The organism is Pseudomonas sp. NFX98, assembly GCF_047784845.1.
Taxonomy (GTDB): Bacteria; Pseudomonadota; Gammaproteobacteria; order Pseudomonadales; family Pseudomonadaceae; genus Aquipseudomonas.
Genome location: NZ_JBLNNF010000003.1, coordinates 173015 through 230685, shown reverse-complemented (window position 1 = coordinate 230685; position 57671 = coordinate 173015). Strand labels below are relative to the sequence as shown.

At 58.5% G+C, this 57671-nt stretch carries 52 protein-coding genes (2 of these 52 running past the window's edge); 33 read left to right on the top strand and 19 right to left on the bottom strand.

Annotated features, from left to right (window positions below; all coding sequences use genetic code 11):
• Positions 1–2116, top strand: partial view of an efflux RND transporter permease subunit gene (locus tag ACM110_RS05410; protein ID WP_416126922.1) — the 3' portion only. The gene continues 1064 nt to the left of window position 1, outside the view; only the last 2116 of its 3180 coding nucleotides appear in the window; the start codon falls outside the window, past its left edge; the stop codon is at positions 2114–2116.
• Positions 2116–3537 carry an efflux transporter outer membrane subunit gene (locus tag ACM110_RS05405; RefSeq protein WP_416126921.1) on the top strand — a complete coding sequence of 474 codons (1422 nt, stop codon included), beginning with the start codon at positions 2116–2118 and terminating at the stop codon, positions 3535–3537. The genes ACM110_RS05410 and ACM110_RS05405 overlap by 1 nt, the downstream gene beginning before the upstream one ends.
• Positions 3538–3748: 211 nt before the next feature.
• Here the strand turns inward: ACM110_RS05405 and ACM110_RS05400 are convergent, their stop codons facing one another.
• Genes ACM110_RS05400 through ACM110_RS05390 form a run of 3 tightly spaced genes read right to left on the bottom strand, consistent with a single transcriptional unit; the run spans position 3749 to position 7056 of the window.
• Positions 3749–4714, bottom strand: coding sequence for a biotin/lipoyl-binding protein (locus ACM110_RS05400; RefSeq protein ID WP_416126920.1), 966 nt, complete (start codon positions 4712–4714; stop codon positions 3749–3751).
• 4 nt (positions 4715–4718) lie between these two features.
• On the bottom strand, positions 4719–4919 hold the full coding sequence (locus tag ACM110_RS05395) for a DUF1656 domain-containing protein (protein WP_416126919.1): 201 nt from the start codon (positions 4917–4919) through the stop codon (positions 4719–4721).
• Positions 4909–7056: an FUSC family protein gene (locus ACM110_RS05390; RefSeq protein WP_416126918.1), complete on the bottom strand. Its 2148-nt coding sequence runs from the start codon at positions 7054–7056 to the stop codon at positions 4909–4911. Before ACM110_RS05390 ends, ACM110_RS05395 begins: the two co-directional genes overlap by 11 nt.
• Positions 7057–7194: 138 nt before the next feature.
• Between ACM110_RS05390 and ACM110_RS05385 the strand changes: the two genes are divergently transcribed.
• The 3 genes from ACM110_RS05385 (at position 7195) to ACM110_RS05375 (ending at position 11640) form a co-directional block, all read left to right on the top strand.
• Positions 7195–8250 carry a tetratricopeptide repeat protein gene (locus ACM110_RS05385; RefSeq protein WP_416126917.1) on the top strand — a complete coding sequence of 352 codons (1056 nt, stop codon included), beginning with the start codon at positions 7195–7197 and terminating at the stop codon, positions 8248–8250.
• Positions 8251–8470: 220 nt separating this feature from the next.
• Entirely contained in the window at positions 8471–9973 is a 1503-nt protein-coding gene (locus ACM110_RS05380; protein ID WP_416126916.1) for an ATPase domain-containing protein, read from the top strand.
• On the top strand, positions 9973–11640 hold the full coding sequence (locus tag ACM110_RS05375) for an ATP-binding protein (protein ID WP_416126915.1): 1668 nt from the start codon (positions 9973–9975) through the stop codon (positions 11638–11640). The genes ACM110_RS05380 and ACM110_RS05375 overlap by 1 nt, the downstream gene beginning before the upstream one ends.
• A gap of 89 nt (positions 11641–11729) precedes the next feature.
• Here ACM110_RS05375 and ACM110_RS05370 read toward each other — a convergent pair whose 3' ends face one another.
• From ACM110_RS05370 to ACM110_RS05350, 5 genes are all read right to left on the bottom strand, one after another.
• Positions 11730–12107: a response regulator gene (locus ACM110_RS05370; protein ID WP_416126914.1), complete on the bottom strand. Its 378-nt coding sequence runs from the start codon at positions 12105–12107 to the stop codon at positions 11730–11732.
• Between the two features lie 77 nt (positions 12108–12184).
• On the bottom strand, positions 12185–13366 hold the full coding sequence (locus tag ACM110_RS05365; RefSeq protein WP_416126913.1) for an ATP-binding protein: 1182 nt from the start codon (positions 13364–13366) through the stop codon (positions 12185–12187).
• On the bottom strand, positions 13360–13953 hold the full coding sequence (locus ACM110_RS05360) for a chemotaxis protein CheB (protein WP_416126912.1): 594 nt from the start codon (positions 13951–13953) through the stop codon (positions 13360–13362). The genes ACM110_RS05365 and ACM110_RS05360 overlap by 7 nt, the downstream gene beginning before the upstream one ends.
• Entirely contained in the window at positions 13950–14765 is an 816-nt protein-coding gene (locus tag ACM110_RS05355) for a CheR family methyltransferase (RefSeq protein WP_416127035.1), read from the bottom strand. Before ACM110_RS05355 ends, ACM110_RS05360 begins: the two co-directional genes overlap by 4 nt.
• 11 nt (positions 14766–14776) lie before the next feature.
• Positions 14777–18268 carry a response regulator gene (locus ACM110_RS05350; protein ID WP_416126911.1) on the bottom strand — a complete coding sequence of 1164 codons (3492 nt, stop codon included), beginning with the start codon at positions 18266–18268 and terminating at the stop codon, positions 14777–14779.
• Between the two features lie 248 nt (positions 18269–18516).
• On the opposite strand from ACM110_RS05350, the gene ACM110_RS05345 reads away from it, so the two are divergent.
• From ACM110_RS05345 to ACM110_RS05285, 13 genes are all read left to right on the top strand, one after another.
• Positions 18517–18882, top strand: coding sequence for a response regulator (locus tag ACM110_RS05345; protein ID WP_416126910.1), 366 nt, complete (start codon positions 18517–18519; stop codon positions 18880–18882).
• 68 nt (positions 18883–18950) lie between these two features.
• Positions 18951–20246, top strand: a complete 1296-nt coding sequence (locus ACM110_RS05340) for a glycosyltransferase (RefSeq protein WP_416126909.1) — start codon at positions 18951–18953, stop codon at positions 20244–20246.
• 188 nt (positions 20247–20434) lie between these two features.
• Complete coding sequence (locus ACM110_RS05335) at positions 20435–21307, top strand: phospholipase (RefSeq protein WP_416126908.1); 873 nt, start codon at positions 20435–20437, stop codon at positions 21305–21307.
• Between the two features lie 63 nt (positions 21308–21370).
• Complete coding sequence (locus tag ACM110_RS05330; RefSeq protein ID WP_416126907.1) at positions 21371–22264, top strand: phospholipase; 894 nt, start codon at positions 21371–21373, stop codon at positions 22262–22264.
• A gap of 63 nt (positions 22265–22327) precedes the next feature.
• Positions 22328–23233 carry an AraC family transcriptional regulator gene (locus ACM110_RS05325; protein WP_416126906.1) on the top strand — a complete coding sequence of 302 codons (906 nt, stop codon included), beginning with the start codon at positions 22328–22330 and terminating at the stop codon, positions 23231–23233.
• A 319-nt stretch (positions 23234–23552) separates the two neighbouring features.
• A complete protein-coding gene (locus tag ACM110_RS05320; RefSeq protein ID WP_416126905.1) occupies positions 23553–24863 on the top strand; it encodes an ABC transporter substrate-binding protein in 1311 nt (436 codons plus the stop codon).
• Between the two features lie 163 nt (positions 24864–25026).
• Positions 25027–25926 carry a carbohydrate ABC transporter permease gene (locus tag ACM110_RS05315; protein ID WP_416127034.1) on the top strand — a complete coding sequence of 300 codons (900 nt, stop codon included), beginning with the start codon at positions 25027–25029 and terminating at the stop codon, positions 25924–25926.
• An 8-nt stretch (positions 25927–25934) separates the two neighbouring features.
• Complete coding sequence (locus ACM110_RS05310) at positions 25935–26765, top strand: carbohydrate ABC transporter permease (protein WP_416126904.1); 831 nt, start codon at positions 25935–25937, stop codon at positions 26763–26765.
• A 124-nt stretch (positions 26766–26889) separates the two neighbouring features.
• Positions 26890–27993, top strand: coding sequence for an ABC transporter ATP-binding protein (locus ACM110_RS05305; RefSeq protein ID WP_416126903.1), 1104 nt, complete (start codon positions 26890–26892; stop codon positions 27991–27993).
• Between the two features lie 16 nt (positions 27994–28009).
• Positions 28010–29482 carry a mannitol dehydrogenase family protein gene (locus ACM110_RS05300; RefSeq protein WP_416126902.1) on the top strand — a complete coding sequence of 491 codons (1473 nt, stop codon included), beginning with the start codon at positions 28010–28012 and terminating at the stop codon, positions 29480–29482.
• A 154-nt stretch (positions 29483–29636) separates the two neighbouring features.
• Positions 29637–31133, top strand: coding sequence for a xylulokinase (gene xylB / locus ACM110_RS05295; protein WP_416126901.1), 1497 nt, complete (start codon positions 29637–29639; stop codon positions 31131–31133).
• A 13-nt stretch (positions 31134–31146) separates the two neighbouring features.
• Positions 31147–32091, top strand: coding sequence for a carbohydrate kinase family protein (locus ACM110_RS05290; RefSeq protein ID WP_416126900.1), 945 nt, complete (start codon positions 31147–31149; stop codon positions 32089–32091).
• Between the two features lie 236 nt (positions 32092–32327).
• Positions 32328–32597 carry a DUF2790 domain-containing protein gene (locus ACM110_RS05285; RefSeq protein WP_416126899.1) on the top strand — a complete coding sequence of 90 codons (270 nt, stop codon included), beginning with the start codon at positions 32328–32330 and terminating at the stop codon, positions 32595–32597.
• 69 nt (positions 32598–32666) lie between these two features.
• On the opposite strand, the gene ACM110_RS05280 is transcribed toward ACM110_RS05285, so the two are convergent.
• The 4 genes from ACM110_RS05280 to ACM110_RS05265 all read right to left on the bottom strand — a co-directional run bounded on the left by ACM110_RS05280 (position 32667) and on the right by ACM110_RS05265 (position 36971).
• Entirely contained in the window at positions 32667–32939 is a 273-nt protein-coding gene (locus tag ACM110_RS05280) for a DUF1652 domain-containing protein (RefSeq protein WP_416126898.1), read from the bottom strand.
• 221 nt (positions 32940–33160) lie between these two features.
• On the bottom strand, positions 33161–34174 hold the full coding sequence (ilvA, locus tag ACM110_RS05275; RefSeq protein WP_416126897.1) for a threonine ammonia-lyase, biosynthetic: 1014 nt from the start codon (positions 34172–34174) through the stop codon (positions 33161–33163).
• Positions 34175–34438: 264 nt separating this feature from the next.
• Complete coding sequence (locus ACM110_RS05270) at positions 34439–35362, bottom strand: magnesium transporter CorA family protein (RefSeq protein WP_416126896.1); 924 nt, start codon at positions 35360–35362, stop codon at positions 34439–34441.
• Positions 35363–35369: 7 nt separating this feature from the next.
• Positions 35370–36971, bottom strand: a complete 1602-nt coding sequence (locus tag ACM110_RS05265) for a RimK family protein (protein WP_416126895.1) — start codon at positions 36969–36971, stop codon at positions 35370–35372.
• 92 nt (positions 36972–37063) lie between these two features.
• Between ACM110_RS05265 and rimI the strand changes: the two genes are divergently transcribed.
• Positions 37064–38161: a ribosomal protein S18-alanine N-acetyltransferase gene (gene rimI, locus ACM110_RS05260; protein WP_416126894.1), complete on the top strand. Its 1098-nt coding sequence runs from the start codon at positions 37064–37066 to the stop codon at positions 38159–38161.
• 162 nt (positions 38162–38323) lie between these two features.
• On the opposite strand, the gene ACM110_RS05255 is transcribed toward rimI, so the two are convergent.
• Together ACM110_RS05255 and ACM110_RS05250 are read right to left on the bottom strand one after the other, a co-directional pair.
• The gene (locus ACM110_RS05255; protein WP_416126893.1) at positions 38324–39475 is read right to left on the bottom strand and encodes a PQQ-dependent sugar dehydrogenase; all 1152 of its coding nucleotides are present in this window, start codon (positions 39473–39475) and stop codon (positions 38324–38326) included.
• 61 nt (positions 39476–39536) lie between these two features.
• On the bottom strand, positions 39537–39878 hold the full coding sequence (locus ACM110_RS05250) for a hypothetical protein (RefSeq protein ID WP_416126892.1): 342 nt from the start codon (positions 39876–39878) through the stop codon (positions 39537–39539).
• A gap of 192 nt (positions 39879–40070) precedes the next feature.
• Between ACM110_RS05250 and ACM110_RS05245 the strand changes: the two genes are divergently transcribed.
• A complete protein-coding gene (locus ACM110_RS05245) occupies positions 40071–40919 on the top strand; it encodes a Ku protein (protein ID WP_338586509.1) in 849 nt (282 codons plus the stop codon).
• Between the two features lie 137 nt (positions 40920–41056).
• Here ACM110_RS05245 and lpxO read toward each other — a convergent pair whose 3' ends face one another.
• The gene (gene lpxO / locus ACM110_RS05240; protein WP_338580782.1) at positions 41057–41956 is read right to left on the bottom strand and encodes a lipid A hydroxylase LpxO; all 900 of its coding nucleotides are present in this window, start codon (positions 41954–41956) and stop codon (positions 41057–41059) included.
• 392 nt (positions 41957–42348) lie between these two features.
• Here lpxO and ACM110_RS05235 point away from each other — a divergent pair, with 392 nt between their 5' ends.
• Both ACM110_RS05235 and ACM110_RS05230 read left to right on the top strand, forming a co-directional pair.
• Positions 42349–43935, top strand: a complete 1587-nt coding sequence (locus ACM110_RS05235) for an ABC-F family ATPase (protein WP_103393275.1) — start codon at positions 42349–42351, stop codon at positions 43933–43935.
• Between the two features lie 215 nt (positions 43936–44150).
• Positions 44151–45332: an MFS transporter gene (locus ACM110_RS05230; RefSeq protein WP_416126891.1), complete on the top strand. Its 1182-nt coding sequence runs from the start codon at positions 44151–44153 to the stop codon at positions 45330–45332.
• Between the two features lie 80 nt (positions 45333–45412).
• Here ACM110_RS05230 and ACM110_RS05225 read toward each other — a convergent pair whose 3' ends face one another.
• Together ACM110_RS05225 and ACM110_RS05220 are read right to left on the bottom strand one after the other, a co-directional pair.
• Entirely contained in the window at positions 45413–46450 is a 1038-nt protein-coding gene (locus ACM110_RS05225; RefSeq protein ID WP_416126890.1) for an alpha/beta hydrolase family protein, read from the bottom strand.
• Positions 46451–46617: 167 nt separating this feature from the next.
• The gene (locus ACM110_RS05220; RefSeq protein WP_338580778.1) at positions 46618–47229 is read right to left on the bottom strand and encodes an FMN-dependent NADH-azoreductase; all 612 of its coding nucleotides are present in this window, start codon (positions 47227–47229) and stop codon (positions 46618–46620) included.
• 130 nt (positions 47230–47359) lie between these two features.
• On the opposite strand from ACM110_RS05220, the gene ACM110_RS05215 reads away from it, so the two are divergent.
• Positions 47360–48268 (top strand): LysR substrate-binding domain-containing protein, encoded by a 909-nt coding sequence (locus ACM110_RS05215; protein ID WP_338580777.1) that lies wholly within the window; start codon positions 47360–47362, stop codon positions 48266–48268.
• Complete coding sequence (locus tag ACM110_RS05210) at positions 48265–48624, top strand: MmcQ/YjbR family DNA-binding protein (RefSeq protein WP_416126889.1); 360 nt, start codon at positions 48265–48267, stop codon at positions 48622–48624. Before ACM110_RS05215 ends, ACM110_RS05210 begins: the two co-directional genes overlap by 4 nt.
• A gap of 11 nt (positions 48625–48635) precedes the next feature.
• Here ACM110_RS05210 and ACM110_RS05205 read toward each other — a convergent pair whose 3' ends face one another.
• Both ACM110_RS05205 and ACM110_RS05200 read right to left on the bottom strand, forming a co-directional pair.
• Positions 48636–49064, bottom strand: a complete 429-nt coding sequence (locus ACM110_RS05205; protein WP_416126888.1) for a DUF1294 domain-containing protein — start codon at positions 49062–49064, stop codon at positions 48636–48638.
• Complete coding sequence (locus tag ACM110_RS05200; protein ID WP_416126887.1) at positions 49061–49891, bottom strand: undecaprenyl-diphosphate phosphatase; 831 nt, start codon at positions 49889–49891, stop codon at positions 49061–49063. The genes ACM110_RS05205 and ACM110_RS05200 overlap by 4 nt, the downstream gene beginning before the upstream one ends.
• A gap of 277 nt (positions 49892–50168) precedes the next feature.
• On the opposite strand from ACM110_RS05200, the gene ACM110_RS05195 reads away from it, so the two are divergent.
• The 9 genes from ACM110_RS05195 to ACM110_RS05155 form a co-directional block, all read left to right on the top strand.
• The gene (locus tag ACM110_RS05195; protein ID WP_416126886.1) at positions 50169–51803 is read left to right on the top strand and encodes a methyl-accepting chemotaxis protein; all 1635 of its coding nucleotides are present in this window, start codon (positions 50169–50171) and stop codon (positions 51801–51803) included.
• Positions 51804–52046: 243 nt separating this feature from the next.
• On the top strand, positions 52047–52610 hold the full coding sequence (pnuC, locus tag ACM110_RS05190; protein ID WP_338580772.1) for a nicotinamide riboside transporter PnuC: 564 nt from the start codon (positions 52047–52049) through the stop codon (positions 52608–52610).
• A complete protein-coding gene (locus ACM110_RS05185; RefSeq protein ID WP_416127033.1) occupies positions 52607–53137 on the top strand; it encodes an AAA family ATPase in 531 nt (176 codons plus the stop codon). The genes pnuC and ACM110_RS05185 overlap by 4 nt, the downstream gene beginning before the upstream one ends.
• Before the next feature lie 349 nt (positions 53138–53486).
• Positions 53487–53939 (top strand): hypothetical protein, encoded by a 453-nt coding sequence (locus ACM110_RS05180; RefSeq protein ID WP_416126885.1) that lies wholly within the window; start codon positions 53487–53489, stop codon positions 53937–53939.
• Position 53940: 1 nt separating this feature from the next.
• Complete coding sequence (locus ACM110_RS05175) at positions 53941–54519, top strand: adhesin (protein WP_338580770.1); 579 nt, start codon at positions 53941–53943, stop codon at positions 54517–54519.
• A gap of 63 nt (positions 54520–54582) precedes the next feature.
• A complete protein-coding gene (locus tag ACM110_RS05170; protein ID WP_416126884.1) occupies positions 54583–55635 on the top strand; it encodes a heme utilization protein in 1053 nt (350 codons plus the stop codon).
• Positions 55636–55698: 63 nt separating this feature from the next.
• Complete coding sequence (locus ACM110_RS05165) at positions 55699–56379, top strand: C39 family peptidase (RefSeq protein WP_416126883.1); 681 nt, start codon at positions 55699–55701, stop codon at positions 56377–56379.
• Positions 56380–56405: 26 nt separating this feature from the next.
• Positions 56406–57167 carry a hypothetical protein gene (locus tag ACM110_RS05160; RefSeq protein ID WP_338580767.1) on the top strand — a complete coding sequence of 254 codons (762 nt, stop codon included), beginning with the start codon at positions 56406–56408 and terminating at the stop codon, positions 57165–57167.
• Between the two features lie 48 nt (positions 57168–57215).
• Positions 57216–57671: the 5' end (the start) of a hypothetical protein gene (locus ACM110_RS05155; RefSeq protein WP_416126882.1), read on the top strand. The gene runs 849 nt beyond the window's last position; 456 of the gene's 1305 nt are visible here — the first part of the coding sequence; its start codon is at positions 57216–57218; the stop codon falls past the right edge of the window.

Sequence of the window (57671 nt, the reverse complement as noted above, 5' to 3'; positions counted from 1 at the left end):
GCTGGTGGTGATCCTGTTCCTGCAAACCTGGCGCGCCTCGATCATCCCGTTGGTGGCGGTGCCGGTATCGTTGATCGGTACGTTTGCGGTGATGCACTTGTTCGGCTTCTCACTCAACGCCCTGTCGCTGTTCGGATTGGTACTGGCGATCGGTATCGTGGTCGACGATGCGATCGTGGTGGTGGAGAACGTCGAGCGCAACATCGAGCTCGGACTGACGCCGGTCGAAGCGACCAAAAAAGCCATGGGCGAAGTAACCGGCCCGATCATCGCCACGGCGTTGGTGCTGTGTGCGGTGTTCGTTCCGGCAGCGTTCATCTCCGGTCTGACGGGGCAGTTCTACAAGCAGTTCGCCTTGACCATTGCGATTTCGACGGTGATCTCGGCCTTCAACTCGCTGACTCTGTCGCCTGCACTGGCTGCGGTATTGCTCAAGGGCCACGACGCGCCGAAGGACCGTTTCTCCAGGATTCTGGACAAGCTGTTTGGCGGCTGGTTGTTCCGTCCGTTCAACCGCTTCTTCGAGAAAGCCAGCCACGGTTATGTCGGTACTGTTGCCCGTGTGATTCGCTCAAGCGGTATCGCCCTGCTGCTGTACGCCGGCCTGATGGTCCTGACCTTCTTCGGTTTCTCCAGCACCCCGACCGGTTTCGTACCCGGCCAGGACAAGCAATATCTGGTCGCCTTCGCGCAATTACCGGACGCAGCGAGCCTGGACCGTACCGAAGACGTGATCAAGCGCATGTCCGACCTGGCCTTGAAACAGCCTGGCGTGGAAAGTGCGGTGGCCTTCCCTGGCCTGTCAATCAACGGTTTCACCAACAGCCCGAACGCCGGCATCGTGTTCGTGACCCTGAAACCGTTCGACGAGCGTAAAGACCCGAGCATGTCCGCCGGTGCAATTGCCGGCGCCTTGAACGGCCAGTTCGCCGGGATTCAGGAAGCCTACATGGCGATCTTCCCGCCACCGCCGGTACAAGGCCTGGGCACCATTGGTGGTTTCCGCCTGCAAATCGAAGACCGGGGCAACCTGGGCTACGAGGAGCTGTACAAAGAAACCATGAACATCATCAACAAAAGCCACAACGTGCCGGAACTGGCAGGCCTGTTCACCAGCTACACCGTGAACGTGCCGCAGGTCGATGCCGCTATCGATCGTGAAAAAGCCAAGACCCACGGCGTGGCCGTCAGCGACATCTTCGACACCCTGCAGATTTACCTGGGTTCGCTGTATGCCAACGACTTCAACCGCTTCGGTCGTACCTATCAGGTCAACGTTCAGGCTGAGCAACAGTTCCGCCTCGAGTCCGACCAGATCGGTCAGCTGAAAGTGCGTAACAACAAAGGCGAGATGATTCCGCTGGCGACCTTCATCAAGGTCAGCGACACCTCGGGCCCGGACCGCGTGATGCACTACAACGGCTTCATTACCGCTGAAATCAACGGTGCCGCAGCCCCCGGCTACAGCTCCGGCCAGGCCGAAAAAGCCATCGAGAAACTGCTCAAGGAAGAACTTCCGAACGGCATGACCTACGAATGGACCGACCTGACCTACCAGCAGATTCTGTCCGGCAACACCGCGCTGTTCGTGTTCCCGCTCTGCGTGTTGCTGGCGTTCCTGGTGCTCGCCGCTCAGTACGAAAGCTGGAGCCTGCCACTGGCGGTAATCCTGATCGTACCGATGACCCTGCTGTCGGCCATTACCGGCGTGATTGCCTCCGGTGGCGACAACAACATCTTCACCCAGATCGGATTGATCGTACTGGTGGGGCTTGCCTGTAAGAACGCGATTCTGATCGTCGAGTTTGCCAAGGATAAACAACTGGAAGGCATGAACCCGCTGGCGGCGGTACTCGAAGCTTGCCGTTTGCGTCTGCGGCCGATCCTGATGACCTCCTTCGCGTTCATCATGGGTGTGGTGCCACTGGTGTTCTCCAGCGGTGCCGGTGCCGAGATGCGTCATGCGATGGGTGTGGCGGTGTTCTCCGGGATGCTCGGCGTGACCTTCTTCGGTCTGTTGCTGACGCCGGTGTTCTACGTACTGATCCGTAACTTTGTCGAGCGCGGCGAGAAGCGCAAAGCTGCCAAGGCCACCCTGAAGCTGGAGTCGCATTGATGAGTTTGAAAGCTTTCCTGCCGAGCCTGCTGGTACTGGCGCTGAGCGCCTGTGCCGTCGGCCCGGACTACAAGACCCAAACCCTTGAACCGGCCAACATCACCACCGCAACCGATGGTGCGGCCGGTCAGAAGAACTTTGATCGCTCGCGTTTCGAAGGCATTTGGTGGCAGCAATTCGAAGACCCGACCCTCAACCAGTTGGTGACCGAATCGCTCAAGGGCAACCGTGATTTGCGCGTCGCCTTCGCCCGCTGGAAAGCGGCACGGGCGATCCGCGATGACGTCAGCAATGACGCCATGCCGACCATCACCAGCCGCGTCAGCAGTGATTTGGGCAAGGGCCAGATTCCCGGCCAGACCACCGACCGGGTCAATAGCGAACGCTACGACCTTGGACTGGACATGGCATGGGAGATCGACCTGTTTGGCCGCATCCAGCGTAATCTGGAGTCGGCAAACGCTGAACAGCAAGCGTTCGAGGCCGATCTGTACCAGCTGCAAGTCACCATGATTGCAGAATTGGTGGACGCCTACGGTCAATTGCGCGGTGCGCAACTGCGGGAAAAAATCGCCCTGGCCAACCTGGAGAACCAGCAGGAGTCACGCAAGATCACCATCAGCCTGCGTGATGCCGGCGTCGGTGATCAGCTCGATGTGGAGCGCGCCGATGCGCGTCTGGCCTCGGTCGAAGCCAGCGTGCCGCAATTGCAGGCCGAGCAGGTTCGGCAGAAAAACCGCATCGCCACGTTGCTGGGTGAGCGTCCGGACAAGTTGACCGTGGACCTGAGCCCGAAAGACTTGCCGGCGATTGCCAAGGCCCTGCCGATTGGTAATCCGGGTGAACTGCTGCAACGTCGTCCGGACATCCTCAGCGCTGAACGTCAACTGGCTTCGGCCACAGCGCGTATCGGTGTGGCCAAGGCGGATCTGTTCCCGCGCGTCAGCCTCAGCGGCTTCCTTGGTTTCACCGCCGGGCGTGGTTCGCAGATCGGTTCCTCGGCGGCCAACGCTTGGGCGCTCGGCCCGAGCATCACTTGGGCAGCATTCGACTTAGGCAGCGTGCGTGCCCGTTTGCGTGGCGCCGATGCCGATGCTGAAGGCGCCCTCGCGACCTACGAGCAGCAAGTGTTGCTGGCGCTGGAAGAATCGGAAAACGCCTTCAGCGACTACGGCAAACGCCAGCAGCGACTGATTTCGCTGATTCGTCAGAGCGAGTCGAGCCGTTCCGCTGCCGATCTCGCCGAGATCCGCTACCGCGAAGGCACTGCCGATTTCCTGGTGTTGCTGGATGCTCAGCGTGAACGTCTGGCGGCTGAAGATACCCAGGCCCAGGCCGAAGTCGATCTGTATCGCGGCATCGTCGCGATCTACAAGGCCCTCGGTGGCGGCTGGCAGCCGGAGACGGTCGCCAGCAAATAACACGATTTTCTAAAGAGCTCCTTTGGTTGGCCGCAACCAACCAATTTTTTTGCCCCGCGTATCATTCGGTCGCGGGGCTTTTTTTGCATTTTTTCTGGCAAACAACACAGATCCCTGTAGGAGCTGAGCTTGCTCGCGATGACGGCCGTGTATTCAACATTGATAGTGGCTGACATGACGCTATCGCGAGCAAGCTCAGCTCCTACAGGGGTTAGCGGTGGTCTTCAGAATTGTGGCCTTCCTGCACGGTCACCGTCGCCGTCGTCCCCGCACGCAATTTGTCCTTGCCCGCATAATCTTCATCGATCTTGATCCGCACCGGCACCCGCTGCGCCAGTTTGACCCAGGTGTAGCTGGGGTTGATGTTGGCGAGCAAACGTCCGCCCGGCAGGTTTTCCCGGTCGGCGATGGCGAAGGCGATGCTTTGCACGGTGCCGCCAAAACGCTCGCCACTCATCAACTCGATGTCGACGCGGTCGCCCTCGCCGATTCGCGGCAGTTTGGTTTCCTCGAAGTAGCCGCTGACATAAAACGAATCGCTGTCCACCAACGCCACCAGCGGACCGCCCGCAGTCGCGTAGTCACCCTGACGGGTTAACAGGTTGGTGACGTATCCGGTAACCGGCGATACGACGTGCGTACGCTGCAAGTCGAGCTCAGATTGGGTCAATGCCGCCATCGCCAACTGCACGTTGGCCTGGGCTAACACCAGATTCGCCTGATTACGCAGTAAATCAGCCTGGGCTACCGACACATCGGTATTGGCTTTTTCCCACTCTTCGCCGGAAATCGCCGAACGTGCCTTCAGCGTGCGCCGACGTTGTTCCTCGCTCTGACGTTGTTTGAGCAAGGCTTCGCTGGCGGTAATGGTCGCCTGAGCCTGCCCAAGGGAGGCTTTCGCCACCTCGACGGCACGTTTGGAATGCTCCACCGCCAGCGTGTAGCGCGCCGGATCGATCTCCAGCAGCGCGTCGCCCTTGTTCACGTGTTGATTGTCCTGCACGGCCAGGCTGACGATTCTCCCGGAAACATCGGCGGACAAGGTCACCACATCGGCACGCACCCGCGCATCCCGGGTCCAGGGCGCACGGGTGTAATGCTCCCAGGCAAACCAGCCAAGCACAAACGCCAGCATGACCACGGCCAATGTCGAGAGGTGGGCGAGGATCTTCTTCAAGGCATCAGGCTCCCATCAGCAGAATCAGCGTTGCGCACACGCAGGCGTACAGCGCGCCTTCGAACAAGGCTTCATGCCAGACGAACCGCAGCACACCAAGGCGCCGGAGGGTCCAGTCCAGCACCAAAAAAATCGGCAGGCCCAGCAGCAGTGCCTGGGCAATCGGCGGCAGGTAGACACCGCCTATTTCCAGATCAATGGGCAAGTGTGGGTTCTCCTTGGGGTTCTGCGGTTTCGAAATGGCGGCGATGCCGTTCCAGGAATGACACCACGATCAACAGCGCCACGCGCATGCGAAAGACTGACCACAGATGTTCATGGACGCTGGAATGCAGCGTGTCGAGTTCATCGCCCAGGGTATGCAGGTTTTCAAGCACCCGATCGACCTCGATATTGGGCCGACCGGCGACCAGTCGCCCGGTATCCCGAACGGTGGTCGCCAACCGTTCTTGCGTTTGTTGACTCAGCAGCGCATTACCCTGCGCTTGCTGCCTGAGCTGGTTCAAAGCGATGCCCAGCGCCATGCAACCGAGGCTGACTTCGAACAGGTCGCGCGCGGACTTGTCCTGGATGGCGGGCAACAGGCCGATCATCATGGTCAGGCGGTCGACCATGCGACTCTCGAAGGCAAACTGGTTGTCGTCGGTGGGCGGGGTTTTCAGCAAGGCGTTGACCTGTTCGCAATTCTCTTGGTACAGCCGACGCATACGCAGCACCGGCCTGAACGGGAAGATCAACGCGTAGACGCTCAACGCCAGCGTGGCGGCGCAGACATAAGCGCCGGCAAATTCGAACCATTGGATCGCAGAGTTCTGCCCCAGCCCGGTATTTTGGGGGCCCAGCAACAAAAACGTGGTCAACCCCAGACCGATCCCCGTCCCCGTAGTGGGCGGGCTGGACAACCCTACTGCGACGGCATACAGCAATGGCACCAACAACAAGGCCAGCATCTCGAAACTGCTGATCATCGGCACCAGCGCAAATTGCAGCACCGCCGACACCACCAGCGCCAAGCCCAATCCGCGGGCATAACTCTGCACAGCCAGCAACGGCCGGGGAAACGTCGCCATCAGCGAGCAAAGAATCCCCGTTACAACCATCCCGCCCCGGGCACCGTCCCAACCGGTTTCGATCCAGATCAGGCCCGCCACCATCAGTGCGCAGTAGGCACGGATGGCATTCATCGTTGCCAGGGTGAAATCCAGGTGCAGCGGGTTGCTTTGGCCGCGATAGACACTGCTGGCCCCGCGCCCGCTCTGAATCACATCGCTTAACTCGAGAATCGTCTCAAGCTGCTGCAGCATGCGCGCCTGTTCCCAGCGCAATGACCAGGACAGCGAGCGCAAGGTAGCCTTCAAGGGCTCAACCAGTTGTTCCGAACGGTAGGCCAGTGCATCGAAACGCTGCTGCAACAGCGAAAACTGCCGTCGCTGCTCGGCCGGTAGCGCACGTCCCTGGCGCGCCAGCTCATCGAGAAAGACCAGTTCTTCGCTGAGCAACAGCCGAATCTCTTCAGGTATCTCGCCTTCCCAGCGCGCCAGCAACAGCTCACGCTGATGGCGCAACGCAGTGAGCCGCGCCGTCAGCAGCACCAGTTGATTGCCGAGCAATTGCACTAGGTCGTCGGCACTGCGCAAACGTGGCGCGTCGTAATACAGGTGGCGGCGCACCCCTTCCAGTGCGCTGATCTGCCCCAGCAGCTGCATTTGTCGACGATGGAAGTCTTCTTCGCTTTCCTCGGTTCGGATGACAGCACTGGCATGCGTCGCCAGCAGTTTGATCACCTGATCGATCCGGGCGAAATAATCCTTGGCCACGGCCTCCGGGCGCGCGGTCAGCAGGCTGACGACGCAGACGCACGCCACCGCCAGTAGCGTCTCGGTCAACCGGGTCACGGCCAGCAAAAAGGTGCCGTCCTGATCAGGAACCGCCAGCAACCCGACCACCACCGCCGTATAACCGCTTAGCACGAACGCCTGGGAACTGGTATAGCGCAACAAGGTGCCACCGGCGGTACACAGTGCCAGCCACAACGACAAGGTAATCAGGAACGGCACCGGCGCCTGAGGAAAAATGGCCATGATCATCACGGCCACGGCCGCGCCCACGGTGGTGCCGATGACCTGACCAAAACTGCGGGCCAGGACCATGCCACCCAACGGCTGGCTGATGATGACCACCGCCATGATCGACCATTTGGGTTGCTCAAGATCAAACACAAACGCCAGGTACAGGGTCAACAGGCCGGCCGCAATGGTTCGCAAGGCAAACAGCAACACCCCGGGGCCGGGGTGGATGATTGCCTTGAAGTATTGCAGCAACGCTTGCATGGGGCTGCTCATGGATGGGTCTTTCAGCAAGCGTAGTCACAGCTTCGGGGTCTCGACAGGTTTCACATCAAGCCAGTCAACGTTTGACTCACAGCCCCACCTGACCGAAGCTGACCGCTTTGCCAAAGCTTGCCAGCTCCCGGATTCTGCATGCCCAAGTCCCGCCGCAACCTGCTCATCAGCCTGTCTATTCTGTTTGCCATCGGCCTTGCGTGGGCATTCCTGCGCAGCACGACCCCCGTGGTGCCGGAGGCGATCAAGCGAGGTTACAGCGAAGCGCTGGAGGCGGCACGCAACGGGCAGCCGGGGGCCGCTCGGGTGCTTTACCAACAATTGGCGCGCCCGGATATTTCGCCCAAGCGTCGCGTCTGGCTGCATGCCGAGTTGCCCAATTACCCCAGTTCCGTCGCCCTGAAACTGGCGGATGCCGACTTGCAGCATGAGTCGCCCGATGTGCGCATTGCCGCGATCAAAAGTATCAGCGGCCTGGTACCCAGCGGTCAGCGCAGCCTCTTGCTGGGGCCGCTGCTCGATGACAGCGACCAGAACGTACGCTTTGCTGCGGTCAACGCATTGCTGGGGTTGTCGCCGGATGATCTTGGCTTGTATTTCGGGCCGTTGGAGCAAGCCATCGATGCCTGGCAGCAAGTGCTGAAAAATGCACCGCCAAGTGCTCAAAGCGAATATCAGCTCGCCCGCCTGTATCTGCACAATGCCGAATACAAGGAAGCCCAGCAGGCTCTGGATAACACCTTGCGCTTAGCGCCCGACAACCTGCCGGCATTGGTGATGCAGATCGAAGTGCTGGACAAACTGGGCCAGAACGACGCGGCCCGGCAACTATTAGCCAAACAACTCAAGGCGCAGCCTGACTCAGCCTATTTGCAACACGCCCTGGGACTCTGGTTGCTGCATCACGACCAAAGCGAATTCGCCTTGCTGGGCCTTTCGAAAGCCGTAGAACTGGACCCGGACAACAAGGATTACCGCTATGACCTGGCAACCACGCTGCATGACGAGCAGGAACTCGAAGCGGCGCAGAAGCAGTTGCAGGAAATCGTCCAGCGCCACCCAAACGATCGCCGGGCGCGGGTGCTGCTGATCAATTACTGGAAGGAAAGCGGCCAGTTGCAGAACGTGCAGATTCTGTTGGCCCAACTCGAACAGCTCAATCCTGACGACCCTGCCTTGCAGCAGGGCCTGTAAAAGCAAAGATCGCAGCCTTCGGCAGCTCCTACAGGTTGATCAAGTTTCTCTGTAGGAGCTGCCGAAGGCTGCGATCTTTTGCTTTGGTTCTTTTGCGGAACAATGACCTCCAGCATAAAAGGTTGAACGCTCGTCTCGGCCAAGGGTCAAGTGAAACAGGCAGCCCCTAGTGGCACTCGTGCCAGTTGCCTCGTTCCCCTTAGTCAAGAGAGGGCATTTTTTGTCTACATCCAACGAGTTGATCAGCGCAAAAGCCGCCACCGGCATCGAGGGCCTCGATGACATCCTCAGTGGCGGATTGTCCCGCGGCCACGTGTTTTTGCTCGAAGGTGAGCCAGGCACCGGCAAGACTACGGTCGCCCTGCACTTTCTATTGGCCGGCGCCCGAGCCGGCGAGCGCTCGTTGTACATCACCCTGTCCGAAACCGAGCGCGAGTTGCGCCAGGGTGCGCGCTCCCACGGTTGGGAACTGGACGACAATGTCTATATCTTCGAACTGACGCCGCCGGAAAACCTGCTCAATGCCGAGCATCAGCAATCGCTGCTGTACTCCTCGGACCTTGAACTGGGTGAAGCCACCCGGCAGATCTTCGAAGTGGTCGAACGGTTCAAGCCGACTCGCGTGGTGCTCGACAGCCTGTCCGAAATCCGCTTGCTGGCGCAAAGCTCCCTGCGCTATCGCCGACAGATCCTCGCGATCAAGCACTACTTCGTACGCTACGACGCCACCGTGGTGCTGCTCGACGACCTGACCACCGAATCCCTCGACAAAACCGTGCACAGCGTGGCCCACGGGGTGATTCGTCTGGAAGAACTGACCCCCAACTACGGCGCCGAACGGCGGCGTATCCGCGTGGTGAAGTATCGCGGGCAGAAGTACCGTGGCGGCTTCCATGACTTCACCATCATGGGCGACGGCGTGCATGTGTTTCCGCGTCTGGTGGCCGCCGAGCATCGCGGCGCTTACCTGCGTCAACAGTTGACCAGCGGCATCAAGGCAATGGACGCCTTGCTCGGCGGCGGCATCGAAACCGGCTCCAGCACACTGATACTGGGCCCGGCCGGCACCGGCAAATCCCTGATCGCCATGATCTTCGCTGCGGCGGCCGTCGCCCGGGGCGAGAAAGCCGCGTTGTTCATCTTCGACGAAGAGCTCGGTTTGCTGTTCGAGCGCATGAAGAATATGGGCATCGACCTGCAGGCGTTGCAAGACACCGGCAACCTGCTGATCGAGCAAGTGGATGCGGCCGAATTGTCCCCCGGCGAGTTTTCCCACCGCGTACGGCGCGCCGTCGATGAAGGCGAGATCAAAACCGTGGTGATCGACAGCATCAATGGCTATCAAGCGGCGATGCCTGAAGAAAACGCCCTGGTCTTGCACATGCACGAGTTGCTGCTGTATCTCAACCGCAAGGGCGCCGCGACTTTCATGACCGTTGCACAGCATGGTCTGGTCGGTGATATGCAGGCGCCGGTCGATATCACGTATCTGGCGGACACGGTGATTCTGCTGCGCTACTTCGAAGCGTTGGGCAAGGTGCGCCGGGCGATTTCGATCATCAAGAAACGTACCGGCAGCCATGAATCGACCATCCGTGAATATCGCATCAGCTCCACAGGCATGACCATCGGTGAACCGCTGGAAGCGTTCCAGGGCGTGTTGCGCGGCGTGCCGACTTACCTGGGTGCGAGCATTCCCTTGCTCGGGGATGAAGCGCCGTGATGCCTCATCCAGCAACGTCCGAGCGCGCGATCATTCTCGCGCCGCTGGGACGTGACAGTCAGATTGCGCTGATGCTGCTCAAGGAAGCTGGTTTCGATGGGGTCATCAGTGCTGATCTGATTGGGCTGTGTACGGAACTGGAGCAAGGCGCGGGTTTGCTGCTGATTTCCTCCGAAGCCTTGCTGGGCGCCGATCTCCAGCCACTTTTACAGTTGATTGAGCAACAGCCGGCCTGGTCGGATCTGCCGATTGTGTTGCTGACGCATCACGGCGGCCCGGAGCAGAACCCCGCCTCGCGCTTCGGCCCGCAACTGGGCAACGTCACATTCCTCGAACGGCCCTTCCATCCCGAAACACTGGTCAGCCTGGTGTCCACCGCCCTGCGCGGTCGGCGACGACAATATGAAGCCAGGGATCGGCTGGTGGACTTGAGTCAAAGCGAACTGCGCCTGCAAAACACCCTGGAAACCCTCGAGCAACAGGTTGAAGAGCGCACCGCTCAACTGCGCCACAACGAGGAAGTGCTGCGCCAGTCGCAGAAAATGGAAGCGGTCGGCCAACTCACCGGCGGTATCGCCCACGACTTCAACAACATGCTGACCGGGATAATCGGCAGTCTGGAGCTGCTGCGTCGACGCCTGAGTCGTGGCCGCACCGAAGATCTGGACAGCCTGATCGATCTCGGGGTGACGTCCGCCAACCGTGCCGCCGGCCTGACTCACCGCCTATTGGCGTTTTCCCGTCGCCAGTCGCTGGATTCCAAACCCGTGGAAATGAACACTCTGGTGGTGTCCATGGGCGAGCTGCTGCAACGCAGCATCAACGAAAGCATTCGCCTGGACATGCAGTTGAGCGAGCAGTTGTGGGTGGCCGAGGCCGACCCCAACCAACTGGAAAGCGCCCTGCTCAACCTGGTCATCAACGCTCGCGACGCCATGCCCGATGGCGGAAGGCTGATGGTACAAACCTCGAACCGGCGTCTGAACGCCGACTTCACCGAAGCTCACAGCAACCTCGAACCGGGGGATTACGTGGTGCTCAGCGTCACCGACAACGGCTGCGGCATGCCGCAAAGCATCATCAACCGCGTCTTCGATCCGTTCTTCACCACCAAACCGATTGGCCAGGGCACCGGCCTTGGCTTGTCGATGATCTATGGCTTCAGCAAACAATCGCGGGGCCACGTGGCGATTCAAAGCAAAGAGGGGGAAGGCACTACCGTGAACCTGTTCTTGCCGCGCTTTGGTGGCGAGCCGCCGCAAGAAAGTCTTGTCGACAGCCAGCATCCGCTCTTCGCGCAAAACGGTGAAACAGTGCTGATCGTCGAAGATGATCCGGCGGTGCGGGTGTTGGTCAGTACCGTGCTGAGCGAGCTGGGATACGCCTTCGTCGAGGCCGGCGATGCGGACGGCGCGATGCCGATTCTCGACTCGGGGCAGCGTATCGATCTGATGATCAGCGATGTCGGGTTGCCCGGCATGAATGGCCGGCAACTGGCGGAAATAGGCCGGCAGTACCGGCCTGAGCTCAAGGTTTTGTTCATCACCGGTTACGCCGAACACGCGGCCGTGCGCGGCGGCTTCCTCGACCCGGGCATGCAGATGATCACCAAGCCGTTCACCTTCGACCTGTTGACGGCGAAGGTGCGGGAGATGATCAGTGCCTGATCTTGTAGCTGCCGGAGGCTGCGATCTTTTGATTTTGCTTCTAACAACAAGATCAAAGGACCGCAGCCTTCGGCAGCTCCTACAGGGAATCAGGAAAGCATCTCTTCCATGATTTCCGCCAATACATCCAGGTCGAAAGGTTTTTCCAGGATCGGTGCCTTGGTGGTGATCGGGCTGCCCGTCTCACGGATTTCCTGCGGGTAACCACTGATAAAGATCACTTTCAGATCCGGTCGCAGTTTCACCGCGGGTTCGGCGATCTGCACGCCGGAGATTCCGCCAGGCAGCCTGAAGTCGGTAATCAGCATGTCCAGGTGCGGTTTGCTCGACAGGATATCGAAGGCCTGTTCGCCGTTTTCTGCCTGCAATACGCGATACCCCTGCCCCGACAAATAATCTGTCAGCACCATCAGGATTACCGGTTCGTCCTCGACGACGAGGACTACGTCTTGTGCATCTTCACTCATGGGAAGCCTTTGTTCGGTCTATAGCTGCTGATACGACCGTGGGGTCGATCAGAGGTTGCGTTTATCCGGCTGTTTTCCTACAGCGGCAGACAAACGCGAAACAGGGCGCCTTCGCCAATCCGGCTGTCGACGGTAATGGTACCGCCATGGGCGGTGACAATCTGTTCGGAAATAAACAATCCCAGGCCCAGCCCGGCGACGGCGTGCTTGGCCGACACCCGCTCGAACTGCTGGAAAATCCGTTGCTGGTTTTCTTCGCTGATGCCGATCCCGAAATCCCGGACCTCGACCCGCGCCTCGCCGTTTTCACTGTACACCTTCACGTTGATCGGGCTCTTGGCACCGTAACGCAAGGCATTGGTCAGCAGGTTGGAAATCACCTGTTCAATGCGGAATTCATCCCAGTTGCCGATTACCGGTTGCTCGGCCTCGAGGGTAACGGAGGCTTCGGCGGCTTCGATCTGCTGGGCAAAATTCTGTAACAAGCCATGAACCAGCGTCGACAGATCGAACAGCGTCGGCCGGATCGACAACTTGCCGGTGCGAATGCGCGACACATCGAGCATGTCTTCGATCAGGCGGATCAGGCTTTTGATCTGCCGCTCGTCGCGGTCGACCATGGCGTGCATTTTATCGAGGCTGAACGCGGCGGCGTTGTCTCGCGCCAGATGCATCTTGCGCAATTGAGTTTCGAGAATCAGGCCATTGAGCGGCGTGCGCACTTCGTGGGCGACGATGGACATGAAATCATCGCGCATGCGCACGGCCTGCTGCAGTTCAAGCTGGGTGCTCTGCAATTGCGTAAGCAATGCTTCCTGCTCACGACGGCTCTGCTCCAGGGCTTCGACCTGCTGCTTCATTGCCTTGCTTTGGCGGTACAACTCGACGAACACATTGACCTTGCTCTTGACCGCATGGATATCCAGCGGTTTGTGCAGAAAGTCCACGGCACCGCTTTCATAGCCCTTGAACGCATAGTTGAGCTCGCGGCCAGCGGCGCTGACGAATACGATCGGGATGTTTTTGGTCTTTTCGGTGCCACGCATCAACTCGGCCAGCTCGAAGCCGTTCATGCCGGGCATCTGCACATCGAGAATGGCCATGGCGAATTCGTGTTGCAGCAACAGCGACAAGGCTTCGTCGGCCGATTGCGCCTTGTACACGATGCGGTCTTCGCGCTTGATCAGCGCCTCAAGTGCCAACAGGTTCTCCGGCAGATCGTCGACGATCAGCAGTTTGGCCGGGATATTACTTAGCATGCGATTTGTTCCAGCTCGACAAGCAAACGGCCAATGTCGTTGATTGAGAGAATGCGGTCAGGCTGCTGGATGTCCAGCGCTGCCTGGGGCATGGTCGCTACCTGAGCTTCGTTGGGGTCCTGCACGATGGTCAGGCCGCCATGCCGCTTGACCTGTGCCAGGCCAAAGGCACCATCGCGATTGGCGCCGGTCAGCAACACGGCGGCCAGGCGCGAGCCGTAGGCATCGGCGGCTGATTCGAACAGGTAGTCGATGGCAGGCCGCGAATAATGCACGCGGTCCTCCAGGCTCAAGGAAAAACTGCGGTCCTGCTCCACCGACAAGTGATAACCGGGCGCCGCGAAATACAGTGTTCCGGCTTCAATGGACGTTTTGTCGCTGGCCTCCAGCACCGGCAGCGCCACGCGCCGGGAGAAAACTTGTGCCAACTGGCTGCGGCGCTCGTTCGGCAAATGCAGGACAACGATGATCGGCAACGAGAAACCCTCGCGCAGCGGCCCCAGGATATTGAGCAGCGCCTCTACGCCGCCGGCGGAGGCACCGATCACGATCGCTTCTATGGAAGGCAAAGCTGTTGCACCGTTCATGTTTTGCGATAGATCCGTTCTTGTTTGACCAACGGCTCGAACTGATTGCCGAACGCCGAGAAATCCGGGGTTTCCTTACTGCCCAGCACCAAAAAACCACGGTGGCACAGCGACTCGTGAAACAAGCCAAACGCACGATCCTGAAGCTTTTTATTGAAGTATATCAATACGTTACGGCACGAAATTAACTGAGTTTCTGAAAACACGCTGTCAGTTGCCAGGCTGTGATCGGCGAAGGTCACGTTCTCGCACAACGACTTGTCGAAAATCGCATAACCGTAAGCCGCCGTGTAGTAGTCGGCGAACGAACGCTGGCCACCGGCCTGCTGGTAATTAGAAGTGTAGGCGCGGACATTCTCCATCGAGAAAATCCCTTGCTTGGCTTTCTCCAGCGAGCGCGGATTGATGTCGGTGGCGTAGATGATCGTGCGATCGAGCAGGCCCTCTTCACGCAGCAGGATCGCCATCGAATAGACCTCTTCACCGGTGCTGCATCCGGCAATCCAGATCTTGATCGACGGATAGGTCTTGAGCAGCGGCACCACCTCCCGGCGTATCGCCAGGAAGTGCGAAGGGTCGCGGAACATCTCGCTGACCGGGATCGTCAGCAGTTGCAGCAGCTGCATGAACGCAGTCGGGTCATGCAGGACTTTTTCCTGCAGGGCCGAAATGGTATTGCACTCGAACTGGCTCAGCGCGTGACCCACCCGGCGCTTGATCGACGCGCCGGAGTAATCGCGAAAATCGTAGCTGTACTTGAGGTAGATCGCCTCGATCAGCAACCGCAGTTCGATTTCACTATTGCGAGTCAGATTGCTCTCCACTAGATACGTTCCATCTTCGGTAACCACACACGAATCAGTGAAAACAAGCGGTCCAGGTCGATGGGCTTGGCCAGGTAGTCATTGGCGCCCGCCTGCAGGCAGCGCTCCTGATCATCCTTCATGGCCTTGGCCGTCACCGCAATGATCGGCAGCTTGCGCCAGCGTGGGTCTTTGCGGATCTCGATGGTGGCTTCGAAACCATCCATTTCCGGCATCATCACGTCCATCAACACCAGATCGATGTCCTCGACTTCATTCAATCGATCAATCGCTTCCCGACCGTTCCGGCCGATGACCACGACTGCACCCTTTTGCTCCAGCGCACTGGTGAGGGCGAAGATGTTGCGCACATCGTCGTCCACCAGCAGCACCTTGCGCCCCTCGAAGACCTTGTCGCGGCTGCGCGCAGTCTTGAGCATCTTCTGACGCTCATGGGACAACCGGGATTCGACTTTGTGCAGAAAGAGTGTCACCTCATCCAGCAAGCGCTCGGGCGAACGTGCGCCCTTGATGATGATCGAGCGTGAATACTTGCGCAGTTCGGCCTCTTCATCGCGGGTCAGGTTGCGTCCGGTGTAGACGATGACCGGCGGGAACGAGCAGATCTCTTCGGTGGACATGCGCTTGAGCAGATCGTTGCCGAGCATGTCCGGCAGTTTCAGGTCGATGATCATGCAATCGAAGATCGTGGTGCGCAGCAGGTCCAGCGCTTCCTGGGCGAAACCGACGGCGGTGATTTCGATGTCGTCGTCGCCGATCAAGCGTGAAATGCTGTCGCGCTGCAAATCGTCGTCTTCCACCAGCAGCACGCGCTTGACCTTCTGGGTCAATTTGGCTTCCAGGCGCGCAAATACATCCTTGAGCTCTTCACGGGTGGTCGGTTTGACCGCGTAACCGATGGCGCCCATGTGCATCGCTGCTTCCACCCGGTCTTCAACCGAAATCACATGCACCGGAATGTGCCGGGTTTCGGCGTGTTCCTTCAGGCGTTGCAGCACGGTCAACCCGGAATGATCCGGCAAACGCATGTCCAGCAGGATGGCGTCGGGAATGAACTGCCGGGCCAGGTCGTAGCCTTCGTCGGCACCGTGGGCCACCAGGCACTGGTAACCCAATTCATGGGCGAGGTCATAAAGGATGTGTGCGAAGTTGGGTTCGTCTTCCACCACCAGAATGCAGCGCGTGCCAAACGGTGCCTTGGCGCGGTCATCGTTGAAACGCGGGATATCGACTTCGGCGATCAATGGTTTCAACTGCATAGCGACAACGCTCGGCGCGGGTGCCGCCGTCAGGGAACGCATCGGCTCAATCGGGCCTTCGCCCGGCTCAACATACTGTTGCGGCAACACCAGGGTAAACACACTGCCCTGCCCCGGCGTGCTGGACACGCTGATCGAGCCGCCGAGCAACGCCGCGAGATCGCGGGAAATCGACAAGCCCAGCCCCGTACCGCCATAACGGCGATTGGTAGTGCCGTCGGCCTGGCGGAAGGCTTCGAAAATGCTTTCCTGCTGATCATCGGCAATGCCGATGCCGGAATCGCGGACGATGAAGGCAATGCTGTCATTCGGTGCAGTGGCAACGCTCAGGCTGACACGGCCCTGCTCGGTGAACTTCACCGCGTTAGACAGCAGGTTCTTGATCACCTGCTCCAGTCGCTGGCGATCAGTGAACATCATCGCCGGTGAACCGTCCTGCAACTCGATCTGGAAATCCAGCTGCTTGTCTTCTGCCAATGGCTGGAACATCCCGCGCAAACCGTCGACCAGACGCGCCACACTGGTGTTTTCCGGGCGGATTTCCAGTTTGCCGGCCTCGACCTTGGAAATGTCGAGAATGTCGTTAATCAGGTTGAGCAGGTCATTGCCGGCGGAATAGATCGACTCGGCGAACTTGACCTGTTCGGCGCTGAGGTTTTCCTGGGGGTTCTCCGCGAGCAACTTGGCCAGGATCAACGAACTGTTCAGCGGTGTGCGCAGTTCGTGGGACATATTGGCGAGAAATTCGGACTTGTACTTGCTGGAGCGCTGCAACTCTTCGGCGCGCTCTTCGAGTTGAGCCTGGGCCTGATTGAGTTCGGTGTTCTTCAGGTCCATGGCGTCGCGTTGCTCGGCCAACACCTCGGCCTGTTCGGCCAATTGTTCGTTGGTCTGTTCGAGCTCGACCTGTTGGGTTTCCAGATGCGCCTGGGACTCCTTGAGAATCCGCGACTGTTCTTCGAGTTCTTCGTTGGCGGTCTTGAGTTCTTCCTGCTGGACCTGCAACTCTTCGTTGAGTTGCTGAGTTTCGGCCAGCACTTCCTGCAAGCGCTGACGGTAGCGCGAGGCTTCGATGGACGTGCCGATGTTGCCGGCAATCAGCTCCAGCAACTCAATGTCACGTTCGTCCAATGGACGCAGGAAACCCAGTTCGATAACGCCATTGACCCGGTCATCGTCGCTGGTTGGCACCACCAGCACACTGGCCGGCAAACCTTCGCCGAGACCGGAACTGACCTTGAAGTAATCGCTCGGAACGTTATCCAGGCGAATCAGCCGCGCCTGTTGCGCGACCTGGCCAACAATGCCTTCTTCGCTGTAGATCTGTTGTTCCAGCGCTTCCTGTTCACGGGAGAAACCGTAGGACGCAACGCGACGCAGGCCGCCGTGCTCCTCGCGGACGTAAATCGCTGCCACGGCGCTGCCCAGATACCGCGCGCAGAATTGCAGGATGTTGCGCCCCAGCAGGTTCAGCGACAATTGCCCCAGCACTTGTTCAGCCAGTTCGGTCTGGCCATTGCGCAACCAGGCCTGGCGTTCCAGTCGTTCGGCGCTGGCCTGTTGCTTGGCAAGGTTGGCGCCGTACTGTTGCGACAGGTTGACCAGATCACGACGGCCGACATAAGCCAGCAAGCCGCTGATCGCGGCGATGAACAACAGGTAAAGGGCGATGCTCCAGACCGTGGTGCGGCGCACTTCCTCGTTACGTGTGGCACGCAGTTGTTGCTCCATGTCGATCACGTCTTCGAATTGCTTGCGCACCTCGTCGGTCAGGCGCTTGCCTTTCCCGGCCCTGACCGCGCCGCGGTAATCACCGCTGGTGCGCTGCAAGTCGATCATGGTTTGCGCGTACTCGGCCCATTCCTGTTGCAAGGCCTGAAGTCGGTGCAAGCGGTCGGTCTGCGCCGGATTATCGGCGGTCAATTCGAGCAAGGTATTGAGTACGACGTCGATCCGCGGCTTGGCTGTTTCGTAGGGTTCGAGAAACTTGTCGTCGCCGCTGAGCAGGAAGCCGCGCATGCCGGTTTCCAGGTCGACGGTCAGCTTGACCGCCTCATTGGCATTATTGATCACCCGATCCGTGTGCTCGACCCACTGGATCGTCGACAGCAGATAAGTAATCAGCGACACGAAAAAAACCGCACTGATCACGCCGACACCCAGCGGCAGGCTGATGTTGCGGCTCAGGAGTTTACGGAATCGTTGCTCATCAACCGAAGACGCGGTGGTCATAGTCAGGCCTTGTTGAACGGGTGAAAACCAAGGAGTTTGCCCCAAAACTGGCGCATTGATCCAATTTTCTCACGCGTTTACGCGCAAAGTCCTACATTCAGCTGCTCCCGTGTCGAAGGAGCAGTTATCCTTCTCCCTATTCTTTTTATAGCGCGTTGGGAACTTGTCGGGATCCGCCACTTACTCATGCAAGAGGGCCGGCGATTTCGATCGACCGGCAACCGCCCATCCATATTGAGACCCCCACTATGTCCACCAACGCCTCCACCATCCTGGTCGTCGAAGATGACTCCATTGTGCGCATGCTGATTGTCGATGTGCTGGAGGAACTGGAGTTCAAGGTGCTGGAGGCTGATGGCAGCGAGCAGGCGCTGGAAACTCTCAAAGACGTTGACCAGCAGATTGACCTGATGATGACCGATGTCGGTTTGCCGGGCATGGACGGTAGGGAGCTGGCGCTCCAGGCTCGGATGCTGCGCATTGAGTTGCCCATCCTGTTTGCCAGTGGTTACGCCGAAAACATTGACGTGCCCGAAGGCATGCATCTGATTGGCAAGCCGTTCTCGATTGATCAGTTGCGGGATAAGGTCAAAGCCATCCTCGAAAGACCTTGAAACCCGCTGTGGTTTAATCACCCTCTTTTTCTCCCCCGTCCTTTGCCCGCGTCAAGGAAGCCCCGTACATGATTCAACCCCACGCAACCAAAGTCCTGGTCATTGGTTACGTCTGGCCCGAGCCCCGCTCCTCCGCGGCCGGTGGCCATATGATGCAAATCCTTGAAACGTTCCTTCAACAAGGCTGGGACATCACGTTCAGCAGCCCGGCCGGCACCGGTGAACACCGCGCCGACCTGACCACGCTGGGCATTCGCGAAGTGCCTATCGAGCTCAACAACAGCAGTTTCGACACGTTCATCAGTGAACTGGCCCCCGATGTGGTGCTGTTCGATCGCTTCATGATGGAAGAGCAATTCGGCTGGCGCGTGGAAAAACACTGCCCTGATGCCGTGCGGGTGCTGGAAACTTCGGACCTTCAGAGCCTGCGCGACGCCCGGCATCAGCGACTCAAGGAGCGCCTGAAGGCCAGCGATGATGTTGACGACTTCAGCGAATTGTTCGCACCGGCCTTACGCGAAGAGTTTCAGTTCATGGCTGACACCGACCTGGCCAAACGGGAGATCGCGGCGATCTATCGTTGCGACCTGAACCTGATGATTTCCGAAGTGGAAATCGAATTGCTGGTTGAACAATTCAAGGTACCGCGCAACCTGTTGCACTGGTGCCCGTTGATGGTCGACCTGCCGACCGATACGCCCGTACCGTTTGAGGATCGGGCGCACTTCCTGCACATCGGCAACTTCCGGCACGCGCCGAACTGGGACGCGGTGCTCTGGCTGAAAACCACGATCTGGCCGTTGATCCGTGCACAGTTGCCGGCCGCGCAGCTGCATATCTACGGCGCCTACACGCCGCCCAAGGCCACCGCATTGCACAACGCGGCGCAGGGCTTTCATGTGCTGAACTGGGCGGAAGATGCTTTGCAAGTGATGTCGGCGGCGCGAGTGTGTCTGGCGCCATTGCGGTTTGGTGCGGGTATCAAGGGCAAAATCGTTGATGCAATGCTCTGTGGCACGCCCAATGTCACGACCCCTGTGGGTGCGGAAGCGATGCACGGTGATGAGCCATGGCCCGGTGCCGTTACGCGTTCGGCGCGTGAGTTCGCCAATGACGCCGTACAGCTATACAAGGACAAGACCCAGTGGCTGAACGCCCAGGCTCAAGCTCAAGCCTTGTTGGCCAGCCGTTACCAGCAGTCCATCCATGGCCCGGCGCTGATCGAGCGACTGGTAGATTGCCAGCGGAATCTGGCCAATATCCGGCGAGATAACTTCACCGGCAGCATGCTGCGCCACCATCAACACAAAAGTACCCAGTACATGGCGCAATGGATTGAGGCAAAAAACCGCCTACAACCGTGAGTTATCGAATCAACCACGCCTTAATTCGAGAAAGCGCAAAGCAACTAACTTCGCCCGCGAAAACATCTCTTGCATCATCTTCCAACTTGGCGTGCCGCTTATATAAAACTATAAATACCAGGCACTTCAAACCAAAAAAAACGGTCTCCATCAAAGATGGAGGCCATTACAAATGCAAGGATGCATTCATGACCGATATCGCATTGCAAAACCTCATACATAGTCGCTGGATGGCTTCGACCTCAAGTATGGATGTCTTGACGCTTGGCGAATTGATTCTGCCGGGCGCCCATAATAGTGGCGTCGACAAAAAGGCAACTTACGCAGCCCCTGGCGTTGCCCACTGGGCAGCGTGTCAGAACAACTCCTTTTACGATCAATTGCGCAATGGGGCCCGTGCACTCGATGCACGAATCGAATACGACGTAGACCCCAGAGGAGTGGGCACGTTCTGGTTCCAGCATAACGGCATGAAATCTTCACGCTCGCTTGAAAACCTGGTCATGCATCTGATTCGTTTTCTGGAGGAAAACCCCGATGAATTTGTACTCGTGGACTTCCATGAACTGAACAGTGGCAATACGGCATTCGACTATCAGGAATTCAACCGTTTTTTGCTGACCCATCTTGGTCCGAGAATCATCCCTTACAGCAATAGATACCTAAGCCTGGGACAGTTGAAAGAAGTCAGCGGCGTTCAGCGTGTATGGCTGGCCGCACAGCAACATCCAGATCTGTACCATGCCTGGTTCCAACCGAAAATCGCCCATCTCTGGAGCGGGATAGGCGATACCAGTATCAAAGAACTTGAGGCCCACATTGATAGAGTCATGCAGCGGCCGCCTTCCGGCTCTAACCCGTGGTCGCTCTCCGCGACGAGTTACACCATTGCCCTAGGCCCTGTGAACATCAAAGAGCAACTCAATCAATGGTTCGATCCAGACACGGGGCATTGGGCTCTAAACTGTAGCGTAATCAATGCAGATTTTTTCGAGGATAGCCGCCTCGTTGGAAACTGTCGGACCGCCAACTTAATAAAAGCCAAACGACGACCTAGATAATCCTCCTTTCAATCCTGGCTAACTTTAATCCATGGAGCAGACTTATTTAAAAAAGGAACAGGCATGACGGATAATTCAACAGGAGTGCTCAACAAAAGTAAGTGGATGAGCAACACCCTGGACATCGACAAATTAAAACTGACCGACGTTGTCTGGCCCGGCGCGCATAACGCCGGCATGGACAAAAAAGCGCCCAACTATGACGCTGTGCTCGGTCATTGGACGATTTGTCAGAGCGATACGTTTTCCTGGCAACTGGCCAATGGCGCACGAGCCTTCGATATCCGATTGGGCTACAGCGCCACGGCCAATGGATCGGGGTTTTACTTTCACCACAATGGCTTTCGCTCGCATCGGGTGCTGGACGAACTGATCGACGCGGTGCTGTTGTTTCTGGATCGAAACCCGGACGAGTTCATCGTGCTGGACTTTCATCAACTGGGCGATGGCGATAAATCCTTCGACCATAAAATGCTCAATGACTGGTTGGTGCGGCGACTGGGAACGCGAGTGGTCGTCCCTGGCGACGGATTTAGAACCATTGGCCAACTGAAAAGGTCCAGTGCCCAACGCCGGGTGATCATGGCGGCATCTGCCCTCTCGGGTTTGGATAGCGCGTACTTCTGGCCGGGCATCCCGCACAAATGGCACGACAAGCCATTCACCGATCCGGCAGAACTGCGGCGCCACATCGCAGCGACGTTGAAGGATGTGCCGTACGAAACGTTCCTCTGGTCACTGTCAGCCACAACCTATTCGTTGCTGGGCGGCCCCGGAAAGATAAAGCTTCAGATCAACGACTGGTTCAGTACCACGCGAGACTGGGTCACGCGGTGCAGCATCATCAGCACCGACTTTTTCGATGAGTCCGACATTGTCCGTTACTGCTGGAGCGCAACCAGCATGAAGGCGGTTTACGGCTACGCGTTGTACGAGCGCCCTGTTTCGCAACGCTGAAACTGGCATTACCCACCCCACTGGGGGCATGATCGAAGCGCGATAACAAAAAAGTGTACCGACATGACCCGAAGCGCGAGAGTCACCGACCCTTCCTACGAACTGATGGACGACCATAACGGGTTGTCCATCATCTATCGCCAGCACGGTTTCCCCTGCCCTTTGGTGCGCTGGCATTTCCACAAGGAATACGAACTGCACCTGATCGTCGCCAGTTCCGGCAAAGTGTTCATCGGCGACTACATCGGTAACTTCTACCCTGAAACCCTTTTCCTCACGGGTCCCAACCTGCCCCATAACTGGATCAGCCAGGTGGCCGAGGATGAAGTGGTGCCCAAGCGCGACATGCTGGTCAACTTCACCGACGAGTTGTTCGACAGCGGCTATCAGGTGTTCGCCGAACTCAAGACCCTGGCGCCGTTGCTGGAGCGGGCGCAGTACGGCATTGAGTTCCGTTGCAAGCACACCATCCGCAGGGCGATGGACCTGATGCAACGCATCGCCGATACCACCGGCGTAACCCGGCTCGGGCACTTTTTCATCCTGCTGGAATTGCTCGCTGCATCTGACGATTACCAGTTGCTGTCCGGCGCAACGACGCCGCAGTTGGCGGACGAACACAACATCGACCGTACCAACCGCGCGGTGGATTACATCTTCACCCACTACGCCCGTGACCTGACGTTGGAAGAAGTCGCCGAGCACCTGGGCATGAAGCCGACGTACTTCAGCCGTGTGTTCAAGCAGGCCACCGGGCGTAACTTCATCGAGTTCGTCAATCGCCTGCGCATCAGCAAATCCTGTGAGTTGCTGGCCGATGGCGATAAGCCGGTGACCGACGTGTGTTTCGAGTCCGGGTTCAACAATATTTCCAACTTCAATCGGCGCTTTCAGCAACTCAAGGGTATGACGCCTTCGCATTATCGGCGGCTGGTGGTGCAGCGGTTGACCGAGCAGAATTTGGGTTAAAAATCAAAAGATCGCAGCCTTCGGCAGCTCCTACAGGGGAGGTGCATTCCGACTGTAGGAGCTGCCGAAGGCTGCGATCTTTTGCTGATCAAAGCTATAAAACCTGTACGGATTCGATCTCACCCCCTCGCTGAAAACCCCTTCTCTGCGTCTACACCTCTAAACCCCAGTGCAAAAAAGTATCGATCAAAGTGCGATGGATGATTTGTCTCGTGCTCGATTGAAGGCTGTAATCAGCACAGATTCTTCCTGCCTTCGGAAGACACAAAAACAATAACTGTCCTTCTGTAACCCGCCGGGTGCAGAAAAGGAGTGCACGATGCAACCTTCAGTAAAAGCTCTGCTTGCCCTCACCTGCATGTCCCTCAGCAGCGTCAGCCTCGGCGCCCAGACCCTGACCATTGCCACCGTCAACAACAGCGACATGATCCGCATGCAAAAGCTCTCGAAAACCTTCGAGGCCGAGCATCCGGAGATCAAGCTCAATTGGGTGGTGCTCGAAGAAAACGTCCTGCGTCAGCGTCTGACCACCGACATCGCCACCCAGGGCGGGCAGTTCGACGTGCTGACCATCGGCATGTACGAAGCAGCACTGTGGGGCGCGAAGGGTTGGCTGGAGCCCATGAAGGACTTGCCGGCCAGTTATGCCCTCGACGACGTGTTCCCGTCGGTTCGCGAAGGCCTTTCGGTGAAAGGCACGCTGTATGCCCTGCCGTTCTATGCCGAAAGCTCCATCACCTATTACCGCACCGACCTGTTCAAGGACGCCGGCCTGACCATGCCCGAGCGTCCGACCTGGACCCAGATCAGCGAATTCGCCAGCAAACTCACCAACAAAGACAAGGAACAGTACGGCATCTGCCTGCGCGGCAAGGCCGGTTGGGGCGAGAACATGGCCCTGATTACCACTGTTGCCAACGCTTACGGCGCGCGCTGGTTCGATGAAAAGTGGCAGCCTGAATTCAATGGTCCCGAGTGGAAAAACGCGCTGAACTTCTACGTCGACACCATGAAGAAATCGGGCCCGCCGGGCGCGTCGAGCAACGGTTTCAACGAAAACCTGGCGCTGTTCAACAGCGGCAAATGCGCGATCTGGGTCGATGCCAGCGTCGCCGGTTCGTTCGTCACCGACAAGACCCAAAGCAAGGTCAGCGATCACGTCGGCTTCACCTACGCGCCCCATGAAGTCACCGACAAAGGTTCGGCCTGGTTGTATTCCTGGGCACTGGCGATCCCGACCAGTTCCAAGGCCAAGGACGCGGCGAAAACCTTTAGCGCCTGGGCCACGTCCAGGGAATACGGCGAATTGGTCGCCAAAACCGACGGCATCGCCAACGTGCCGCCAGGCACCCGGGCCTCGACCTATAGCGAGGCGTACATGAGCGCCGCGCCGTTTGCCAAGGTCACGCTGGAATCGCTCAAGGCTGCCGACCCGAGCAAGCCGAGCGCCAAACCAGTGCCGTACATCGGCATTCAGTTGGTGACCATTCCTGAGTTCCAGGGCATTGGTACCCAGGTCGGCAAATCCTTCTCCGCCGCGCTGATCGGCCAGACCACGGTTGACCAGGCGCTGGCTGCGGCGCAGCAAACCACTGAGCGAGAGATGAAGCGCGCCGGTTATCCCAAATAACCCCGTCCCCCTGTGGGAGCGAGCTTGCTCGCGATGAGGCCGCTAAATCCAACATTGATATCAGCTGACAGGCCGCCATCGCGAGCAAGCTCGCTCCCACAGGTTCCGCGTTGTCTGTTCCTAATCGGTTACTGCCATGAATACTTCAACTGCCAAAGCTCACATGGAAATCCCTCAACCGCTGCGTAAAAGCCGGTTGACCAATCCCGGCTGGTTTCTGGTCAGCCCTTCGGTGGCACTGCTGCTGTTGTGGATGATTGTGCCGCTGGGGATGACCGTCTACTTCTCCACCATTCGCTACAACCTGCTCAATCCCGGCGAGAACGAGTTCGTCGGTCTGGAGAACTTCACCTACTTCCTGACCGATTCCGGCTTCCTGCCCGGTGCCTCCAACACCCTGTTGCTGGTGGGCAGCGTGCTGTTGATCAGCGTGGTGTTCGGTGTGCTGATCAGTGCCTTGCTGGAGGCCAGTGAGTTTCTCGGTCGCGGCATCGTGCGGGTCATGCTGATCTCGCCATTCTTCATCATGCCCACGGTCGGCGCGTTGATCTGGAAGAACCTGATTTTCCATCCGGTGTCGGGGATTCTCGCCTACGTCTGGAAACTGTTCGGCGCGCAACCGGTGGACTGGCTCGCGCATTACCCGCTGCTGTCGATCATCATCATTGTTTCGTGGCAATGGCTGCCCTTCGCGATCCTGATCCTGATGACTGCCATGCAGTCCCTCGACCAGGAACAGAAAGAGGCCGCGCGCCTCGACGGTGCCGGGCCGATCGCGATTTTCTGGCACCTGACCTTGCCGCACCTGGCGCGGCCGATTGCGGTGGTGGTGATGATTGAAACCATCTTCCTGCTCTCGGTGTTCGCCGAAATCTTCACCACCACCAACGGCGGCCCCGGCTACGCCTCGACCAACCTTGCCTACCTGATCTACAACCAGGCGCTGGTGCAGTTCGACGTTGGCATGGCGTCCGCCGGCGGTTTGATTGCGGTGGTGATCGCCAACGTCGCGGCCATCGTGCTGGTGCGGATGATCGGCAAAAACCTGACAGACAAAGCCTGAGGCCCGCCATGACTCTTCAACAATCCCGCCGTCTGCAAAGCCTGCTGCTCGGCACCCTGGCCTGGGCCATCGCGATCCTGATTTTCTTCCCGATTTTCTGGATGGTGCTGACCAGTTTCAAAACCGAAATCGATGCATTCGCCACGCCGCCGCAGTTCGTTTTCACGCCGACGCTGGAGAACTACCTGCACATCAACGAGCGCAGCGATTACTTCAGTTTCGCCTGGAACTCGGTGGTGATTTCCTTCAGCGCGACGGCGCTGTGCCTGCTGATCGCGGTGCCAGCGGCCTACTCCATGGCGTTCTACGAAACCCAGCGCACCAAGGGCACGCTGCTGTGGATGCTCTCGACCAAGATGCTGCCGCCGGTGGGCGTGCTGATGCCGATCTACCTGCTGGCCAAGAGTTTCGGCCTGCTGGACACGCGCATCGCGCTGATCATCATCTACACGCTGATCAACCTGCCGATCGTGGTGTGGATGATTTACACCTACTTCAAGGACATCCCCAAAGACATCCTCGAAGCTGCCCGCCTCGATGGCGCAACGCTGTGGCAGGAAATGGTCCGGGTGCTGCTGCCGATCGCCAAGGGCGGCCTTGCATCGACAGTCTTGCTGTCGCTGATCCTGTGCTGGAACGAGGCGTTCTGGTCGCTGAACCTGACTTCGTCGAAAGCCGCGCCGCTGACTGCGTTGATCGCATCGTACTCAAGCCCCGAAGGACTGTTCTGGGCCAAGTTGTCGGCGGTCTCGACCCTGGCCTGTGCGCCGATCCTGATCTTCGGCTGGATCAGCCAGAAACAACTGGTGCGCGGCCTGTCGTTCGGCGCCGTGAAATGAATCCAAAGCAAAAGATCGCAGCCTGCGGCAGCTCCTACAGGGGAACTGCCGGCCGACCAAGGTAGGAGCTGCCGAAGGCTGCGATCTTTTGATCTTAAAAAACAACAAGTGGAGGCCCATGATCATGGCCAACCTGAAAATCAAGAATCTGCAAAAAGGCTTCGAAGGCTTTTCCATCATCAAGGGCATCGACCTGGAAGTGAACGACAAGGAGTTCGTGGTCTTTGTCGGCCCGTCGGGCTGCGGTAAATCCACCCTGCTGCGCTTGATTGCCGGGCTGGAGGAAGTCAGCGGCGGCACCATCGAACTCGATGGCCGCGACATCACCGAAGTCAGCCCGGCCAAGCGCGACTTGGCGATGGTGTTCCAGACCTACGCCCTGTACCCGCACATGAGCGTGCGCAAGAACATGTCGTTTGCCCTTGATCTGGCCGGCGTGCCCAAGGCCGAAGTGGAAAAGAAAGTCGGCGAAGCGGCGCGCATCCTTGAACTGGGGCCAATGCTTGAACGTAAACCCAAGCAACTTTCCGGTGGCCAACGCCAACGCGTGGCGATTGGCCGGGCCATCGTGCGCAACCCGAAAATCTTCCTGTTCGACGAACCGTTGTCGAACCTCGACGCGGCCCTGCGGGTGCAAATGCGCCTGGAACTGCTGCGCCTGCACAAAGACCTGCAAGCCACGATGATCTACGTGACGCACGATCAGGTCGAAGCCATGACCATGGCCGACAAAGTCGTCGTGCTCAATGGCGGCAAGATCGAGCAAGTCGGCTCGCCGCTGGACCTCTATCACCAGCCGGCCAACCTGTTCGTCGCCGGGTTCCTTGGCACGCCGAAAATGGGCTTCCTCAAAGGCAACGTCACCCGTGTCGATGGCCAGGGTTGCGAAGTGCAACTGGACGCCGGCACCCGCATCAGCCTGCCGCTGAGCGGTGCCAACCTGAGCGTCGGTGGCGCGGTGACGCTGGGCATTCGTCCGGAACATCTGGAACTGGCCAAACCCGGCGACTGCACCTTGCAGGTCACCGCCGATGTCAGCGAACGCCTGGGCAGCGACACTTTCTGCCACGTTCGAACCGCTTCCGGTGAAGCGCTGACCATGCGCGTGCGTGGTGACCTGGCGAGCCGTTACGGCGAAACCCTGAGCCTGCACCTCGACGCCGAACACTGCCATTTATTCGATGCCGACGGCGTGGCGCTGACCCGCCCACTGCGCGTTGCCGCCTGATTCCAGAGAGCTTGTGATGAAACTGAATAAACAGAACCTCCACCGCCTCGCCCCTGAGGTGGTCCTGCCCGCCTACGCCCTGAGCGATACGCGTCAAGGCATCGCCCACATCGGCGTCGGCGGTTTCCACCGCGCCCATCAGGCGTATTACACCGACGCGCTGATGAACACCGGCGAAGGCCTGGATTGGGCGATTTGCGGGGTCGGTTTGCGCGCCGAAGACCGTCGTGCCCGTGATGACCTCAAAGAACAGGATTACCTGTTCACGCTGTTCGAATTGGGTGATACCGACGACACCGAAGTCCGGGGCATTGGCGCCATTCGCGACATGCTGCTGGCCGAGGACGGCGCCCAGGCGCTGATCGACAAACTCGCCGATCCGCAGATCCGCATCGTCTCGCTGACCATCACAGAGGGTGGTTACTGCATCGACGACAGCAACGGCGAGTTCATGGCGCACCTGCCGCAGATCCAGCACGACCTGGCCAACCCGGATGCCCCTGAAACCGTGTTCGGTTTTCTCTGCGCGGCACTGGCCAAGCGCCGTGCGGCCGGTACGCCCGCGTTCACCTTGATGTCTTGCGATAACCTGCCGCACAACGGCGCGGTCACCCGCAAAGCCCTTTTGGCCTTCGCTGCATTGCTCGACTCCGGGTTGCGCGACTGGATCGATGCCAACGTCAGTTTCCCCAATGCCATGGTCGACCGCATCACACCGATGACCAGCACCGAACATCGCCTGCAACTGGCGGACAAACACGGCGTCGACGACGCGTGGCCGGTGGTCTGCGAGCCGTTCGTGCAATGGGTGCTGGAAGACAAGTTCGTCAACGGTCGCCCGGCCTGGGAAAAGGTTGGCGTGCAGTTCACCGACGACGTCACGCCTTACGAAGAAATGAAGATCAAGCTCCTCAACGGCAGCCATCTGGCCCTCACGTATCTGGGTTTTTTGAAGGGCTATCGCTTCGTTCACGAAACCATGAATGACCCGCTGTTCGTGCGCTACATGCGCGCCTACATGGATCTGGACGTCACGCCGCAACTGTCGCCGGTGCCGGGCATTGACCTGACTGACTACAAGAACACGCTGATGGAGCGTTTTTCCAATCAGGCGATCGCCGATCAACTGGAGCGTGTATGTTCGGACGGTTCGTCGAAGTTTCCGAAATTCACCATTCCGACGATCAACCGCCTGATCGCCGATGGTCGGGAGACCAAGCGTGCGGCGTTGGTGGTAGCGGCATGGGCCTTGTACTTGAAGGGCGTGGACGAGAATGGCGACACCTATTCGATCCCGGACCCACGGGCGGCGTTCTGTCAGGCGTTGGTGGCCGACGATGTGTTGATCACCCAGCGCTTGCTGGAGGTTGAAGAGATTTTTGGTACAGCGATTCCCCGGTCGGCGGAGTTTGTCGCCGCGTTTGAGTGGTGCTGCAATAGTTTGCGGGATGTGGGGGTGACGCTGACATTGGAGCGGGTGCTGGCGTAAGCCATGCGGTGAATCTGCTGCCGTCATCGCGGGCAAGCCCGCTCCCACAAGAATTGCGGTGAACACAGGATTTGTGAACAACGCTAAACCTGTGGGAGCGGGCTTGCCCGCGATGGGTTCCACACTGATCGACCTGATACACCAAGGATTCACCATGGCAAACCAACAATTATTCCTCGGTATCGACTGCGGCACCCAAGGCACCAAAGCCATCATCCTCGATGCTGTCAGCGGTGAAGTGCTGGGCCTCGGCGCCGCCGCCCACACGCTGATCAGCGGTGCCAATGGTCGTCGCGAGCAGGACACCACTGAGTGGCTGGAAGCCTTCGCCATCGCCACCCGCCGTGCATTACTGGCGGCCAACGTCGATGGCCAGTCCATCCTCGGGATCGGCGTTTCCGGTCAGCAGCATGGCCTGGTGTTGCTCGATGATCAGGGCCAGGTCCTGCGCCCGGCAAAACTCTGGTGCGACACCGAAACCACCGCAGAGAACGACCGCCTGCTGGAACATCTGGGTGGCGAGAAAGGTTCGCTGGAGCGTCTCGGCGTGGTCATCGCACCGGGCTATACCGTCTCCAAACTGCTGTGGACCAAGGAGCAGCATCCAGCAGTGTTTGCCCGAATCGCCCGCATCCTGCTACCCCACGACTACCTGAACTTCTGGCTCACCGGCCGCAGTTGCAGTGAATACGGCGATGCTTCGGGGACGGGTTATTTCAACGTACGCACCCGCCAGTGGGATTTGCAACTGCTGCGCGACATCGATCCGAGCGGACGCCTGCAAGCTGCATTGCCTGAGCTGATCGATGCTCACGCAGCAGTCGGCACGATTCTGCCGAGCATTGCCGAGCAATTAGGGATCAACCCGAAGGCGCTGGTCTCCAGCGGCGGTGGCGACAACATGATGGGCGCCATTGGCACCGGCAACATCCGGCCTGGAGCGATCACCATGAGCCTCGGCTCGTCCGGCACGGTATACGCCTATGCCGATCAACCGACGGTCAGCCCGGATGCATCAGTCGCCACCTTCTGTTCTTCCAGCGGTGGTTGGTTGCCTCTGATTTGCACTATGAACCTGACCAATGCCAGCGGGATCATCCGTGAATTGTTCGACCTGGATATCGAGTGCTTCAACGCGCTCGTGTCCCAGGCGCCCATCGGTGCCGAAGGCGTGTGCATGCTGCCGTTTCTCAACGGTGAGCGCGTCCCCGCCCTGCCCCATGCCACCGGCAGCGTGCTGGGCCTGACCATGACCAACCTGACCCAGGCCAATCTGTGTCGCGCGGTGGTCGAGGGCACGACGTTTGGTTTGCGTTACGGGCTGGACCTGCTGCGACAAAATGGCTTACAAAGCCGCAGCATCTGCCTGATCGGCGGCGGCTCGAAAAGCCCGGTGTGGCGGCAGATCGTCGCCGACATCATGAACACGCCGGTGATCTGCACCGAACAAAGCGAAGCCGCGGCCCTCGGGGCGGCGATTCAGGCGGCGTGGTGCAAGTCCTGGGCAAACGGGCACGAGGACAGTCTGGCGGATTTGTGCGAGCGCTGCGTGAAGCTCGATCTGGCCAGTGAAACCTTGCCGATTGCAGAAAACGTACTGGCCTCGCAGCAGGCCTACGAACGCTATCAACAGCATGTCGCAACCCTTTAGAGAGCGAACAATTATGTATCTGGTGTGTGGCGAAGCGCTGTTCGATTTCTTCAGTGAAAACGACGCCAGCGGCCTGGCTTCAAAAGTGAATTTCAAGGCGATTGCCGGCGGTTCTCCGTTCAACGTCGCGGTTGGCTTGCGCCGATTGGGTGTGGACGCGGCACTCTTTGCCGGGTTGTCTACCGACTACCTGGGCCGGCGTTTGCTGCAAGTGCTGCAGGATGAAGGTGTGCGCACCGACTATCTGCTGGATTTCGCCGCGCCGACTACGCTGGCGATGGTCGCGGTCGGCGCCAATGGCTCGCCGCACTACAGTTTCCGTGGCGAAGGTTGTGCCGATCGGCAGTTGGAAGCGCACCACCTACCGGAACTTGGGCCTGAGGTGCGCGGCTTGCACATCGGTTCGTTCTCGCTGGTGGTGCAACCGATTGCCGACACCTTGCTGGCGTTGGTGCGCCGGGAAAGCGGCAAACGCCTGATCAGCCTCGATCCGAACGTGCGACTCAATCCTGAGCCGAATATCGAACTGTGGCGTTCGCGGATTGCCACGCTGGTAGAGCACGCAGACCTGATCAAGGTCAGCGATGAGGATTTGAGCCTGTTGTATCCCGAGCAGGATCCTGCGCGAGTCATCGACGGCTGGTTGCAGCACCGTTGTCAGTTGGTGTTCCTGACCCGTGGTGGTGAAGGCGCGACGGTGTTCAGTCGGGCGCATGGTTCTTGGTCGGTACCGGCCAGTGCGGTGAAGATCGCTGATACCGTGGGGGCTGGCGATACTTTTCAGGCGGCATTGATTGCCTGGTTGACTGAGCAGCAACTGGATTCGGTTGAAGGTTTGCGTGAGCTGAGCCGTGAGCAGATCGAAGCGATGATGCGGTTTGCGGTTCAGGCGGCGGCGCTGACTTGCAGCAAGACCGGGCCGGATTTGCCTTATCGGCAGCAGTTGGATCTTCGCTGAGTTCAATGGCCTCATCGCGAGCAAGCTTGCTCCCACAGGGTTTAGGGTGGGAGCGATGGCATTTGTCCGCCGAACGGTAGTGGCAAAGCGACAGGTGGCGTTCAGGTGAATTAACCAATGCTTAATCGTGCAGTCCAACACTTACTGGACCGCACGCCTTCAGAGCTCTCTGATGCCCAGTGCGGCAGGTTCGACAACACGTCGAGCTGACTATTGTCTGCACTGGAGATTGCCCCATGAATACGCGCGTATTGCTCGTTTCCTCAGCCCTTGTCTGTGCCTCGTTTTCAGGTTTTGCGCTGGCTGACAACGCCTCCGCTCAACCTGCACCTTCGTACCACTACGGTATGCCATTGCACGTCGGCAAGGTGATTGCCCTGACCGAGCCCACCACCATGGACTGCGAGGTGATCACGGCAACGATGAAATACATCGATACGCAGTCGGGCCAACCCACAGAAATTGCCTATCGAAAACTTTCAGACGCTTGCAGTTACCAAAACTAAAGTCGAACTGGCGCCGGGCCTGGCATGTTTCCAGGCCCGAAGCGTCTCGGAAGGTTTTGAAACCGTGGGCTACAGTGCCTTGCCCATTACCTCACGGTGCTCGGTTTCAGTGTGATGATTCGCAAGGTCGGTACGCAGCCCGGCAATCAACTCGTGAATTTCCCGGCAACTGTTGAGATGCTGCGCATCGATATTGGTCTTCATTAGATCGAGGGTATCGGTGACACCGTCCGAGTAAATCTTGACCGTCATCTTCAAGTCCGGCGAGAGCGAACATTGGCAGCGTTTAGGCAGGAAACTGCTTTCGATGATGTTGCGAAGTTCCAAGGCAGAAAGAAACATGGCGACCCTCTCCTTTTTGTGAGACTGCCAATTAACTATCGACGCTGGCTCATGTGAAATCCCGGTCAGCTTAAGAACAGCTACAGCATAAAACATGCCTTGATCTTTGCCCGGCTGTTCATCGGTAAATCAATGATTTATGTAACTGCGCGTTAACACCTGCCGTGCAATTTGCAAGAAAGGCCGCTGGCGGCCCTGCAATTTGCACAGGCCGCTCACCTTCATGCCAAGGCGTCGCCAAGCGCGGCGCGCTCGGCTACATAGCGCAAACTGTCGAAATTTATGTTCGCGCCGGAGTCGATGGCCACCAGGGTCTGACCCCGAATACCGGTGCGCGCCACGTACTTCTTGATTCCGGCGACGGCCAGGGCACCCGAAGGTTCGGTGATCGAGCGCGTATCGTCATAGATGTTCTTGATTGCAGCGCAGAGTTCGTCATTGCTCACCGTCAGCACTTCATCGACGCAAAACCTGCACACTTCAAAGCCGTAAGAACCGATCTGCGCCACCGCCACGCCATCGGCAAAGGTGCCCACGGTGGGCAGGACCACACGCTCATTGGCCCGTAGTGCTGCTTGCAAGCAGGCCGAGTGCTCAGACTCGACGCCGATGATGCGCACTTCAGGTTTCAGGTATTTGACGTACGCCGCAATGCCGGCGATCAATCCACCACCGCCCACAGGAACAAAGATCGCGTCCAGCGCCCCTTGCTGCTGACGCAGGATTTCCATGGCGACGGTGCCCTGCCCGGCGATCACATCAGGATCGTCAAAGGGCGAAACAAAGGTCTTGCCCGTTTGCTGCGCCAACTCCAGCGCATAGGCCAGGGCAAATGGAAAACTCTCGCCCTGCAGCACTGCCTCGGCGCCTCGACTGCGTACGCCCAGCACTTTCAACTGCGGTGTGGTCGCGGGCATGACAATCGTCGCATCGATGCCTAACTCGCGCGCGGCCAGTGCCACCCCCTGAGCATGGTTGCCCGCCGAAGCAGTAATCACCCCATGAGCCCTTTGCGTAGTGCTCAAGTTCACCAGTTTGTTGTAGGCACCACGGATCTTGAAAGAAAACGTCGGTTGCAAATCTTCGCGCTTGAGCAGGATCTGGTTGCCCAGGGCTTCCGACAATGCGTGTGCCGGTTGCAGCGGAGTACGAATGGCCAGTTCATAGACCGGCGCCGCGAGGATTTTTTTGACGTAATGCTCAAGCAGGGTTTGCTGGGCGGGCGTACTGGTCATGATTGTCTCCTGACATTGATCAGAGCCCCCGAGACAGATAATAAAAACCCGCCTCTAGGGCGGGTTGGGTGCTGCAGTCGTGAGCTAGCCCGCCAAATGAGGAATGGCGGTAATAATGCTTGGCTGGCAGCGCAATACTGTGGAAGTCATGCCCGGAAATTAGCCGGGTGCTCATGGCAAGTCAATGGTCAATTTTCAGTCGATGCGCACAAAACCACTGTAGGAGCGAGCTTGCTCGCGATGACGACATGACAGTCACCCGATTCATCTCGCCAAGCGCTTGAGCCCCACTACCATCGCCCCCGCTCCCAACATCATCGCCGTCAGAAACAACGGATACGCCACCCACCACGGCGTCCCCTCCGTCATCATGCTGAACTCGGACATGCCGCCAATGCTCGCGATCAGGTTCAGTGGCAGGAACACTACGTTGATCAGCGTCAGTTTGCGCAGCAGGTTGTTCATGCTGTTGTTCATCAGGTTGCCCCGGGCATCGATGAGCCCGGAGAACACCGTCGAGTAGATTTCAGCCTGTTTGTAGCACTGGTTGTTTTCGATGATCAGATCGTCGATCAGGCCAATGGCATGGGCGCCGAAGTGTTCCTTTTCCGCATGATTACGCAGCCGGGTCAGGACCGCGCCGTTGCTGTGGATGGCGTTGATGTAATAGATCAGGCTTTCGCTGAGGTTGAACATCTGGATCAGATGCTGGTTCTGCATCGCGGCGTTGAATTTTTGCTGCAACTCGCGCGCAACCAGTTTGATCACCTTGAGGTGACCCAGGTAGTGGTGGATGTTGTTGAACAACAGATCGAGCAACACATCCAGCGGCGTGTTCAACGCCTGCCGCTTGCCGAGCCCGCTGAGGGGCGCGTCGTCGGTGGCGATCACCAGCAATCGGTCCGGGCAGAACAGCAGGCCGCAGGATGACACTTCGAACGCCAGGCTACCGGCGCCGGAGTAGTTTTCCGGGCGCTTCCAGATCAGGAACAGGTTGTCGGGGTGAAACTCGATACGTGACACCTCGTCGGGGTCCAGCGCCGACGCCAAGGCATGCTCATCGAGTTTGAAGTGGCTGTGCAGCAAGTCCCGCTCGGCGGCGTCGGGGTTGCTGAACAGCATGACCTCGGCGTCCAGCCGTTCAACGGCGTGCAACGCGCCGTCGGCCAATTGAAAACTCTTGATCATCGGCCGATCACCAGGCCTGGCCGCGACGTTTCAATTCCAGTCGTCGCACGAACTCTTCCAGCACCAGTGAATACAAGTCGTCCTGCAGGTAGGCGTCTTCGATGCCGGCGTCCATGTTCGGGTTGTCGTTGACTTCGATCACCACCACTTTGTCGCCGGACTGCTTGAGGTCGACGCCGTAAAGGCCATCGCCGATCAGGTTGGCCGTTTTCACCGCAAGTTCCACCACCGCCCGTGGGGCTTCATGTACCGCCAAGGTACGACATTCACCGTTGATGTCCTGGCCCTTGGCCTTGTGGTTGTAGATTTGCCAGTGGCCCTTGGACATGAAGTACTGACAGGCAAAAATCGGCTTGCGATTGAGTACGCCAATGCGCCAGTCGTATTCGGTGTAGAAGAATTCCTGTGCCAGCAACAGCACCGAGTGTTCGAACAGCTCAGCGGTGGCTTCGAGCAACGCTTGTTGGCTCTCGACCTTGATCACGCCCCGGGAGAAACAACCGTCGGGGATCTTCAGTACCAGCGGAAACCCCAGGCGTTCGCCCACCCGTTCGAAGTCTTCCGGTCGCTCCTTGTAGAGGATTTCGGTGGCGGGCATGCCCAAGTGATGGCTCTTTAGCAGGTCGGTCAGGTAGACCTTGTTGGTGCAGCGTAGAATCGATGCCGGATCATCCATCACCACCAGCCCTTCGCTCTCGGCTTTCTTGGCGAAACGGTACGTGTGGTTGTCAACGCTGGTGGTTTCGCGGATCAGCAAGCCATCGTATTCGGCAATCCGTGAGTAGTCCTTGCGCTCGATCAGTTCGACATCGATGCCCAGCGTCCTGCCGACCCTGACGAAATTATCCAGCGCCTTGGCATTCGATGGCGGCAAGGCTTCCTGCGGATCATGCAGGATGGCCAGGTCGTAACGGGCCATTCGGCGGGATCGCGGCATGCGCCAGATCTTGCGACTAAAGTTGTCGAGGGAATGGGCGAATTGATCTTCCTGATCTTCACGCAACTTATGCAGCGCACCCGACTTTATGCCTTCGATATGCCAGCCGTTAGTTCTTCTAAATTCAACTAATAGAATCGGACAGGCAAACACTTCAAACAACTGTCGCGCCAAATCCTGCAAGGGTTCGATATTGGTCTTGCCGAAATACAGCGTCAGGGTAAAACCTTCAGTATCACTGTAAGCATGATGACTGAGGGCTTTTTCCAGAGTTTTACCCAGGTCGTCCAACGCCAGGCCGTACAAGGACTTTCGGGTCAGTTCGCTGATGGTCCGCACCGACGGAATGACCTTGTGCCCACGGGCTTCAGCCAGCAGCGAGCAGTAGTATCCGTGCCCCAGGTACTTGTAACTGCGGCACAGGTTGATGACCTGCACACGCTTACTCTGTTCGTTGTCACGGGTTTGTTCCAGGTATTCCTGGGCCGTGACGATGTCCTCGCTGGGGAAGTAAGAGGCCCAGTCTTCGTTGCGTTCGACGATGATAATCAACTGGCTGGAAGTTCTGCCTGACTCATTTAAATCAGAGTCTTTTAAATAAGTTGCAGAAGTGATTGCCGCCGGCAAAGTTTGCTCGGATACTTCGCGCCAATGACCTTGTACCGCTGACATAGAGATTGATCCGTTGGTGAACAAGACCTCTCCTATTAAGCACGAAGTTTTTCGAAAGTCCCGTTTCGTTACGCAACTTTTACGGCGGTCATATGAATACGTTTTTTCGTTTGGCGGTATTGGAAGACTTACAAGCGTTGCTGCAACTGGAGGAGCAATGCTTCACCACCGATCGACTCAACAGTCGCAGCTTTCAATGGATGATCACCCGTGCCAACGGGCAACTGCTGGTGGCCCAGCGCGATGAGCAGTTGCTGGGTTACGCGGTGGTGCTTTTTCATCGAGGTACGTCGCTGGCACGCCTGTATTCGATCGCCATCGTTGCCCAGGCCCGGGGCACCGGATTGGGCAAGCAGTTGCTCGATCGCATAGAAGCCTGCGCTGTGGAGAACGATTGCGCGTATTTGCGTCTGGAAGTGCGTATCGACAACCCGGCGGCGATTGCGTTGTATGAGCGCAACGGCTACCGGCGCTTCGCTCTGATTCACGACTATTACCAGGACCATGCCGATGCGTTGCGCCTGGAAAAGCGCATCCTTCAGCACCGCGAATCACGCAACATCCAAGTGCCTTATTACCCGCAGACCACTGAATTTACCTGCGGCCCGGCCTGCCTGCTCATGGCCATGGGTGCACTGCAACGGAACCGAATGCTGGAGCGCCGCGAGGAACTGCAGATCTGGCGCGAGGCGACGACCGTGTTTATGACCTCCGGTCACGGCGGCTGTAGCCCTCAGGGTTTGGCATTGGCGGCCTCGCGGCGTGGGTTTCGAGTGCGTCTGCAACTCAGCATGAGCGGACCGTTGTTTCTCGACGGCGTGCGCAACGAGCATAAAAAAGACGTAATGCGCTTGGTGCACGATGAGTTCACCACACAGCTGCTTGCGAGTGACGTGGAGCGCGAAATCGGCGGGCCGTTGAATCTGCCGCGGCTGCTGGAACAGGGCGGGCAGCCATTGGTGCTGATCAGCAGCTATCGCCTGACCCGCTCGAAATCACCGCACTGGGTGATCGTTACCGATTGCGACGACGATTTCGTCTATCTGCACGATCCCGATGTGGACCACAGCCAGCATCGCCAACCCATGGACTGTCAGCACGTGCCAGTCAGCCATGGGGAGTTCGAGAAGATGTGCAGTTTTGGCCGGGACAAACTCAGGGCAGCTGTGATCCTGTTTGCCCAGCCTTGAACGCTCGTCCTTGTAGCAGCTGGCGGAGCCTGCGTTCGGCTGCGCAGCAGTCGTAAAACAAACTGCGCGGTGTGTCAGTCAGAAGTCGGTTAGCGGATTTAGCGGCTGCTGCGCAGCCGAACGCAGGCTTCGCCAGCTGCTACAGGGTTTGCGGTGAATTGTTTATTTGAGGCCTACCTTGTACAAGCCGCCATCCTCTTCATCGGTCAACACATACAAATAGCCGTCCGGCCCCTGCCGCACATCGCGGATGCGCTTGTTGAGTTCACCCAGCAAGCGTTCTTCGTGTACGACCTTGTCGCCATCAAACTGCAGGCGGATGAGTTCCTGCGTCACCAACGCACCGATAAATACGTTTTGCTGCCAGGCCTTGAAGCGATCACCGTCGTAGAACGCCATGCCACTGAGACCGGGAGACTTTTCCCAGAAGTGTCGCGGGTTGACAGTGCCCTCGGCGGTTTTTCCCTTGGCTTCCGGGATCGCCTGTCCGGAATAGTTGATGCCATGAGTGGCCAGCGGCCAACCGTAGTTCTTGCCACGCTCAATCACGTTGATTTCGTCACCACCCCGGGGACCATGCTCGTTCTCCCACAGGGTGCCGTTCCACGGGTTGAGCGCCGCGCCTTGCGGGTTGCGAACGCCATAGGCCCAGATCTCCGGACGCACACCGGCCTGGCCGACAAAGGGGTTGTCGTCCGGGATCTTGCCGTCCGGGTAAATCCGCACGATCTTGCCTTGCAACTTGTCGAGATCCTGAGCGGTCGGTCGGTCGTTGTTTTCACCCAGGGTAATGAACAGATAGCCATCGCGGTCGAACACCAGTCGTGAGCCGAAATGGTTGCCAACCGAAAGCTTCGGCTCCTGGCGGAAGATCACCGTGAAATCCTTGAGGGTCGTCAAGTCTTCCGACAGCTGTCCCCGGCCGACCGCAGTTCCCGCCTTGTCGCCCTGCCCGCCACCCTCGGCGTACGACAGATAGATCGTACGGTCCTGCTTGAAGTCCGGTGATAACGCCACATCCAGCAAACCGCCCTGCCCCTTGGACCAAACTTTGGGCACACCGTTGATGGGCGCGGAGAGTTTGCCGTCAGCCGTCACCACACGCAGGTTGCCGGGGCGTTCAGTGACCAGCATGCCTTTGCGGTCAGGCAGAAATGCCATTGCCCAGGGATGCTCCAGGCCCTTGGCGATGGGCGTGACCTCAAGGGTGCCCTGTTCACTTTTCATGTCCTGGGCGGGCGCTGCCAGTACCGGCAGCGTGGCGGTCAATAGTGCGCTGGCGCAGAAAGTGGCCAGAAGGGTTTTACGCAACATGCACGATTCCTTTTGTCATGAGGATGGACATCTGCCCTGCCGTTCAGCGACTGCGGGCGCCCTAGTTTCGAGGAGGTGGATTGGGGATGAAGGTCGGTGAGCCGGTGGGCGCCGATCGCTGCTGGGGATAGCGATTGCCGATGCCGCCGTTGTCGAGGGTCGGTGGGCGCGGCACCGGCACGGTGTTCGGGCCACGGATGGCCGGCGCACTGGGTTGTGTGCCCTGCATGCTATTGGGATTGGCCCGGCGAATCGGGCTGTTGTAAGGATTGTTGTTGCCGCTGTTCGGCAGGTTCTGGGCGACCTGCAATGGCACACGCGGCGAACGATCCTGCGCTTGAGCCAATGGGCCGAAAATGCCGGACATGGTGAGCAGGATGAGAGCGGAAATGTATCGTGTCATGGAACGCCTCTCTACATGCGCGTGAACAAGGTCTTCGATAGCACGCTACGCCCAGGGTTCGGTTTTGTTAACCAAAACCTCCATCGCAAGATGTAACACGAAGTTGACCTCCCGCCGCGAGCGGGCTGCAACCCGCGGAAACTTTTGCCCGAGGCCCAGAGTCACCTGATCATCACTCGCGAGAACACGACCATGGCAAGGGCAATCTGGAAAGGCGCGATCAGTTTCGGGCTGGTGCATATTCCTGTGGCGCTGGTCTCGGCGACCTCTTCGCAAGGGGTGGACTTCGACTGGCTCGACAGCCGCAGCATGGAACCGGTGGGTTACAAGCGCGTTAACAAGGTCACCGGCAAGGAAGTCACCAAGGAGCATATCGTCAAAGGTGTCGCCTACGAAAAGGGTCGGTACGTGGTGCTCAGCGAAGAAGAAATCCGCTCGGCACATCCCATGTCGACCCAGACCATCGATATTTTTGCCTTTGTCGACGGCAAGCAGATTCCGTTGCAGAACATCGACACACCCTATTACCTGGCGCCGGATAAACGCGGCGGCAAGGTCTACGCGTTACTGCGCGAAACCCTGATCAAAACCGAAAAAGTCGCCCTGGCCCGCGTGGTGTTGCATACCCGCCAGTACCTCGCGGCATTGATGCCGCTGGAATCGGCGCTGGTGTTGGTGAAATTGCGCTGGCCGGCGGAAGTGCGCAGTCTGGATGAACTCGCGTTGGGGCCGGACGTCACCGAGGCCAAACTGGCCAAGGGTGAACTGGACATGGCCAAACGGCTGGTACAGGACATGAGCGCCGAATGGACGCCGGAAGATTACCGGGATGAGTTTGAAGACAAGATCATGGCCCTGGTCGACAAGAAGGCCCATGAAGGCAAGATCGAGGACGTTGAGACGGATACCGGCGAAGAGGCCCGTAAGACAGCGGATGTGATTGATTTGACTGAGTTGTTGAAACGCAGTCTTGGGGGTAAGGGAGCGAGCAAAACGGTGGCCAAACCCAAACCGGCTGCAAGGAAAAAAGCCAGTAAGTGATGCGTTGGATGGGCCGGCCCTATCGCGGGCAAGCCCGCTCCCACAGATTACATTGGTGTGAATGAAATCACTGTCTCACACCGCGCACTGTGGGAGCGGGCTTGCCCGCGATGACGATTTCAGCCGTTCAACTGCTTTCAGATCAGAATGAAGACCGCCAACAAACCACCAAAAATCGCCCACTTTTCGAGGTAGTAGAGCTTGCGATTACGCTTCTTCAGCTCTTTGCCACGCAAACGAATCTTGTAGATCTTGCCAAACAGACGGTTGATGCCACCGGTCTTGTCACCCGCCTCGTTCGGCGCGCCGGCAGCCGACATCACATTGCGGCTGAACCAGCCGTTGAACGCTGCCGCCCAGCGATACTTCATCGGACGCTCGACGTCGCAGAACAGAATGATGCGGTTCTGTTGCGTGGTGTTTTCCGCGTAATGAATGAACGTCTCGTCGAACATTACCGCTTCTCCATCGCGCCAATGGTAGTTCTCGCCATCGACATTGATGTAGCAACCGGCGTCGTTGGGCGTTTCCAGCCCCAGGTGATAACGGTACGAGCCTGCATACGGGTCACGGTGACGCACCAGTTTTGAGCCCGGTGGCAACTCGGCAAACATCGCGGCCTTGATCGAGCCGATGCTCTGCACCAGTTCGGTGGTGCGCGGGCAAAGCTTCATCGCCGAGGGATGGCTGTCGCCGTACCACTTTAGGTAGAAGCGCTTCCAGCCGGTTTTGAAGAACGAGTTGAAACCGACATCGTCGTACTGGTTCGAGCGCTTGATCTCGCCTGCTCGCAGCAGGTTCTGGCCTTCAGCGCGGATTTCTTCCCAGTGGGCCTGCAACGGCGCAAGGTCGGGAAAATCCGCCGGATTGAGGTAAGGCTTGTTGGGGATTTTCGAGAACAGATAAAGGAAGCAATTGATCGGCGCGAGAAACGTCGAATGATCGCTCAATTGGCGGCCCAGCTTGTGGCGCACCCGACCACGCAGGTGAACATACGCAACGGATACAACGTAGATAGCGGCAATGATGAGTTTCACGGAAATCGTCACACGTCAGAAGTGAACAAACTGCGCCCCCTGCCAGCCTGCGGCCCGCGGGTCTTGTGCAGCGTCTGAAAACGAAACAGCGGCCCCGGTGCCCGCCCGTGAGCCATGCCGGACATCGACATCCGGTGAAAGATGGCATTTTAGTCACAGTTTGTAACCAATAGTTAACCTGTTGCAGTGAAAATCTATGAGTCGAGGCTGCCAAAGCGTGTCTGTGGCCTGATTGCCCTATCGTTTAAAGAGCCAGACCAGTACAATCGCCGCCAAACTTTACGTGCCTCTTCGTTGATGACGGGAAAAACCCGCTTTCAGCGCACATTGATTCGGGTCAAGCGCGGTACTGCCGCACCCTGGCTACTCTGAATGCTTCGCAGGAAAAACCTTTGATCTCTACAGCTAACATCACGATGCAGTTCGGCGCCAAGCCGCTCTTCGAAAACGTCTCGGTCAAATTCAACGGTGGCAACCGTTATGGCCTGATCGGCGCCAACGGTTGCGGCAAGTCGACCTTCATGAAGATTCTCGGCAACGACCTCGAGCCGTCTGGCGGCCAGGTCATGCTGGAGCCGAATGTGCGCCTGGGTAAATTGCGCCAGGACCAGTTCGCCTACGAAGAATTCACCGTGATCGATACCGTGATCATGGGTCACGAAGAGCTGTGGAAGGTCAAGGCCGAGCGCGACCGCATTTATTCGCTGCCGGAAATGAGCGAAGAAGACGGCATGGCCGTGGCCGAACTGGAAACCGAGTTCGCCGAAATGGACGGCTACACCGCTGAATCCCGTGCCGGCGAACTGTTGCTGGGTCTGGGCATTCCCCTGGAACAGCATTTCGGCCCGATGTCCGAAGTCGCTCCGGGCTGGAAACTGCGGGTGTTGCTGGCTCAGGCATTGTTCTCCGATCCTGAAGTGCTGCTTCTCGACGAACCGACCAACCACCTGGACATCAACACCATTCGCTGGCTCGAAACGATCCTCAAGGCGCGTAACAGCACCATGATCATCATTTCCCACGACCGTCACTTCCTCAACAGCGTGTGCACCCACATGGCTGACCTGGACTACGGCGAGCTGCGTCTGTTCCCGGGCAACTACGACGAGTACATGACCGCGGCGACCCAGTCCCGCGAGCAACTGCTGTCGGACAACGCCAAGAAGAAAGCCCAGATCTCCGAACTGCAAACGTTCGTCAGCCGCTTCTCGGCCAACGCCTCGAAAGCCAAGCAGGCCACTTCCCGCGCCAAGCAGATCGACAAGATTCAGCTGGCCGAGGTCAAGCCATCGAGCCGCGTGAGCCCGTTCATCCGTTTCGAACAGACCAAGAAGTTGCACCGTCAGGCCGTGACCATCGAGCAGATGTCCAAGGGCTTCGACGGCAAGACCCTGTTCAAAAACTTCAGCTTCACCGTCGAAGCCGGCGAGCGCGTGGCGATCATCGGCCCGAACGGTATCGGCAAGACCACCCTGCTGCGCACCTTGATGGGTGAACTGACCCCGGACGCCGGTTCCGTGAAGTGGACCGAAAGCGCGGAGCTGGGCTACTACGCACAGGATCACGCCCACGACTTCGAAGACGACGTCAGCCTGTTCGACTGGATGGGCCAGTGGACTCAGGGCGAGCAGGTCATCCGTGGCACCCTGGGCCGGATGTTGTTCTCCAACGACGAGATCCTCAAGTCGGTCAAGGTCATCTCCGGTGGTGAGCAAGGCCGCATGCTGTTCGGCAAGCTGATCCTGCAAAAGCCGAACGTGCTGGTGATGGACGAACCGACCAACCACTTGGACATGGAATCCATCGAGGCGCTGAACCTGGCGCTGGAAAACTACCCGGGCACGCTGATCTTCGTCAGCCACGACCGTGAGTTCGTATCGTCCCTGGCCACTCGCATCATCGAGCTGAGCCCGAATGGCGTGACCGACTTCAGCGGCACCTATGACGACTACCTGCGTAGCCAAGGCGTCGTGTTCTAAGCGTCGGTTCGAAATGAAAAGCCCTGTCCTTGTGACGGGGCTTTTTGTTTCAAAGATCAAAAGATCGCAGCCTTCGGCAGCTCCTACAGGGTGTACTCATAATTGATGTAGGAGCTGGCGAAGGCTGCGATCTTTTTAATCGTTAGCCTGCTTTCTTTTATCGCAACGTCACGCCATCATGCAGCTCTCCCACCGCCGCCCGCGAACGAGCCCTCATGTCTGCGCAGCAACAGCCACCGCAAAGCTCCATGGCGATCACCCTGCAGATCGTCTCTATCGTTTTCTATACCTTTATTGCCTTCCTCTGCATCGGCCTGCCGATTGCGGTGTTGCCGGGGTATGTGCATGAACAGCTGGGGTTCAGCGCTGTTATCGCGGGGCTGACCATCGGCTCGCAGTACCTCGCCACCCTGCTCAGTCGACCCATGGCCGGGCGCATGTCCGACAGCATCGGCACCAAGCGCGCGATCGTCTATGGCTTGTCGGGGATCGTCTTGAGCGGCGCACTGACCTTGCTGTCGACGTTGCTGCAAAGCTTTCCTTTATTAAGCCTGTTGATCCTGATCGCCGGCCGTTTGTTGCTGGGGATCGCCCAAGGTTTGATCGGGGTCGGCACCATCAGTTGGTGCATGGGCCAGGTCGGCGCGGAGCACACGGCGCGTTCGATTTCGTGGAACGGCATTGCCTCCTATGGTGCGATCGCCATTGGTGCGCCGCTGGGCGTGGTGATGGTCGCTGAGCTGGGCTTCGCCAGTTTGGGGATCGCCTTGTCGGTGCTGGCCCTGGCGGCGTTGCTGCTGATTCGTAACAAACCGTCGGTGCCGGTGGTGCGCGGCGAGCGCCTGCCGTTCTGGGCGGTATTTGGGCGCATTGCGCCGTTTGGGGCGAGCCTGAGCCTGGCCTCCATCGGTTATGGCACCCTGACGACGTTTATCACGTTGTACTACGTCAACCGCGGCTGGACGGGCGCGGCATACTGCCTGACGGTGTTCGGCGTGTGTTTTATTCTGGCGCGGTTGCTGTTCATTTCCAGCATCAGCCGTTTTGGTGGCTTCACTTCAGCCATCGCCTGCATGACCATCGAAACCGTTGGCCTGGTGCTGCTCTGGCTCGCGCCGTCGACCGGTTACGCCTTGATCGGTGCCGGCCTGACCGGGTTTGGCCTGTCGCTGGTGTATCCGGCGCTGGGCGTCGAGGCGATCAAACAGGTGCCTAACTCCAGTCGTGGCGCGGGACTGAGTGCCTATGCGGTGTTTTTCGATCTGGCACTGGCGATCGCCGGCCCGCTGATGGGGGCCATTGCGCTGAATCTTGGGTATTCGTGGATTTTCTTTTGCGCGGCACTGTTGTCGGTGGCCGCGCTGGGGCTGACGTTACTGCTCAAGCATCGGGCCTAGCAAAAGATCGCAGCCTTCGGGAGCTCCTACAGGGGTCCAGCATTGCAATGCAGGAGCTGCCGAAGGCTGCGATCTTTTAGCTATTGATCCGCCGTCTGCATTCCCGCCCGCGTCGCCTTGCCCAGAGTACGCGAGAAGAAGCGCCCCGCTTCAGTCACCAGATTGCGGTGAATGTCTTCCCGGTCGACACCATCTGCATCGGTGCACAGAGCCGGCATGATGACGATCTGCTCGTCGTTGCACGGCGCCATGAACACGAAGTGCCCCGCCCCGGCCAGCAGCTTGAAGTCCGGCGCGACTGGCAGTTTGCGCGCCAGTGCGGCGGCGTTCTTGTCGAACGGCACCAGTTTGTCGCCATCGCCGCTGTACAGCAGCACCGGCACATGCACGTCGGCAAGGGTGTGACGACCGAATTTCAGGCTCAGCGGCGCCATCAGTAACAGCGCGTGAACTCGAGGGTCGGCCACCGGTTGCAAATCATCACGATCGACGATCAGTTCGCCCTGGGTGTTACAGGCATCGCGATCGTCCGGACGTTCCTGGCAGTAACGACGCAGGCGATCCAGGTCCGGCGTCGCACCGGACAGTATCAACGCGGTCTCCCCACCCGCCGAATAACCGATCACACCAACCTGGTCAGCATTGACGAACGGCGCCAGCATGCGGTCGCCCAACGTCGCGGTAATCGCTTCGGAAATCTGGATCGGCCGTCCGTAGAGATTGCTCAAGGTGCCGAGTCGGCTGTGGTCCTTGGAGTTGTCGCCCGGATGAATGACCGCAACTACCACAAAGCCTTTGCGAGCCAGCGACGTGGCCAGGTCATGCAGGGCCAATGGCGTTCCGGTGTTGCCATGGGACAGCATCAGCATGGGGAAACGGCCCATGGCGACCTTGGTGTCTTCACCGGCCTCGACCGTGTAGCCCTCAAGCCTGCTGGAGTGCTCTTTGTCGCTGGAGGGATAGAAAGCGATGGCGCGCATCGGTTGCAGATCGAGCGGGTCGAGAAAACTCATCTCGTGGTAACCGACGCTCCAGTGAGGATGCGGCGCGGGGGCAGCGTGCACTGAATTCAGGCTGCCAAGCAGGCAAATCAGAAAAGCTGCACAAAGACGCATCATCGGATGCCCCACCTGTTACCAGACCATAGACGTTAACCCTCGATTGCATATCCTGGGCCAACCTCTGTAACGACCAGAAACAAAAAACTCCGCATCTGGCACTTGCGTGATCAGAATACAGAGTTTTTTGGGGCATTACCTGAACGGTTGCTGCTTTTACGCAAGCCTTACGCGGCGGCGAACAGTTGCTCGCTGATTTGCGTGTGAGCGTCGCTCATTGCTTTGGTGCGCACTTCGTCACCGTACGCCAGGCCATGGGCACGAACGAACTCGATGTCGGTGATGCCGATGAAGCCGAACAGCACTTTCAAGTAGTCTTCGTGGGCAACACCGGTCGCCTGGCCAGCGTGCAGGCCGCCGGAAGTCGAAACGATCACCACTTTCTTGCCGCCGCACAGGCCTTCAGGGCCGGCTTCGGTGTAACGGAAGGTCTGACCGGCAACGGCAATGCGGTCGATCCAGGCTTTCAGTTGAGTCGGGATGGTGAAGTTGTACATCGGCGCTGCAATCACGACGGCGTCTGCGGCGAGGAATTCGGCCAGGGTCTGGGCGCTCAGTTCGGCTTCGTGCTGTTGTGCGGCGTTGCGCAGCTCAGCGGTGGTGCCGGCAGCAACCAGAGTGGTAGCAGAGAAGTGGCTGATGGCATCGGCGGCCAGGTCGCGGTAGGTCACGACGGCGGTAGGCTCGGCGGCTTGCCAGGCTTTGACGACTTCGCCACTCAGCAGACGGGAAGCCGAGTTGTCACCAAGAATGCTCGAATCGATATGCAGCAGTTTCATGTGGGATCTCCAGGTGAGGATCGCCGCCAGGGCGATCTGATGGAGACAATCCTACAGACGAAACTAATAGCTGATTAGAGTGCAACAATGCGATAGTTTGTCTCACTGATAGAACGATTGAGTAACGCCAATGCAAGATCTTAATGACCTCTATTACTTCGCCAAAGTCGTCGAGGCCGGTGGCTTTGCGGCGGCCGGGCGTTTGCTGGGGATACCCAAGTCGCGGCTGTCACGGCGCATTGCCGAGCTGGAAGAGCGTCTTGGCGCGCGTTTGTTGCAGCGCACCACCCGGCAACTCAAGCTGACCGCCGTGGGCGAACGCTATCTGCGCCATTGTCAGGCGATGTTGCTGGAAGCCGAAATGGCCGACGAGGCCGTGGCCAGCATGTCCAGTGAGCCCCGAGGGCGCTTGCGGGTTTCATCTCCCGTCGGATTGGCTCACGAGATGCTGCCGGAAGTGATCAGCAACTTCCTGGAGAAATACCCGCAAGTGCAGCTGGAGGTGATGCTGGTCAACCGGCGCGTCGATCTGGTGACCGAAGGCGTCGACGTGGCTTTGCGCGTACGTGAACCGGGCGACGAAGACCCGCTGCTGGTCACGCGCCGGTTGCGGCAGGCCCAGATGCTCGTGGTGGCCAGCCCTGCATTCCTGCAAGGGCGTGACATCAACCGGCCCGAGGACCTGAAAAACCTGCCGGTGCTCGGCGCCCTCGAACCCGATCGCATGGTGCATATTCGCCTGGTGGATGGCCAAGGCAAAAGCTTCGAGCTGGCCCTTGAAGCGCGACTGGGCATCGACGATTTCATCGTGCGCAAGACCTGCGCGCTCGCCGGCCAAGGTTTTACCACGCTGCCGATGATGTACTGCGAGCAGGAACTGGCAAACGGTTCGCTGGTGCAACTGCTGCCGGACTGGTCGTTGCCGGGTGGCTGGTTGCAAGCGGTCTATCCTCACCGTCGCGGCGTGATGCCGGCCGTGCGGGCCTGGCTCGACCATTTGATCGAAACATTCAATGCCTGCGGGGATCGTTTGATATGAAGTCAGGACGCATGAGCGAAGCGGATGTCGCGGCCTTTTGCCTGGGGTTGCCGGGCGCACGGGAAGATTACAAATGGGGCGGCGTGCGGGTGTTTTCGATTGCCGGGAACAAGATGTTCGCCTTGCAAAACCTGCGTGGCGATTCCCTGGCGTTCAAGGTCGACAAGGATCTGTTTCTCGGTCATTGCGACCGCCCGGGCATTCATCCGGCGCCTTATCTGGCGCGGGCCCAATGGATCATCATGGCAACGCCCTACCCTTTGGGCGCCGAAGAACTGCAAGCTCTGTTGCAGCGTTCCCATCAACTGGTAGTCAGCAAACTGCCCAAGCGGACTCAAATCGGACTGCTGCTCTGATTCCTTCTTTATTAGAACAACGCGAACAGCTGCGCACCGAGAAACAACTGATCGATCCAAAACACCTGGTGCAACAGGACGATGAGCCAGAACACCACTTGAAACGAGACTTTGCGCGTCTTGTGCCGAAACATCTGTTGCGCGAGCAACGCACCCGGCCAGCCGCCTGCGAACTCCAAGGCATGCAGCACGTTTTCCGGGGTTCGCCATTGATCGGCGCGGGCCTTGCGCTTGTCGCTCCAGTACAGCAAAAACGCCAGCACGCTGACGATGCCGTAGGCTGCCAGCGGTATCAGCGACACCCCTCGCAGCCACAACGACATCGAACCGAACAACGGCAGCGCGCACAGGATCGCAAACACCAGCAGTTTCAGCCGGGGATTGCGGATCTCGCCTCCGGAGTTACGCCCGGGATTGTTGCGCGCGCTGGAGTCACTCATGGCTTGGCCGCAGTCCAGTCGACCCAGCCAAACTGCCAGGTGGCCAGAATCAGCAGGCCGAAGGCGATGCGATACCAGGCGAACGCCGCGTAGCTGTGGCTGGCGATGAACTTGAGCAGGCCCCGAACAGCGATCATCGCGAAGATGAATGCGGTAACGAAACCGATCGCGAACACCGGGAAGTCAGACGGCACGAACAGGTCGCGGTACTTGTAGCCCGAATACACCGCCGCGCCCACCATGGTCGGCATGGCCAGGAAGAACGAGAACTCCGTGGCGGTCTTGCGCGACAAGCCGAACAACAAACCGCCGATGATCGTCGAGCCGGAGCGCGAGGTGCCCGGGATCATTGCCAGGCACTGGGCGAAACCGACTTTCAGGGCATCTTTCCAAGTGATGTCGTCAACAGTTTCGGCGTGCACTTCGTGCTGCCGCTTTTCAGCCCACAGCATGACGATCCCGCCGATCACCAACGCAGTGGCCACCGTGACCGGATTGAACAGGTAGTGGTGAATCAGGTCGGCGAAAATCACCCCCAGTACCACGGCCGGCAGGAAGGCGATCAACAGGTTCGCAGTGAACCGCCGTGCGCTTGGCTGGGTTGGCAGCCCGATGACCACGTCGAAAATCTTCCGGCGGAATTCCCACACCACCGCCAGGATCGCCCCGAGCTGAATGATGATGTTGAACGCCATGGCGCGTTCGCCACCGAAGTTGAGCAGGTCAGCAACAATGATCTGATGCCCGGTACTCGAAATGGGCAAAAATTCCGTCAGCCCCTCTACAACCCCAAGAATCAAAGCCTGAAAGGCAGTCCAAAGATCCATCAATCCCCCAAAAGGCTATGCGTCGACGCATGCCCCGTTAGTATTTTACAAAGCGTTTATCGCGCTCAGCGTAGTTGAAATTCCACGAGCGCAAGATCCCGATCGCCTCTGAAAAACCCGTGAAAAATCAATTTGTATTCAGGTTTTACCGCGCGGGGCCGAAATCCTATCAGACAAGTCTGAAAAGCGCTGCCGCGTTATCGGACCTGGCAGGATGCTGGCGATCAATCATTACAAAAACAAGAAACCCCAGAACAAGAAATCGGAGCACCGCGTTATGAACAGCTTGCGCAATATGTCGATCAGTCGCCGTTTGTGGCTCATCCTGATCGTGGCCGTCATGATGCTGTTGGCCTTGGGCGTGATGATGCTCAAGCAGATCCACGACGATTTGTACGACGCCAAGGCGCAGAAGACCCAGCATGTGGTGCAGACCGCCAGCGGCGTTCTCAGTTATTACCAGGGCCTGGAAACCGCCGGCACCCTCACCCGCGAAGCCGCGCAGAAACAGGCGCTGACCGCTATTCGCGGCCTGCGTTATGACCAGAACGATTATTTCTGGATCAACGATCTGACGCCCGTGATGGTCATGCACCCGGCCAACCCCAAACTCGACGGCCAGAACCTCTCGGCAATCCGCGACCCGGACGGTTTTGCGCTGTTCAACGAAATGGTTGCAGTCGCCAAGAGCAAAGGTGCAGGGATCGTCAATTACCGTTGGCCGAAGCCCGGTGCCAGCGCACCGGTCGAGAAAACTTCCTACGTCAAATTGTTCGAGCCCTGGGGTTGGGTGATTGGCTCGGGCGTGTACATCGATGACATGCAGGCCGAGTTTTACGGGCAAGTTTGGGAAGCATCGTTTATCGGCCTGGCCATCGCGCTGATCATGGTGGCGCTGGTGATGCTGATTGCCCGCAGCATCGTCCGCCCGTTGCAGGAAACCGTGAACGCGATGGCCAACATCGCCAGCGGTGAAAGCGACCTGACCCGCAGCCTCGACACCCACGGCCAGGACGAGGTCACGCAACTGGCGCGGCACTTCAATGCCTTCACCACCAAGCTGCGGCTGGTGATCGGTGAGTTGCAGGTGTCCGCGAGCGCCCTCGGCCAGTCGTCCAGCGAACTGGGCAACGACGCCACCCAGGCCCAGCAACGCAGCCAGCAACAATCGCAGCAGATGGAGTTGGTGGCCACGGCCATTAATGAAGTGACCTATGGCGTGCAGGACGTAGCGAAAAACGCCGAGCATGCCGCCAGCGAAATGCGCGATGCCGAAGCGCAGGCGCAGCAAGGCCAGATCAACATCGACGGCAGCCTGCAACAGATCGACACGCTGTCTTCAACAATCGATCAGGCCGTGGAAGTGATCCGTACGCTGGCCGCCGAAAGCACCCAGATCGGCAGCGTTCTGGAAGTGATCCGCTCCATCGCCGAGCAAACCAACCTGCTGGCCCTCAACGCTGCAATCGAGGCGGCCCGAGCGGGCGAGCAAGGTCGAGGTTTCGCGGTCGTGGCGGATGAGGTTCGTCTGCTGGCCCAGCGCACCCAGAAGTCCACGGCAGAAATCCAGTCGATGATCGAACGCTTGCAAACCCATTCCGAAGCGGCGGTCAAAGTCATTGGCGACAGCAGCCGCGCCTCGCAATTGACCATTGAACAGGCCGGTCTGGCCGGTGCCAGCCTTAATGCAATCGGCCAGGCGCTGCGCAACCTCAACGGGCTGAACGCCTCGATCGCCAGCGCGACGTTGCAGCAGGCGCATGTGGTTGAGGACATCAACCAGAACGTTACGCAAGCCGCCGGGCTCTCTCACAGCACCGCCTTGGCAGCGGAACAGTCCAGCGTGGCGAGCGTGCGACTCAAGGGGTTGAGTGAGCAACTGAACGGATTGCTCAAGCAGTTCCGGGTCTGATTTCACAAAAACGCCTTGCTCTGTAGCAGCTGCCGAGCCCGCGAGGCTGCGTTCGACTGCGAAGCGGTCGCCACCAGGCACCGAATTGTTCCTGACTCAATTCGGTGCCTGATTTCACGGCCGCTACGCAGCCGAACGCAGCCTCGCAAGCTCGGCAGCTGCTACAACGCGCATGCCGGTTCTACTTGGCAGCACCTGCCGGTACAATCCGCCCCCCAAATTCGATTTCCCCAAGGAACCTCCATGTCCGGGCTTGAACTGTTTGCCGCCACCCTCGGTGTCATTGCCGTCTGGTTGACGGTCAAGCAGAACCCCTGGTGCTGGCCAATCGGTCTGGTCATGGTGCTGATTTACAGCTGGATCTTTTTCGAAGTGAAGCTGTATTCGGACATGTTGCTGCAAGTGATCTACGCGGCTCTGCAGATCTACGGATGGTGGCAATGGACCCGTGCAGGCGATGCGCGACAAGGGCGCGAAGTGACCCGGCTCGACGGCCAATCGGTGATGTTCGGTCTGCTCGTCGGTGCCGCTGGCAGCTTGATGCTGGGCGCGGCCATGGCGCACTGGACCGACGCCGCGCAACCCTGGCTCGATGCAGCCCTTACCGGTTTCAGCCTGGTGGCGCAGCTGTGGATGGCACAGAAGCGCGTTCAATGCTGGCCATTGTGGATCGTCGTGGATGTAATTTTCGTCGGGCTGTTCGTCTACAAAGGGATGTACCTGACCGCCGCTTTGTACGGCTTGTTCCTGTTGCTCGCCGTGCAAGGCTGGCGTGAATGGCGTACCGCCCCGGCGTTGCGCACATGAAGGTCCTGGTGCTTACCGGCCCTGAATCCAGCGGCAAGAGTTGGTTGTCGGCCGAGCTGCAAGCGCATTTCGGTGGGGAACTGGTGAGCGAGTACGTGCGCTGGTTCATCGAGCAGGAACAGCGTGACACCTGCCTTGCCGATATCACGGACATCGCCCGCGGCCAGTTGCGCTGGGAGGACGAGGCCCGCGCCCGGCAGCCAGAACTGCTGATCCTTGATACTCACTTGTTGAGCAACATACTCTGGAGCCGGACGTTGTTTGGCGATTGCCCGCCCTGGATCGAGCGGGCACTGCTGGCCCGGCAGTACGACTTGCATCTATTGCTGTCACCGGAAAATGTCGCCTGGACGAATGATGGCCAGCGCTGCCAACCCACCCTTGTAGAGCGCCAGGCATTTTTCAACGACACCCTGACTTGGCTGGAGCAGCACCAAAAAACCTTTGAAATTCTGCGCGGCAACTGGGCTGACCGTCGGGCTCATGCCTTCGAAGCCGTATCGAGGCTGCTCACGCCCTGCCCCTGATTCTGGGGAGACTCACCCAGCGTTTTCCCCTGTTTTGGGGGAAAGTGTCCGATTGTGAAACACACTCCCTGCCGCAAACCGCCTGTTTCAGCACCCGTGCCATGTTCCGGCCCTGGTTGTTAACCCATTGAAACACGTCCTCGCAAACCATTGTTCTAGAGCATCGCAAGCGCTTTGGCTGGCTGAAAGCCCTTTGTGTTGTCTCAGCGTTGAAACATCCGAAAACTCTCCTTCCCGGACAAAATCTGCAAGCGCTTGAATTTCAACAGTTTTGTAAAAGCGGCACAGCTTTCGCTCTCTCCTTCACAACGCTGACCAGGGCCAGCCCACAAGAAGAAGGAATTGCACCGTGGGGACTTTCAAAAAAGGCATGACCTGCCTACTGCTGATAGGAAGTGCCGCAACGTCGGTACTCACGTTCAATGCCCAGGCCGAAGGCGACGGCACAATCGTTTTGACTCGCGATGTCCAGGCCGTGCATTTCGGTCGCGATGGCGGCAAGGACCCAAACCCTACCACCGTCAATGCCAATCCTTCAGCACGAGTGACCTCGGTACTCAATAGCACCGAGCTGAGCGATGGCGACTTCGCAAACATCGCCAGCGGCAAATCCATCGCTGTCAACAACATCAATAAAAACAGTCCTGGCTTTCAAGGCTTGAATACGGTCACCAACCCTAACGGTATGCCCGGCATGGGCTCCGGCCATCAGGGCGGCAGTGGCAACGCTATTTCAGGCACCATCAACCGCGCAATGAGTTCCGGCCTCGCCCCTCTGGGCAGACTGGCTGGAGGTCAATGACATGAATCGTTCCGTCCTTTTTCTTGCCCTGCTCGGCTGTGCCAGCGCCATGGCCGACTCGGGAATCAGCTCGGTCAACAACGCCACCCTTCAAGATTCCGGCACCCAATACAGAGGCAACTTCAACATCAACCAGGCCGCCGGTGATCAACAGCAACAGGCCAACGTTCGTGCAATTGCCATCGGCACCGAAGCCGGGGCGACCACCATTGTTAACCAAAAACTCAATACGCCCGCCAATCCGTCGATGAACGCGACGGCCACCATCGGCGGCACTTCTTTCAGTAATGGCAACGGTGTACTGGGCGTCAACCAGAGCGCCGGGGCCAACAACCAGATGGCCAACGCCATGCGCATCAGCATCAGTGCTGCGCCGCAAGCCGTTGACGATAGCGCCCTTTCTCAACAGAACGTGGCGTTGCTACCAAGCTCAGGAGCAACTGGCACCCCAACCGGCAGTCGCCAGGTCGTGACAAGCGACCAGGCCTTCACCGGCAGCCGAGGAGTGATTCAGGTGAACCAGAGTGCCGGGGTGGGGAACCGAATGGCTAACACCCTGAGCATCCGGGTCGCTGACTGACCCAAACGCAGTGCGATTGGAAAGTACCAACACTTAACCAACTAATAAGCACGGAGAAACACCATGAAACCTACAATGGCCTTAAAACCACTGGTTTTCGCTCTCGCAGCAGTGATGGCAATCGCAGCACAAGCAGGCGGTCGTGATGATGATCACGGTCATGGCAATGGTCACGGCAACGGGCATGGTAACAACCAGCCTAAAGGCCCAACTCTGGAACAAATTCTGTCGATCACCGCCGGTGCTGGGGCCACCGTCATGGATCAGCAAAGCAGCTCCGGCAACGCAGTCCTGAACCAAGGCACCAAAAATGGTGCTGCAGTGGATAGCTCGCTGAACGGCTCCAACGGCAACATGGGCGCCAACGTTGCAGCCGGCGACGGCAACCAACAAGATAACGCCGCCGCTCTGGCCACTGCCGACGAAAGCTTCATCTTCGGCACCGCTGTCGCCGCCTCGAGCGCTACTCAACTCAATGGTGGCAACACCGTTGTGAACTCGTCCAACACCAACGCCGCGTCCCTGAACAACGCCGGCAACAACGGCTCCGGCAACATCGGCATCAACGTAACCTCCGGCAACTTCAACCAACAGAAAAACAACCTGGCCATCGCCGTATCGGGCGGCCGTGTAGCACAAGCTGCTGCTGCGGCCAACCAATCGTCCACCGGCCTGTCTGTCACCAACGCCGCTACTCAGGCTTACACCAAAGATACCCTCGTGGGTACCTTTAACGCTGCTGGCGTATTCGTAGCGGCAGGCACTGCGACTACCGAAGGCGACAATCACGGTGGCGGCAACCATGGTGGTGGCAACAACCACAACAATGACCGTGGCGGCAACAACGGTGGCGGTAATCATGGTGGCGGCAACCATGGCGGCAACGGCGATACCACGTCCGATTTCGTTGCTGTGGGCGTGTTCGGCCTGGCTGGTGTAACCACCCAACAAGTGATGACTCCAAACGGCTGGAAAAACCCTGTAACCAACACTGCTACAATGACCAACTCGATGAATGGCTTCTCCGGCAACGGCGGCGCCAACGTATCGTCTGGTGTAGGCAACCAACAAAGCAACTCGCTGTCCATCGCTGCAGGTTGCAGAGCCTGCCTGTAATCGCGATCGAAATGAAAGCCCCGGCAACGGGGCTTTTCCTCAGTCCGCAAAGGCGTATCGATCATGCGTAAGACTGCACTCATCGCCCTCCTCTGCCTGTCTGGCCTGACCGAGGCCGCACAGATGTCAGTGGCTGCCCTTCCTGGCGGCACACTCATCTATAAGCAGGTACAGAGTCTGCGTGAGCGCAAGTTCAGCAACATCGTCGAACAGAAAACCGATTTCAGCTGCGGCGCCGCCGCACTGGCAACGATTTTGCGCCAGGCCTATTGGCTCGACGTCGATGAAGAGCACATCATCAAAGGCATGCTGGTCAATGCAGACCAGGACCTTGTCCGTACGCAAGGTTTCTCCATGCTGGACATGAAGCGCTACATAGAAAGCATCGGCATGCGTGCCCGGGGCTACAAGATCCCACCTGAAAAGCTCGACGCAGTAACGATTCCGGTGGTGGTACTGACGGAAGTTCGCGGCTACAAGCACTTCGTGGTGTTGCAGCGTGCTGACAAGAACTGGGTCTACATCGGCGACCCGGTACTCGGTCACAAACGCTACTCCCATGATGACTTTGTCAAAGGTTGGAACGGAATTGTCTTCGCTATCGTTGGTCCCGGCTACGAAAAAACCAATGCACTACGCAGCCCACCGGAACCGCTGACAGCCAAGAACAAGCTGGATAACTTCAACCCGGTCAAAGATGCTGAATTGATGGACTTTGGTTTCATACAGAGCGACTTCTTTTAATCGCCAACTAGATGATAGGGAGCAGGATGCTCCGGGAGCAGCAAATGAAAACCTCATATTGGGTGGCCGCCGCCTGTCTGGTAGCGAGCACCTCAGGTTTTGCCAACGGATTCAAACCCATCGAAATCAAGGATCAGGAGCTTGCCGAACTGCGTGGCCGGTATGTCATGCCAGGACGGATCATCAGCTTCGGTGTTGTAATGAGCAGTACCTGGCGCAACGCCAGTGGCGATCTGATAGGGGCGACTACCTCCATGCAGATCCAGGCCGCAACGGTCAAACCCGAATTCTACGTGTCAACGTACAGCCAGTCCGGTAACGGCGGTTCTTCTCAACAAGGCACCGGCAGCGTGGTTGGCGGCGCAGGCTTGAATGGCACGCAAGGCATCACCCAGAGCGTACGCGCCGCAGGTGACGGCAACAGCGCTTACAACAACATCGCTATCGATGTAAAAGAAGCCAACTCGGCCCCGGCACTGGTACCCGCCCAAGGTCAGGCATTGATGGCCGGCCAAACCATTACCGGCAGCAATGCTGCAGGCAGCATCGCGGTTTCCGCAACCAATGGCGGCGTGCAAATGGCCATTCAGGCCAATAACAATCAAGGTTCGGCCATGCAACAGGTCGCCCAGGGCGGCCTTCTGCAAAACACCCGTTTGTTGGGCAATAGCAACATGGTCAGTAACCTCACCCAGCTCAATGTTGTCCTCAATAATAATGGCCCAAGTGCCGGCGCATTGGACTGCAACCTGAATCAACTCGCCGCCCTTCGCACCTTGGGATATTGAACTACGCTGAGTCTCGACCATTGGGCATTACAAGGGACGGCTTAATTCATGTATCGATCAGTGTCACTGCGTGCAGTTGTATGTTTGAGCACTCTGTTCCCAGCGGTGATGGTGCAAGCAGCACCGGATGCGGAAGTAGAGCTTCTGAAACAGGAACTTCTGGAGTTGAAGCAACGATACGAAGTACAACAAAAAGCCCTGGCGGTACTTGAACAACGGGTCCGCCAGGTAGAAGAACAACCGGCATCTCCTCCTCCAAAACGCCTGGCCAAGTCGCCGGCAGACATGAAAGGCAACTCGCAAGTTGCGGTCGGCACTGGCGCCGCAGCCGCTTCAGGGGGCGCGGCCGGGGGCGGCAGTTCCTATGGACAGTCGCTGGCAGATGATTCTCAACCGGCACAAAGCGTTTCCAACCTTTATGACGAAGCCAGCGGATTCTTCGGCGGCGGCAAATTCAGCGTGGAAACCGGGCTGACCTACTCCCGGTACGACACCCGCCAGCTG

Bases quoted from the DNA above. Each gene is read 5' to 3' on its own strand.
- ACM110_RS05280 (WP_416126898.1), bottom strand. From the start codon at position 32,939: ATGTTTCTTTCTGCCTTGGAACTTCGCAACATCATCGAAAGCAGTTTC.
- ACM110_RS05220 (WP_338580778.1), bottom strand. From the start codon at position 47,229: ATGAAACTGCTGCATATCGATTCGAGCATTCTTGGTGACAACTCGGCT.
- ACM110_RS05195 (WP_416126886.1), top strand. From the start codon at position 50,169: ATGAACAGCTTGCGCAATATGTCGATCAGTCGCCGTTTGTGGCTCATC.
- ACM110_RS05205 (WP_416126888.1), bottom strand. From the start codon at position 49,064: ATGAGTGACTCCAGCGCGCGCAACAATCCCGGGCGTAACTCCGGAGGC.
- ilvA (WP_416126897.1), bottom strand. From the start codon at position 34,174: ATGACCAGTACGCCCGCCCAGCAAACCCTGCTTGAGCATTACGTCAAA.
- ACM110_RS05170 (WP_416126884.1), top strand. From the start codon at position 54,583: ATGAAACCTACAATGGCCTTAAAACCACTGGTTTTCGCTCTCGCAGCA.
- ACM110_RS05250 (WP_416126892.1), bottom strand. From the start codon at position 39,878: ATGACACGATACATTTCCGCTCTCATCCTGCTCACCATGTCCGGCATT.
- ACM110_RS05215 (WP_338580777.1), top strand. From the start codon at position 47,360: ATGCAAGATCTTAATGACCTCTATTACTTCGCCAAAGTCGTCGAGGCC.
- pnuC (WP_338580772.1), top strand. From the start codon at position 52,047: ATGTCCGGGCTTGAACTGTTTGCCGCCACCCTCGGTGTCATTGCCGTC.
- ACM110_RS05165 (WP_416126883.1), top strand. From the start codon at position 55,699: ATGCGTAAGACTGCACTCATCGCCCTCCTCTGCCTGTCTGGCCTGACC.
- ACM110_RS05305 (WP_416126903.1), top strand. From the start codon at position 26,890: ATGGCCAACCTGAAAATCAAGAATCTGCAAAAAGGCTTCGAAGGCTTT.
- ACM110_RS05335 (WP_416126908.1), top strand. From the start codon at position 20,435: ATGACCGATATCGCATTGCAAAACCTCATACATAGTCGCTGGATGGCT.
- ACM110_RS05370 (WP_416126914.1), bottom strand. From the start codon at position 12,107: ATGAGTGAAGATGCACAAGACGTAGTCCTCGTCGTCGAGGACGAACCG.
- ACM110_RS05265 (WP_416126895.1), bottom strand. From the start codon at position 36,971: ATGTCAGCGGTACAAGGTCATTGGCGCGAAGTATCCGAGCAAACTTTG.
- ACM110_RS05230 (WP_416126891.1), top strand. From the start codon at position 44,151: ATGTCTGCGCAGCAACAGCCACCGCAAAGCTCCATGGCGATCACCCTG.
- ACM110_RS05270 (WP_416126896.1), bottom strand. From the start codon at position 35,362: ATGATCAAGAGTTTTCAATTGGCCGACGGCGCGTTGCACGCCGTTGAA.
- ACM110_RS05315 (WP_416127034.1), top strand. From the start codon at position 25,027: ATGGAAATCCCTCAACCGCTGCGTAAAAGCCGGTTGACCAATCCCGGC.
- ACM110_RS05245 (WP_338586509.1), top strand. From the start codon at position 40,071: ATGGCAAGGGCAATCTGGAAAGGCGCGATCAGTTTCGGGCTGGTGCAT.
- ACM110_RS05185 (WP_416127033.1), top strand. From the start codon at position 52,607: ATGAAGGTCCTGGTGCTTACCGGCCCTGAATCCAGCGGCAAGAGTTGG.
- ACM110_RS05365 (WP_416126913.1), bottom strand. From the start codon at position 13,366: ATGCTAAGTAATATCCCGGCCAAACTGCTGATCGTCGACGATCTGCCG.
- ACM110_RS05385 (WP_416126917.1), top strand. From the start codon at position 7,195: ATGCCCAAGTCCCGCCGCAACCTGCTCATCAGCCTGTCTATTCTGTTT.
- ACM110_RS05175 (WP_338580770.1), top strand. From the start codon at position 53,941: ATGAATCGTTCCGTCCTTTTTCTTGCCCTGCTCGGCTGTGCCAGCGCC.
- ACM110_RS05390 (WP_416126918.1), bottom strand. From the start codon at position 7,056: ATGAGCAGCCCCATGCAAGCGTTGCTGCAATACTTCAAGGCAATCATC.
- ACM110_RS05255 (WP_416126893.1), bottom strand. From the start codon at position 39,475: ATGTTGCGTAAAACCCTTCTGGCCACTTTCTGCGCCAGCGCACTATTG.
- ACM110_RS05320 (WP_416126905.1), top strand. From the start codon at position 23,553: ATGCAACCTTCAGTAAAAGCTCTGCTTGCCCTCACCTGCATGTCCCTC.
- ACM110_RS05405 (WP_416126921.1), top strand. From the start codon at position 2,116: ATGAGTTTGAAAGCTTTCCTGCCGAGCCTGCTGGTACTGGCGCTGAGC.
- ACM110_RS05200 (WP_416126887.1), bottom strand. From the start codon at position 49,891: ATGGATCTTTGGACTGCCTTTCAGGCTTTGATTCTTGGGGTTGTAGAG.
- ACM110_RS05360 (WP_416126912.1), bottom strand. From the start codon at position 13,953: ATGAACGGTGCAACAGCTTTGCCTTCCATAGAAGCGATCGTGATCGGT.
- ACM110_RS05160 (WP_338580767.1), top strand. From the start codon at position 56,406: ATGCTCCGGGAGCAGCAAATGAAAACCTCATATTGGGTGGCCGCCGCC.
- ACM110_RS05375 (WP_416126915.1), top strand. From the start codon at position 9,973: ATGCCTCATCCAGCAACGTCCGAGCGCGCGATCATTCTCGCGCCGCTG.
- ACM110_RS05325 (WP_416126906.1), top strand. From the start codon at position 22,328: ATGACCCGAAGCGCGAGAGTCACCGACCCTTCCTACGAACTGATGGAC.
- ACM110_RS05340 (WP_416126909.1), top strand. From the start codon at position 18,951: ATGATTCAACCCCACGCAACCAAAGTCCTGGTCATTGGTTACGTCTGG.
- ACM110_RS05330 (WP_416126907.1), top strand. From the start codon at position 21,371: ATGACGGATAATTCAACAGGAGTGCTCAACAAAAGTAAGTGGATGAGC.
- ACM110_RS05300 (WP_416126902.1), top strand. From the start codon at position 28,010: ATGAAACTGAATAAACAGAACCTCCACCGCCTCGCCCCTGAGGTGGTC.
- ACM110_RS05210 (WP_416126889.1), top strand. From the start codon at position 48,265: ATGAAGTCAGGACGCATGAGCGAAGCGGATGTCGCGGCCTTTTGCCTG.
- ACM110_RS05310 (WP_416126904.1), top strand. From the start codon at position 25,935: ATGACTCTTCAACAATCCCGCCGTCTGCAAAGCCTGCTGCTCGGCACC.
- ACM110_RS05345 (WP_416126910.1), top strand. From the start codon at position 18,517: ATGTCCACCAACGCCTCCACCATCCTGGTCGTCGAAGATGACTCCATT.
- ACM110_RS05225 (WP_416126890.1), bottom strand. From the start codon at position 46,450: ATGATGCGTCTTTGTGCAGCTTTTCTGATTTGCCTGCTTGGCAGCCTG.
- ACM110_RS05350 (WP_416126911.1), bottom strand. From the start codon at position 18,268: ATGACCACCGCGTCTTCGGTTGATGAGCAACGATTCCGTAAACTCCTG.
- ACM110_RS05285 (WP_416126899.1), top strand. From the start codon at position 32,328: ATGAATACGCGCGTATTGCTCGTTTCCTCAGCCCTTGTCTGTGCCTCG.
- rimI (WP_416126894.1), top strand. From the start codon at position 37,064: ATGAATACGTTTTTTCGTTTGGCGGTATTGGAAGACTTACAAGCGTTG.
- xylB (WP_416126901.1), top strand. From the start codon at position 29,637: ATGGCAAACCAACAATTATTCCTCGGTATCGACTGCGGCACCCAAGGC.
- ACM110_RS05290 (WP_416126900.1), top strand. From the start codon at position 31,147: ATGTATCTGGTGTGTGGCGAAGCGCTGTTCGATTTCTTCAGTGAAAAC.